The sequence below is a fragment of the Caballeronia jiangsuensis genome, from assembly GCF_046030135.1.
Classification (GTDB): Bacteria; Pseudomonadota; Gammaproteobacteria; order Burkholderiales; family Burkholderiaceae; genus Caballeronia; species Caballeronia jiangsuensis.
Window position 1 is genome coordinate 111,760 of the sequence record NZ_JAQQDB010000014.1, and the last position, 57,671, is coordinate 169,430.

Genomic DNA, 57,671 nt, shown 5'->3' on the forward strand with positions numbered 1-57,671 from the left:
CGCAGCGGCGCGCGAGGATATCTGGCTCGCGACGCCCGGCGCGATAGCGCGTCATGCCGAAGAAGCCGTGCCCGTGCCGGCGCAGGCCGCATGAAGAGCGGGAAGGAGAGCGCGGACGCGCGCGTCTATCGGTCGATCTTCGAGGGCGTGCTCAATCGCAGGCTCGCGCCCGGCACGAAATTGCCCGAGCCCGAGCTATGCGCGCTGTTCGGCGTGGGCCGCGCGGCGGTGCGGCGCGCGCTGGAAAAGCTCGCGTACGACGGCATCGTCGTGCTGCGTCCGAACAAGGGCGCGGTGATCGCGCAGCCGACCCGCGAGGAGACGCGCGCGATTTTCGAGGCACGGCGTTCGGTCGAGCGTGCGCTCGTCGAACTCGCGGCGGAGCGCGCGAGCGCCGCCGATATCGCCGCGTTGCGCGGACAGCTCGACGAGGAGCACGAGGCGATGCATCGCTTCGATCAGCCATCGTGGGCGCGGCTTGCGAGCGCGTTTCATCTGCGTATCGCGGCGCTTGCGGGCAATGCGATCCTCGAACACTATCTCAGCGAACTGATCTCGCGCTGCTCCTTGATCGTCGGCGCTTACGAGCCGGTCGGCAACGCGCCGTGCGAGCACGACGAGCACACCGCCATCCTCGATTGCCTCGAAGCGCGCGATGCCGCGGGCGCGATCGCGCACATGATGGCGCATCTGCGCAGCCTGGAGGCGCGCATCGAGACATCGCGCATGCCGGGCGCAAACGGGCTCGCGCATCTGCTCGGCATCGATCCCGCGCAACGAACCGCAGTGGAGTGACATGGAAATCGATTTCGAAGCGATTACCGAGTACCAGCGTTACAAGCTGATGGCGAGTCTCATCGTGCCGCGGCCCATCGCGCTCGTCACCACGCTCGGCGCGGACGGCACCGTGAATGCCGCGCCGTTCTCGATGTTCAACATGCTGGGCGAAGAGCCGCCCATCGTCATGATCAGCATCAACCGGCTGGCGGACGGCACGTTGAAGGACACCGCGGTGAATGTCCCGCGCGAAAAGGAGTTCGTTGTGCATCTCGCCGATGAAGCTATCGCGCAGCAGATGCATCGCTGCGGCGAACGCTTCGCCGCGGATGTCTCCGAGCTCGAACAGGTGGGCCTGAGCACGCTCGCCTCGACACGCGTGAAGCCGCCGCGTATCGCCGAGGCGCCCGTCGCGTTCGAGTGCGCGTTGTGGGAAACGCTCGAAACGGCGAGCCGCCATATCTTCATCGGCCGCGTGCTGATGCTTCATGCGCGTGACGAACTCATCGATATCGATACATGGCGCGTGCGCCTGGAGCATTACTTTCCGGTAGGTCGCTTCGGCGCGAGCGACTATGTGACGACGCGTGACCGCTTTCAGATGTGATGGCAGGCGTTCCCGACGGGGAAATCTCCACATCGAACAGCGATTTCCCCCGGCGCATCAGAACGGCTTGGTCGGCAGATACTTTCCGTCGAGCGTGATCACGGCGCGCGAGCCGCCTTCCGGATCGTCCACTTTCTTGATGTCCAGCTTGAAGTTGATCGCGCTGATGATGCCGTCGCCGAACTTTTCGTGAACCAGCGCCTTCAACGTCGAACCATAGATCTGCACGATTTCGTAGAACCGGTAGATCGTCGGATCGGTCGGCACGCCGCCGGGAATGCTGCCGCGTACGGGAATCGCTTGCAGCAAGCGAACGGCGTCTTCGCCGAGTTCGAGCTTGTCGGCCACGACTTGCGCAGCGCCGGCAGGCAACGGGTGCTGGCCGAGCAGTGCGGCGGTGACGAAAGCGAGACTCAAGCCCGTGCCTTCATTGATCTGTTCGAACGTCAGGCCTTGGCGAACCTTAGCGTCGATGATGGCGTCGGTCAGTGCTTCACGGGGGGCCTGGCTGGACAGGGATTGCGTCATGATGATGCTCCTTGCGATTGAGTCGATGTTTAAAGAAAAAGCAGTAGATCAGGCCGCGAGATTGAGTCGAGCCGGCGTTGCACATGTGTGTGGATGTTCAGCCAGGGAAACGAACTGGTTGGTCGCACCGTCGAGCGTATCGATCGAGCCGGTTTCGATGTCGTACACCCATCCGTGCAAGGCCAAATGTCCCTGTTCGAGGGCGAGCCGCACCGAAGGATGCGTCTTGATGTTGGCGAGCTGAGCGATCACGTTTTCGCGGACCATCGAGTCGATCCTGTCGCGTTCGCTCTTATGCTCGCGCGCCTCGTTGACGACCTTCGCAGAGTCCGCATAACGCAGCCAATTGCGCACGGCCGGCATGTGGTCCATGCACTTGCATGTGGCGATGGCGGTCATCGCGCCGCAGTCGGAGTGGCCGCAAATCACCACATCGGTCACGCCGAGCGCGGCGACGGCGTATTCGACGGTAGCGGTCACGCCGCCCGGTTCCGGACCATACGACGGCACGATATTGCCGGCATTGCGGATCACGAACAGGTCGCCGGGTTCGCGCTGCGTGACGAGTTCCGGCACGAGCCGGCTATCCGAACAGGAAATGAACAAGGTACGCGGGTTCTGGCTGGTGGCCAGCCGCCTGAAAAGCTCGGACCGCTGGGGGAACGCGTCGCGCTGGAATTTCAGGAAGCCGTCGATGATGTCCTGCATGTTTCGCTCCATCTGGGTCTGCGTGTTGAGAACCGATGGACGAAGAATGCGCCGGGCGAGATATAGTGTCCAAGACCGGTTTCTTATTCTCCCTATAGGCAGCGCCAATAGTTTGGAGGGGCCCATGTTGCTCCGGCACATCCGTTATTTTCTGGCGGTCGCGGAACACCGCAACTTCACGCGGGCGGCCGAGGCGCTGCACGTGTCGCAGCCGACGCTGTCGCAACAGATCATGCAACTCGAAGATGCACTCGACGCGCAATTGCTCGACCGGTCCGGTCGGACGATTCAGTTGACCGACGCCGGCGCTGCCTATGTGCGCTATGCGCAGCGTGCGCTGCAGGATCTGGAGGCGGGCAAGCGGGCCATCCATGACGTCCAGGATCTGACTCGCGGGTCACTGCGCCTCGGGATGACCCCGACGTTCACGGCTTACCTGATCGGTCCGTTGCTACGGGAGTACAACCACCGCTATCCGAACATCACGCTCGACATCCACGAGATGCCGCAAGAGCGCATGGAGGCGTTGTTGAATGAAGATGCGCTCGATGTCGGCATTGCGTTCAGCGATACGCACTCACCCGAGATCGAGACACAGGCGCTGTTCGTCGAGGCTTTGGCGATGTGGTTGGTAAGTCGCATCGCTATGCGAAGAAGCGCGCGCCGCTGACGCTTCGCGAGTTCGAAAGCGAAGCGCTCGTGTTGCTCAACGAGGAATTTGCGACGCGACAATACATCGACCGGTATTGCAGGCAACACGGCGTTGCACCGCGCATTGCGATGGAGGTTAATTCGATCAGTGCGGTCATCGAACTCGTGCGTCGCAGCACGCTCGCAACGCTGCTGCCAGCGGCGATAGCGCGCGAGCACCGCGACTTGAGTCTCGTGGACCTGGAGCCGGCGCTGCCGCAGAGAACCGCTGCGTTGCTGCTGCGCAAAGGCGCGTATCGAAGCGCGGCAGCACGGGCATTCATTGCGCTCGCACTCGAGGAAATTGCCGCTGATGGCTGAGGCCGCGCCGCTGAAGCGAAGAAGGTGGTGGAGGACATTCTCAAAGCCGTGGCGTGACTCATCCTTGACGATCGCTTGCCGATTGCGGCTTCGCAACCGCCGCCTTCACGGCCGCTATTCGCGCGCGAGCATCAGGTTCAGGTTCTGAACAGCAGCGCCGGATGCGCCTTTGCCGAGATTGTCGAAAACCGCGGACAACAAAACATGCCCGTGTTCCATGTTAGAAAACACGCTCAAGCGCATGTCGTTCGTACCGTTCAGCGCTTGCGGATCCAGGTGCGTCAGGACACCCGCCTCATGCATCGGCAAGACACGCACGTGCGCTGCGTCCGCATAGTGGCGTGCAAGGCATGCGTGCAACGCGGCGGCGTCCACCTCGGGAGCGAGCAGCCGCAACGCCAGCGGCACCGTCAACACAATGCCCTGACGAAACGCACCATACGCAGGGACGAAGATGGGCCGCTGCGCGAGTCCGGCGTGCGCCTGAATTTCCGGGGCGTGCTTGTGCGCGAGTCCCAGACCATATACCTGGAACGAAGGGGCGTTGATGGCATCTTGCCCTTCGTGTTCCTCCACGCCGGCACGACCGCGTCCGGAGTAGCCGGACACCGCATGAATGCTGACGGGATAGTTGCCCGGTATGAGCCCAGCCTGCAACAGGGGACGCAGCAAGCCGATGGCCCCCGTCGGATAGCAGCCGGGATTGGTGACCCGACGCGCGCTCGCGATGCGCTCGGCCTGTCCCAGCGTCATCTCCGGAAAGCCGTATGTCCAGCCCGGTTGTGTGCGGTGGGCCGAACTTGCGTCGATGACTCTGACGGCAGGATTGACGATAGCGTCTACCGCCTCGCGTGCCGCGGCATCGGGCAAACAGAGAATGGCGATATCGCAGGCGTTGATGGCTTCGGCGCGACGGCGCGCATCCTTGCGTTCTGCGGCGGGAAGCGTGAGCAGCGTGATGTCGGTCCGATTGCGCAGCCGTTCTTGGATTTGCAGTCCGGTGGTGCCCTGATCGCCATCGATGAAAACAACGGGAGCGCTCATACGCCAATTCTCCGAGTGGTTGTACCGGGTTGAAGGAGGCCCCATGTTCACCGAATCGCTAGAATAGGGAAAGTTGAATTTCATGACCTGAACATTCAGTTTTTCTGAACCTGGACGACGACATGCGAGAGATCAGCCTGGACCGCTTGCGCACTCTGATCGCGATTACCGAGCGTGGCTCATTTGCCGATGCAGCGCGCGCGTTGAATCTCGCGCCTCCGACGGTCAGCCTCCATATCGCTGAACTCGAAGACCGCGTTGGAGCGCCGCTCCTGTCACGGAAGCGCGGGCAGGTAAAGCCGTCGGCGATAGGAGAGGTGCTGGTGGAGCGTGCGCGTCGACTGCTGGCCGATGCGGAGCAGGCGCTGGACGATATCCAACGCCAGGTGCAGGGGCTCGAAGGGCGCGTGCGGCTCGGTGCGTCGACCGGTGTGATCGCGTACTTGTTGCCGCAAACGCTCGAGGTGCTGCGCCAGCGCAATCCCGCGATCGATATTCAGCTTGCGGTGCTCACGTCGCAAGAAACGCTGTCCCGATTGGCGGATGGGACGCTGGATATCGGGCTGGTCGCGCTGCCACAGCCGCCAGTGGCTGGACTCGTGATAAAGCCTTGGCGCCGCGACCCCGTAATGGCTTTCGTGCCGGCGCATTGGCGATGCCCGGCTCGTGTAACGCCTCAATGGCTCGCGGCTCAGCCTCTCATTCTCAATGACGCGACTACGCGTCTCTCGCGCCTGACGACGGAGTGGTTTGCGACCGCGGGGCATCATCCTGCGCCGCGCATTCAGCTCAACTACAACGACGCGATCAAGAGTCTGGTAGCGGCAGGTTATGGCGCGGCGCTCTTGCCCCATGAGGCCACGACGCCTTTACCCGACAGGCGCATCGTCATGCGTCCGCTGCGCCCGGCGTTGTGGCGTCGACTGGGCATTGCACACCGTGCAGGGCACGTCGAGCGTGCCACTCAACACGTACTCGATGTGTTGTGGGATCTGCGATTGGCGTAGGGGTTAGACGAGTGCCTCACCATATGCCGCTGCAAAGGCGTGAGGCACGCGTTTGCTCGACGAGCCCCCAGCGTCACGACACCGGCAAGCCATTACGCCTGCGTAGTTCGCGGATCAAAGCGCTGTGATCCAGCTCGCCGTCGCCGTGTTCGACCATGTCGGTGAAGAGGCCATCGACGAGCCCAAGCACCGGCAACTCCAGCCCCACGCTTTGCGCAAAGCTGAGCGCCGTCTTCGTATCCTTGATTTGATACTTGGCCGGGCCGCCCGGCTCGAAATCCTGCGCGATCATGCGTGCAGCGTGCTGCCGGAGGATCGTCGAGTCGGCGAATCCGCCGAGCAGCGCCGCGCGGACCTGCGCGGGATCGGCGCCGCCGCGTTCCGCGAGCAGCATCGCTTCGGCGACGGTGGCGATCGTACTCGCGACCATCATCTGGTTGACGAGCTTCGCGAGCTGGCCCGTGCCCGCCGGGCCGATGCGCGTCGGACGGCCCATCGTCTGTAGCACGCCGCGCGCGCGTTCGAATACTTCCGCGTCGCCGCCCGCCATGATCGCGAGCGTGCCGTCCTGCGCGCCTTTCTCGCCGCCGGACACGGGCGCGTCGAGATAGCCGATGCCGCGTTCCGCTGCGGCCTGCGCATGGCGCTGCGCGGTATCGACAGGAATCGAGCTCATCACGATCAGCACGCTGCCCGCACGCATTCTGGCGACGATCCCGTCGTCGCCGAGCAGGATGTCGTCGCACGCGGAGCCCGAGCTCAGCATGCAGATGACGACATCCGCATCGCGCGCAGTTTCGCTTGCGTGACCGACCACCTCGATGCCCGCCGACGCGAGCGGCGCCGCCTTGTCCAGAGTGCGGTTCCACGCCGCGACCCGGTAGCCGGCGCCGACGATGCGCCGCGCCATCGGCGAACCCATGATGCCCGTGCCGATGAAGCCTACCGCGAGGCCGGCGCGCATCATGCGAACTCGCGCCGGCCGAAACGCACCGGGCGCTCCGTCACGATCAGCGCCGGAAAGCCGGCACGAAAGCGGTCGAGGTGCGGCGTCCGCAAGTGTGCATCGAACGCGGCGCGATCGTCGTAGACCTCGTAGAACATGACGCGCTCCGGCGTTTCCTCCATCTGCACGATGTCGAACTGCCGGCAACCGGGCTCGTCGGCGAGCGAGTGCCGCGCGTCGTCGCGTGCGAGCGCGAGGAAGTCGCGAACACACTCGGCCTTCACTTCGAACTCCGCGACGACCACGAAGCCTTGCGTTGCGCTATGCATGCTGAAATGCTCCATCCGATGCCATGACGTGTGTCCTTCACGCTGCCTTCGCGGGCTTGCCGAGCGCACTTTGCTCCATCTCGCGACGCAGCGCGACAACATCGAGATCGCGTTCGAGCTCGACATCCTCGAAGCGAACGATGGTGTCCTTGGCGACCGGGCGCTTGAGCCTGACGTTATGCGCGAGCCCGATCGGCAAGCCGCCGATCGCAAGGCTCTTCGATGCCGGGATCGCATTGGCCCAGACCGCGTAGCCGCCTTCGCCGTCGAGCATCTCGCCGGGCTTGAGGTCGCGCTTGGCGGTCGCCACGGCGTCGCCGCGGAATTCCTTCGACGAACCCGTCGCCTCGCCGCGAAGCACGGCCGACAGTACGCTCACGCTGGTTTCGAGGCCGATCATGTGGAACGGGCGCCACATCGAGCCGTACCAGCCGGTCGGATCGACGAGCAGGCCGTACTGCTCGAAGCACGCACGCGCGTATTCGTTTGGCGCCTTGAACGTGACGAACACGCCGTAGCGGATGTTGTTGAACACTTCACGTCCGTCCGGTTCCTGGCTCGCGGCGATGTCCACGAGACCACTGCGCGAAAGACGTCCGCCATCTTCCGCTGGCCGGAAGACGCGCGCCAGGTCATGCAGGCCGGCAGGAGGGAAGGCGAGGCCATTGTCCGGGCAATCGAGGCCCGTGCCGTTCGCGACCGCCGCCATTTCGATTGCGGCTTTGGTGCCGTCGGTGAACGAGTTGTACATCTTCGGGTTGAAGTCGCCCTTGGCCACTTCTTCCTCGGTCCAGCCGAAGAAGCCCCATACCGTGTCCGGTGTCGAATAGCGATAGCGCGGCTCGAAATTCATGCCCTTGCCGGCCGAGGTCAGCTCGAAGCCGCAAGAGCGCACCCAGTCCACGAGTTCGCAGATGATCGCGGGCTGGTCGCCGTATGCCATGCTGTAGACGAGACCGCGCTCGCGAGCGCGGGCGGCGAGCAGCGGGCCGCACATCGCGTCGGCCTCGACGTTGACCATCACCACATGCTTGTTGCCTTCGATCGCAGCGAGTGCGTGACGCACGCCGGCGATCGGATGGCCCGTCGCCTCGATGATGCATTCGATCTCATCGCAGGCGGCGAGTGCGGCGGCATCGTCGAGAACGCAGGTAGCGCCGGTCTTCACGGCATCGGCGAGGGTGCGCGCGCCGTATTGTTCGGCCGGCCAGCCGACTCGCGCGAGCGATGCGCGTGCCTTGCCGACATCGAGATCGGCGACGCCCACCACGTGCAGCCCTTCGATATGACGTGCCTGCGACAGCACCATCGAGCCGAACTTGCCGGCGCCGATCAGGCCGACGCGTACGGGGCGCCCGGAAGCGTTGCGTGCCTGGAGCAGACTGGAGAGATTCATTTGCAATCCTTTGTGGTCGAGTCTATGGATCGTGGCCGCGAGCGCGGCGCGCGGTGAGTGGCCGGGGAGGCATGATCGAAGGCATGACAGCGGTGCGCCTTGCTTGCGAGCAAGTGTAGTCAGGGGGTTCAGCCAGAACAATTAACATTTCCGAGGCGATTTGTTAGCCAGGCTTCAACGTCAGCGGGCGGCGGCAAGCTGAGAAGCGGCTTGCCAGGCGGCACGCTCGGCGCGCAGCCAATCGAGGAACAGGATCACTTTCTTCTTGTGCAGATGCTCGAACGGACAGACGATCCACTGCGTCGTCAGCCGGATCTCCGGAGGCTCGCGCACCGGGCAGATCAACGTGCCGTCGCGCAGCTCGCGCCACATCATGAGCGTGCTTTCTAGGGCGATGCCCATGCCGTCGACGGCGGCATCGATCGCCATATGGCTGCGGTCGAACAATACGCGCTGCCCCGGATCGAGCGGGTCTGCGTGCGCCACCGAGAACCAGTGCGGCCACTGGACCTGCGACTTGATCGAATAGATGAGCCGATGACGCCGCAGGTCGGCGGCATCGAGACTCGACGGTGCGCAGTACGCGGGCGAGCAGACCGGCAGGAACGATTCCTCGGTCAGCGGCTCGACATACAAGCCCGGCCATTGCCCGGTGCCGTGACGGATCTCGATATCGACGGATTCCTGTGCGAAGTCGGTCATTTCATTGGTGCCGTTGAGACGCACTTCGAGATCGGGATGACCGTCGAGGAACGAGCGCAGGCGCGGCAGGAGAAACTTGGTGGATAGCGTTGGCGTCGCGCGCACGGTCAGGAGCGTGACGGAGCGCAACCCGCGTATACGCTGAGTCGCGTCGGCGATGCGGTCGATCTCTTCTGAAATCATCGCGAAGTAGCGCTCGCCTGCTTCGGTCAATGCCACACCACGTCCGACCTTCGTCATCAACGCCGTGCCCAGATGTGTCTCCAGAGACTGGATTTGCTGGCTGACGGCCGATGGTGTGACGTTCAGTTCCGCGGCCGCGCGAGAGATGCTCCCCGAACTCGCCGCAGCATGAAAAACACTGATGGCCCGCAATGGCAGATACATGATCACCCTTTAGATTGGCTACACCTTTGCGCAAAATAATTGAATTGTCCTTCACCAACAAGCCTCTTATATTTTGCACACGCAGGACCGGCGGCGCCTCGACAAGAGTCGAACAAGTGTCACCACGTGCCCGCGACGCCATACAGACAAGTGGCGCGTGAACACGGAAGTTCATATAACAGGAGACAGCATCATGAGCACGTCGAACTCGCCGCGACGCATTTCGCGACGCGCGGTGTTGAAGGCTGCGGCAGCCCTTCCGCTGGTAACGATATGGACCCGGCCCGCACGCGCCGCCGAATTCACCTACAAGCTCGCTACCGGGCAATCCCTTAATCAGCCGATCAATACGCGTCTCAAGGAAGCCATCGACCGCATACGCGAGGCGAGCAGCGGCAGGCTCGAGATCCGCTTTTTCCCCGCATCGCAACTCGGCTCGGACACCGACCTGCTATCGCAGACGCGCTCGGGCGCTGTCGAGTTCCTCAACATCTCGGGCTCGGTGGCGTCGACGGTGATCCCGCTCGCGGCCATCACCAATCTCGGCTTCGCGTTCTCGGACTACGATCAGGTCTGGCGCGGCGTCGATGGCGATCTCGGCACGATCATTCGCGCGCAGATCGACAAGAGCGGGTTCGTGTCGGTTTCGAAGGCGGCGGACAACGGCTTCCGGCAGATCACGTCCACCACGAAACCCATCAAGGCACCCGACGACTTGCGCGGTTACCGCATTCGCGTGCCGGTCTCGCCGATGTTCACGTCGCTCTTCCAGACGCTTGGGGCGAACCCTACGTCGATCAACTTCAACGAGCTCTACACCGCATTGCAGACGCATCTCGTGGACGGCCAGGAAAACGGCCTCGTCACGATCGAAGCGGGCAAGCTCTATGAAGTGCAAAAGTACGTGGCCGAGACCAATCACATTTGGGATCCGTTCTGGCTGCTCGGCAACCCGCGTGCATTCAACGCACTGCCCGACGATCTCAAGACGATCGTGAGGCGCGAATTCGACCGTGCGAGCGTCGAGCAGCGTGCGGATGTCGCGCGCTTGAACACGTCGCTGAAGTCGCAGCTCTCCGGTAAAGGCCTGACCTTCGTTCCTGCGGACAGGGACGCGTTTCGCGCAGCGCTCACGAAATCCGGCTTCTATGCGCAGTGGCGCGACAAGTTCGGCGCCGGTCCCTGGAGCGCCCTCGAAGCGGTAACGGGGAAAATATCATGAGCGCGGCACACAATCTGGAGGTGCCTGGGCCATCGCTCGTACGCGATCATCACGGCGAGAGCGGCATCGAACGGTGGTTGCGTCGTGGCATCGAGGTGCTCGCGGCAGCGGCGGTCGTCGGAGAGGTGGCGCTGTTGTTCGTCGGCATCGTGGCGCGTGCGGTGTTTCATCATCCGCTCATCTGGTCGGACGAACTCGCGTCCATCCTGTTCCTGTGGCTTGCAATGCTGGGCAGTGCGCTCGCGGTGCAGCGTTCATGTCACATGCGCCTGACCTTCTTCGTATCGCACATGACGCCGCGCGCGCAGGCGTGGGCCGAGACACTGGCGGTCGCTGCGGCGGCGGCTTTCTTCGCGCTCGTGATGCATCCCGCGTTCGACTATGTGCAGGATCAGGCATTCGTCGAAACACCGGCACTCGGCTGGTCGGGCTCGGTGAGAGCACTGGCGATTCCCTTCGGCTGTGCGGCGGCATTGATCAGTTGCGGCCTGCGTCTTGCACGGCATGACCGGCGGCATATCCTCGGTGCGCTGGGGCTCATCCTGCTGATCGCGCTCGGCTGCTATCTCGCCAAGGCGCCATTGACGAACATGGGGCAGGGCGCGCTGCTCGTGTTCTTTGTCGGCGTGCTCGGCACGGCGGTGATGGCGGGCGTGCCGATCGCCTTCGCGTTCTCGCTCGCGACGAGCGCCTATTTACTGACGACCACGTCGACGCCGCTCAGCGTCGTGGTCGGGCGCATGGACGAAGGCATGAGCACGCTGATCCTGCTCGCCGTGCCGATGTTCGTGCTGCTCGGGCAACTCGTGCATGTGACGGGCGTGGCGCGCGTGATGGTCGCGTTTCTCGCTTCGCTGCTCGGTCATGTTCGGGGCGGCATGTCGTATGTGCTGCTCGGGGCGATGCTGCTGATCTCGGGTATCTCCGGATCGAAGACGGCCGACATGGCGGCGGTTGCGCCCGTGCTTTTCCCCGAGATGCGCAAGCGCGGGATGAAGGACGGCGAGCTGGTATCACTGCTCGCGGCGTCCGGTGCGATGAGCGAAACGATTCCGCCGTCGCTCGTGCTGATCGCGATCGCGTCGGTGACAGGCATTTCGATCGCGGCGCTCTTTACCGCGGGCATTCTGCCAGCGATCGTACTTGCTCTCGTGCTCGGCGTCGTCGCATGGTGGCGTGCGGGACGCGACGAAAAAACGGACGCGAGCCGCGCGGGCGCGGTGAGGGCGCCGTGGTCGCAAGTGCGTCGCACGTTTGTCATCGCACTGCCGGCGCTACTGCTGCCGTTTCTGATTCGCAGCGCGGTTGTCGAAGGCATCGCGACGGCGACGGAAGTATCGACGATCGGCATCGCGTATTCGCTCGTGATCGGCCTTCTGATCTATCGCGGCGGCCTCAAGTGGAAAGCGATCATGCCGATGCTGCTGCAGACGGCGGCATTGTCCGGCGCGATTTTGTTCATCGTCGGGGCGGCGAGTGCGATGGGCTGGGCGCTGACGCAGTCCGGCTTCTCGCACGATCTTGCGAACATGATGACGAGGGTCCCGGGCGGTGCCGCCGGCTTCATGCTGGTATCGATCGTCGCGTTCATCGTGCTCGGCAGCGTGCTGGAGGGCATTCCGGCCATCGTCCTGTTCGGGCCGCTGCTGTTTCCGGTCGCACATCAGCTTGGCATCCACGAGGTGCACTATGCGATGGTCGTCGTGCTCGCGATGGGACTCGGCGTCTTCGCGCCGCCGTTCGGCTTGTGTTATTACGCGGCGTGCATCATCGGAGAGGTATCGCCGGAAGCGGGGCTCAGGCGTATCTGGATCTATCTGGGCATGCTGCTTCTCGGGCTGATAGCCATTGCTTTTGTTCCGTGGATCTCGACGGCCTTTCTTTGAACGACCTCGATCAACGAGAGCGCAGAGTCCGCCATTGCCTGCAGATCATCGACGTCGCGGAAGAGGCGCAGCCGCTGTTCTTCGTCTTCGATGAACTCGCCTCGCAGGCGGATTTTGGTCAGAAGCGTTCGCAAGATCGTGCGAAATGGCGGCGAGCATCAGCGTGCGGTCATCGACGAATTTTCGGCGTTGCGCCTGCAGCGCGTTGAATGCGTTGATGGCTGCACGCAACTCTTTTGGACCCGCTGCACGCACGGGCCCGGCTCGCAGATCGCCTCCTTTCTGACGAAGCTCTTCGGCGAATTGCCTGATCGGTCTTGCCAGAAAGTAAGTGGCAAGCATTGAGGCCGCGAGGATCAACGACGCCACGGACGCCAGTGCCGTTGCGAGCCTGGCGGGAAGTAGATTCCCTCCGGGGTACGCTGAGTTTTCGCACGCTCGATCTTTGCAAATCGTTGTCTTCGCCATCTGTTTTATTTATCGACGTTTCTGACCGGGTTCGCAGCCATTGACGTTCCGGATGTTCGCAGGACGGCTTCGGAGCCTTATCGGGACTCGGTCTTCAGCGATACGGGCAACCTGGTTCTGCGACAGAAAACTCCGCTTCGAATTCCAATATCTGGTTAACCCCGTCTACGGCCTGTGCGGAACTCTTTCTAGCATGACGAGAGTTCTGGATTAATCTGCGCAGCCAAGGAGATGGAACATGAGCAGTAACATTAACGTAAGAAGCAAGGAACTGGACCGACGTTCGCAAAATAACGCGGCGGCCAGGCCACCGTTTTCTCGCATCATCCACGCCGGAGCGGTGGGTGGATTGGCGGGCGCGATTGTTATCTGGATTTACGAAGCGCTGATCTGGGTGGGCGTGCAGCATCTCATGCCGCTCGCCGGCATTCCCCGGAACGCAACAGGGCTAGTTTTTGGTAAGGCTTTTCAAGAATCGATCGGCATCTGGGCCTACGTCATCGGCACCGCAATTCATTTTGTCTTTGCCATCGGTTGGGGCGTGTTGTTCGCCGCGATATGGCCGTACTTCCGTCGACGTGGCTATGAGGCTACTTTCGTCGCGCTCTTTTACGCAATCTTCGCCTGGATTGTGATGCACGTCGCCATCGCGATCGCGTCGGACAATCACCCGAACTATCTGGACCCGATCGTCATCATTGGCGGCTTCATGTCTCATTTCTGTTTCACTGTTCCGCTTGCGCTTGTCGTCAAGCGAATGCTCGCGTCGGGTGCAGTTGAAAGCGCCAGCTAAAGACTGCATTTTGCTTTGGAGACGCTATGGGTGAGTTGACACAGAGTTCGCTCGCGCAGGAACTCGTTGTCGACGCCGGCCGTTATGCGCTTGCCATCACGCTCCCAATGTCGCCCGCGGTCGCTGTACTGTATGAGTGCCGCGCGGTCGGGAAGATAGAGATGACGCGCGCCCGATATGAACGGAACGGTCAGGAGGAGTATCGCTTCGTATCGTTGTCCAGCCATGCTTCGATAGACTCGGCGGCACGCGCAAGTTCAATACTGACCGACTCATCGAGCGTGGCAGGTGGGTCAGTGAGGATCGCGGCCAGAATGGTGTCGGTGCGTTGCAGTTCCGTACGTTGAATGCGTGCCGGTTCGATTTCGCGCATTTGCACGAGCCACGCCGCACCGGAGATCAGATACGCGAGTTCTTGCGCGCGCATGACAACGGATTCGATCTCCGGATGCATGTCCAGCGCGATCATTACCAAGAATGCTTTGTCTTGCAAACTTTGGCGCGAACGCAAGGCTTCGTCGCTTGTAACTGTTGCTGTCTGAAGGTAGCCCAGCACGGGACGCATGCATGCAATCAGCGAAAGGATCGCGGCGAGCGATGATCGCGTACGCCCTCCGATGTTTGACGCAGCACACACGAGTAGACCTACTGCACAACCGACCAGGGTATCGACGCCGCGTGCGATCAACAGTGCTTCAGGGTCTTTGATCGCATGACCGCCTGACGCGATCGTGAGCGCTATCGCGGTCACGAATATGACGGCGACAGCATACTTGCGCACCACTAGCAGTTCGACGATGAACTGCAGCGCCATGAGCGTCGCAATGAGCGACAGCCCGGTGGGATGCAGTACGAGCACGAGTGCCGCAAGGCCGATACCGACGAGCGTGCCTACGGTTCGATCGATGCTTCTTCGCATAGACGCCTGAAGATTCAGTCCCTGATGCAGTATTAGCGTGGCGGCCGCCATCGCCCAATAAGCGCGCGTGAGCCCGAGCATTTCGCCCAGCGAGCCTGCAATCGCGACTGCAATCCCGACCCGCAACGCGATGTTCCATGCCCTCGTTCCAAAGCGCGCGTCCCTTGCGATTCGCTCCACAGCGCGAAGCTGTCCTAGCGGAAGGCGTGACATGGTGGTATCGAGGGTCGTTTGTGTGCACGCCAGGGAAGCGATCTGTCGGACACGGTCTTGCTCGGCGGTTCCGTCCCGCGAGCAGTTGCAACGGGCAAAGATCAGATGCAACTCGAGCCCGAGAGCCCGGAGCGTAGTTATCTTCCCGTCGCCCGGCACATCCCTGGGTTGACGGTTCACCAGTGCAATCCACATTTCATGCAAGGCAAGTGCAGCCGAGTGGCGTGCGATCTCCCGCGCGGGTTCATCGGCCGTCGCGAGCAGGTGCGCAATGGCATTCGCTGCATCGACGAGCGCGGCGCGTTCCGGACCCCTCGGCGCGACCAACGCACCGGCCATGTGGGTTAGCCATGAGATCGCGCCTCCGGCGAGAATGAGAAGAAAAACATGGCTCAGGGGAAGACTGGTCACGGGCATCGCGGTCGCGGCGGCGCAGGCGAGAACGATCATATAGGCGCCTGGGGGACCGATCTTCAACGAAGCCGAGAAAAAGCTTGCAAGCATCGCGATGCCGACGACCAACGGAACCGCTGCATGCGGCAGACCTTGTACCGCGACGCCGGCCGTCACCGCTGCAGCGAAAGTTATAGCGATACCGGCAAGCACGAGCGCACGATTACGATAGGGCCGATCCGATGCATAGAGCGACGTGAATGAACCCAGCGTCGCAACAAGCCCGGCGGAGAGGTCGCCATTGATCAGCCACGAAAGCAATAGCGGGATGCCGAGGCTCAATGCTGCGCGGAAGGCGATCGGCCATCTCGGGTTGGCGAGGCTCAGCAGCGCAACGGTATTGGACTTGGCAGGGCGCATATCGGAACTCTCCCGTCGTGCGGCTAAGCTCGGCACGCTTGAGCAGTCGTCCGTCTCAGTGTGTCTATGTGAGGCGCTGGTCGCGCGTTTGGATAGCGAACGCCAGTCTTGAAGCTTTGCTCGCGCGACAAGCATACACAGCCATGTGTAGCTTCAGATACCACAACGTACCTTCTGTTGCCGATCCATCGTGGACCGCGACGGGGAAAATCGACGCTCCCACGGCCTTTTCGTTAAGGACTTTGCTCTTCGCGCCGTAAACCAAGCAAGCGCCGAAGCGAATCGCTCGTCGCCTGTCGCTTCATCTTCCTGAGGCGCAAATCAATCCGACTCCGCCCGATCGCGCACTTGTCATTCGAGGGAATTTTTCATGGCCTCGACACGCTCCGATATTCCCAGCACGATGCGTCGCAAATTCCTTTCGACGCTCGTCTTCGGCGCTGGCTCCCTCGTGCTTTCCGCTTGTGGAGGCGGCGGCGCGAATTCGTCGAATGCGGCCGATTCGTCGACCAAGACGGGCCCGAACACGAACACGAGCACCGGCTCGCAAGACACGAGCGAACCCACGCCAAGTACGGCCGCCGGTTCGCAGAGCGCGAGCGATGCCAGTCCAGGCATGGCCAGCGGCACTCACGGCGTAAGCGACACCGGCCCGAACGGCGTCCTCATCGACACGTCCTTCGGCGTGAAGGGCGACGGAACCACGAACGATCGCGTTGCATTGCAGGCCGCGATCGACGGATCGGTCGGGCAGATTCTCCTGATCACCGGGCAAAGCCGGATCGACATCACGGGCCTCACGCTGCGCTCGAACACCCACATACGCTTCGCGCAGGGCGCTTCGATCAAGCTGCTGGCTCACAATACCGACTGGTATCAGATGATGCGCATTTGGGATGTGAGCAACGTGAACATCGAGTCGCCGTACCTCGACGGCAGCAAGTCGCTCAATGCGGCTACGTCGGGGGAGTGGGGCATGGGCATCTCGATCGCCGGCAGCTCGAACGTCACGATTACGTCGCCGACGACCATCGACTGCTGGGGCGACGGCATCTACATCGCGAACAGCTATATCGAGGACGGCGTGACGAGCAAGGCCGTGACGATCACCAATCATCTCGCGGACGGCTGTCGTCGCCAGGGTGTGACGATCATCTCGGGCGACACCATCACCTTCGACCATCCTGTCTGGCAGAACATAGGCGGAACAGCGCCGCAGGCGGGGCTCGATATCGAGCCGAATGACAACACGGCGGTGTTCCGGGCGATCAGGATCGTCAGCCCGAAGACGCTGGGCTGCGCGGGCCCGGGCATCCAGATCGATCTGGGATCGCTCGCGGGACCGGTCGCCAAGACCGTCGATATTCAGATCACCAACCATATCGACAACAGCCAGACCGATGGTCCGTTCAGTGTCGGCGGCCTGGAACCGAGCGGCTACATCGTGACGGGCGCGATCACGAGCACAAATCCGGTGTGGAAGGAGAACTGGTATCTGGGCGACTGGATGCCGTCAGGCCCGAACGTCTCGGTGGTGAACCCGACGATCGGCTAAGGTCGCGATGCGGGAGTTAGAAAGGGCATCGGGCGAGGGACTAGCCATAAGCAGCCAATCGACATCGGCGCGTAAATCGTCAACAATTGCCCTCGGCATAAGCAATCGACGTTAAACATGACCGCCAAAAAACTGTTCTATTACCCCAGCAATGCAAGCATGGCCCCCCACATCGTTCTGGAAGAAATCGGCCAGCCTTTCGAGTTAGTACTTGTAGATCGCACGCAGGATGAGCATAAGTCGGCAGACTATCTACGACTGAATCCCAACGGATTGATTCCCGTATTGGTTGATGGCGACACGGTGCTGTACGAGACGGCGGCCATTTGCCTGCATTTGGCCGATACGCATCCGGAAAGCGGCATGGCGCCCGCACTGGCAACGCCGGAGCGGGCCGAGTTTTACAAGTGGCTCATGTGGTTGACGAACACACTGCAAGCGGCGTTGATTGTCTATTTTTATCCCGAGCGTTGGGTGGATGCCGGCAACGCGCCGGGCGCGAGGCAAGTGCAGACTCATGCTGAATTGAAGATCGGGATATTGCTTGAACAACTGGAGTCGCAACTTCAATCGAGCGAAGGCCCCTGGTTACTGGGGAGCCAATATACGATCCTCGATCCCTACGCATTCATGCTCTGCCGATGGACAAGGGGTTTCACGAAACCCGCGCGCGAATGGCCACTGCTCGGTCAGTATCTGCAACGGATGCTAGCGCGACCTGCGATCCAGCGCGTGATCGAATCAGAAGGGCTTGCGGCTCCATTGGTGTAATACGATGTGGCCTCGCCGCCGGTGATCGATCGAGAAGCAATGGACATCGATACCCGGATCGCCGAAAATCGGCGCACGTGCATCGACGATCTGACCGAGCCTGGATTACGTAAGTTGTCCAAGAAAGGAGCGCATCATGCCGACCCTATCCCTTTCGAGCGGTACAACCATCGACGAGATTGCGGAACGCATCTATCGCATCTCGACGCCGGTCGAGATCCCCGGTGGGGGCGGCTTTTCGTTCAACCAGTATCTGATCGACGACGACGAGCCCCTGCTATTTCATACCGGTCTGCGCAGGCTGTTTCCCGTCGTGCGTGAAGCGGTCGAACGCATCATATCGATCGATCGTCTGCGCTATATCGGCTTCTCTCATTTCGAGTCCGACGAATGCGGCGCACTCAACGAGTTTCTCGCGGCCGCGCCGCATGCGGAGCCGTTGTGCGGCCAGGTCGCGGCCATGGTCTCGGTCAGCGATTATGCCGACCGGCCGCCACGCGCGATGAATGATGACGAGACGATCTCGCTCGGGCAGCACAGCGTGCGCTGGCTCGATACGCCGCATCTACCGCACGCGTGGGAATGCGGCTTTCTCATGGAGACTGCGTCGGCGACGCTGCTCTGTGGCGACTTATTCACCCAAGGCGGTTCGCACCTCCCGCCGCTTACCGAGGGCGATATCCTCGAACCCAGCGAGGCGTTCCGTCACGAGATGGATTACTTCTCACACACCAGGAACGCCCGCTCAATGCTTGAACGCCTTGCTGCATTGCAGCCGACAACGCTGGCCTGCATGCACGGCAGCGCCTGGCACGGCGATGGCGCGGCCTTGTTGCGCGCGCTCGCCGACAGCGTCGAACGCGTTTAGCGCGACGCACCCGGCGCCACCAGACCGCGACGCGGAATGGGGGTGGAGAAGACGATCGAGGTCCGCGTCTCACCGTAGGTGTTGATGGTGGCGAGAAAACGCTCCAGCGCTTCGAGGCTGGTGGATACCACGGTCACGATGTAGGAATCGGCGCCGGCGACGTGATGGCATTCCAGCACCTCGGGCGCGCGGCGCAGCTTGTCGAGAAACGTCTTTTTGCCGGGCTGCTGCACGGTGATGCCGACAATGGCGCGCACGGCGTAGCCGAGCTGCACGGGATCCAGGTCGGCGCCTACAGAGCGCACCACGCCGGCGTCCTTCAGGCGCTTGAGTCGTTCCACCGTTGCGGGCACCGACAAACCCGCGGCAAGGGCCAGGGCCTTCAAGGGCGCGCGCCCATCCTCCTGTAGCGCCATCAGAAGCGCCCATGCTTTGGCGTCGAGTTGAAGTGCTTCGGTCATGACGGGCTTCCACCTGAAAAATCGAAGATGAACTGAATTTTCGGTTGGTGTTTTATTCTGTGCAAGCCTTCGATGCCGTCGGATAATCCCCGACATGGATCTCATTCTGTCGTCACCCATCCCCGTGCTGTTCGGCCAATCGCTACTGATCGGGCTGTCGATCGCTGCGCCGGTCGGGCAGATTGGATTGCTGGCCATTCAGCGCACGCTGGATCATGGCCGCCCTGCGGGGCTCGCCACTGGATTGGGGGCGGCACTCGCCGACGCGGTGTACGGCGCCATCGGCGCGTTTGGCGTCACCGGATTGATCGGCTGGTTGTTGAGCCTGAGGCTATGGCTGGGCCTGTTCGGTGGCGGCTTTCTGCTGTGGCTTGCCTGGCGCATCGCGACGAAGCCGGCAGTGCGCAGCATGAATGCCTCGCAGCCGACCAGCACGCTACTGCGCTATATGGCCGGCACATTCGTGCTGACGATGTCGAACCCGACCACCATCCTGTCGTTCATGGCCGTGTTCGGTGCACTGGCAGGCCGCTCGCCTTCGGCATCGCCTTGGGTGATGGTTGTCGGCGTGCTGGTGGGCTCGGCACTATGGTGGTTGATCCTGTCGGCCGGTGTGGGTCGGTTGCGCAACCGCTTCGACGAACGTTGGCAACGCGCCGTCAACCTGTGCTCTGCCGCGCTGCTGGCTGGACTCGGGTTATGGCAGCTTGGCCAGCTCATCGTATGACCATCGGAGGATCAAGCCATGACGCACCGGCTGAACGCCAGCCACAGGATCGTGGTCGACGCTGCAATCGACCAGGCCTTCATGTTCTTCACGCCGGCCGGCGAGGAGCTTTGGGTCGACGGTTGGACGCCAACCTACGTCTACCCCCGCGACGGCCGCACAGAGTCCGGTATGGTGTTCACCACCGGTCAGGGTGATGAGCTGACCATCTGGACCCTGACCGACTTCGACCGCAAGGCACACCGATCGTGCTATTCGCGCTGCACGCCGGCCTCGCGCACCGGTCTTGTCGAGGTGCGTTGTGTGGCACTCGACGAGGCGCGCACCGAAGTATGGGTAAGCTACGAGCTCACAGCGCTGAACGCTGCGGGCGAACAGGCGCTCGAAGGTTACGAAGGCGAGCGCTTCGCCGCAATGATCGACGACTGGGCACGCAAGATCGCAGCTTGTCGCGAGTTGCTGCTGGCAGCTTCAATCTGCTGAAGGGCTCGGCACGTGGCTGTAGCAGCTTCACGGCTGAGTTGATATCGACGTACACCGCCAATTGTGCGAAGTGCCAGTCGAATCCGAGGACTGTTCTCCGCGCCTGAGCAGTCGATATCATTTGAGTGTCGCTGCGTCGCTGTTCATCGAACCACCTTTCTACCGACGACAATGGCCGATCTTCACACGCGAATTGCCAACAGCTTCAACGCGCAGGGCTTAATGCTGACACTCGGTGCACAGCTTCTCCTCGTTGAAGACGGGGAAGTGCACATCGGCCTGCCATTTTCAAGTCATCTATCTCAGCAACAAGGCTATCTTCATGCGGGCGCTACGTCGAGCATTCTAGACAGCGCATGCGGATATGCAGCGCTGACGAAGTTAGCGCCTGATTTTGATGTGGTCACAGCAGAGTTCAAGATTAATCTTTTGCGGCCAGCTGTTGGTGAGCGCTTTCTGGCTATCGGACGAGTACAGAACGCGGGCAAGACCCTTACCGTGTGCACGGGTGAAGTCCGTGCGTTTTCCGGAGATGGGGACGAGCATAGGGTGATTGCGATCATGCAGGCGACAATGGCTAACCTTCGCCGGTAACGGCTGTGCCCCTTGCCGCGCGGCCTGAAGGCGAGTTGAAGTGTGTGAACTGACGCCTGGCTGGCAATCACATTCGCGGATCAGCTGGCCGATGCACCGCGTGTGTCGCCGCGAAGCCCCTATTGGCGCGGTGGAACCATCGTGGGCGGGACGACCCAGGCTGCCGTCGGCACCATGTAGTAGGGCGGTGCGCTGCGTCGCATCAGCGTGCCGGTGACCGAGAGCGTCACGCCGTTCGGAAGCGGTGGCCCGATGATAAGCACCCGGGGGACCATGACCCGACCTTGCGCGTCCTGAGAATAACGCTTGTCGATCACGCACAGCGGTGGGTCCATCGCCAGCAGCGAGACGGGTTGTCGGGAACCGCCGTCCGTTTCCATGACGTCCTGCACGGGCGTGCCGCGAAGCGTCATGGTCGTTCCGACCGGGAAGCAGACAGGGGCGGCGGCCCAGGCCGCGCTAGCCCACATGAAGGACAGCACGCAGAGAAGGCAGTTCTTCACGAAACAACTCTCCTGTTCAGCGGTCGATTTCGAACCGTGCGCTTCGTGCCGATCAGCGCCCGCGCTTCCCTCCTTACCTTTCCACGGCAAGGGGAAACCGCTTCTAGAACCTGAGTCTAGCAAGGTCGACGGCAATGGCGAAGTTCGTCCCTGCCTGATGCGCACACCCGCGTCACCGAAAAATTTCCGAACAATCGAGCGGCCTATAATGGTCTCACGATCTTCGACAACGTCTCTGGAATATCGAGGTAACGGGAGAAGCGACAGGCCGCCTTGGCTCCCGAACACCGGTGCCGACCTCAACTGGATTGTCAGCCGGTACTTGCGTGGCAAATCGAACAGTAACGTCCGTGTAGGGCCAGGAGCAGCCTGGAGCAGGTGTCGTTCCTTCGATCGATGACAACCAAGGAGAAGTTCAATGGGAGACGCGTATATCGGTGAAATTCGCATGTTCAGCTTCGGCTGGGCACCCAAGGGCTGGATGCTGTGTCAGGGCCAGACGCTGCACATCGCGCAATTCCAGGCGCTGTTTGCATTGATTGGCAATTTCTACGGTGGGGATGGGGCAACGACGTTCCAGTTGCCCAATATAACGCCAATGCCGGTGGCCGGTGGCGACGCAAACGGAAAGCCTTATCCGCCGATGAACTTTGCAATCTGCATAAACGGCATCTTCCCAAGCAGGGACTGAGCGCACCCGGCGCGGCGATTCGTGTTCCCAGTCGCCGCGCCGAGGCTGAGTCCATTAGTGGTTCCGGGTGCCGTTTGTCAGAAGCGTTTAAAAACTTAAGGATGACTGAGAATCGCCGCTGTACGGATGAGCGCTTCCTCGATTTGCACGACCAGTCGACGCGATTCCCGGCGACATCGGATCTGAGTCATGGACTCGTCTCTGCAACGGATGCTCGAAGCGATCGATGCCGACAAGGCGAAACTGGACGCGGTGCGTCCGCTTTCGCCTCCGGCTCTGGCTTCGCTGCGTACAAGGCTGGGGCTGGAATGGACGCCTGATGCGCGCGCAATCGAGCACCACACACGCTCGCTGCACGAGACTCAGATCGTGCTCGACAGCATGACGATGGACGGCAAATCGCTGCCGCAGCACTGCGAAACGATGGGTCGTCGCGGCGCGATGCGTTACCTCGATTCGATCGTCGCGAAGAATGAGCCCGTGGCCGCATGGCAGATCCGGAACATCCACAACGTCGTGTTGAGAGGCCGTGTCGGTGAGGAAGCCTGCCGCTATCGACATGTGAATGTAACGATAGCTGGCGCGCATACGACTCCGCCGGATTTTCTGGATCTGCCGGCCGAATTGGCCGCGCTCATCGAGTGGCATGCGAGCGGGGAGCATATGCATCCTGTCGCGCGTGCCGCCGAGTTTCATGCGCGGTTCGTCAAGATCCATCCATTTATGGATGGGAACGGCAGAACGGGGCGCCTGCTCTTGAACGTCGAGTTGATGAAATCCGGCTATCCCCCGGTCGTTATCCGGAACGAAGATCGCGCGACGTATTGCGGTTCGCTGGACGACGCTTGCGTGAGCAACGACTACACGGGCATTGCCCGGTTGATCGCCGAATCGGTCCAGCGGTCGATGGACATCTATCTCGACGCGCTCGGATTGCTTGTCGATCGCCGGCTTGGCGACGCGCCGTGATCGTCCGTATCGCGTTTGCACCAGAGCCTCATGGAATTTTTATTAATTGACATAATCTTTATGATCAATTTTTTTTAAACTGCGTACATGAGATTCGCCCACACAGATCCATTCAGAAAGCCGATACCCCACATTCAAACATTTAATTTGTCGATACCAACCGTCTCCGATATTTTGTACAGGTCCACCACACCGAGGACCCCACAACCCAACGCCGCAACCGGTTCAGGGCGCGTTGAAAAGGTCCCGAATCACTGAGGCACAAGCATGTTCGACCGCGTCTTCGTCAATGCCATCGACGCCGATGGCAATCCATTGAATCTCGCGGTAAAAGACGGCCGCTTCGCCAGCATCGGCTCGCAGCGCATCGAAGCGCGCGCCGAAGAAGTCATCGACCTCAAAGGCCATCTCGTCCTGCCCGGCTTCGTCGACGGCCACATTCATCTCGACAAGAGCTTCGTGGGCGATGGCTGGCGCCCTCATCGCTCCGCCGCGAGCCTGCGCGAGCGTCTCGCCATCGAAAAGCAGGAACTCGCGCGCGCACGTCCCATCGCCGAGCGCGCGGACGCGCTGATTCGTCAGGCCGCATCGTTCGGCACCATTGCCATGCGCAGTCATGTCGATGTCGACGCCACCACGGGTCTCACGAATCTCCACGCCGTCATGGAAGCGCGCGAAAAATGGCGCGGCCTCGTCGATATCGAACTCGTCGCGTTTCCCCAGGCGGGCGTCGTGTCCTGTCCGGGCACCGCGGACATTCTCGATGCAGCGGCGCGTGAAGGCGCTCAGGTCGTCGGCGGCATCGATCCGACGACACTCGACGGCGACGCCGACGGCCAGCTCGATATCGTCTTCGGCATCGCCGGAAAGCGTGGCGTGAAAATCGATATCCATCTGCACGAACCTGACCAGCAAGGGATCGACCAATTGCACCGGATCGCCGCGCGCACGAAGGCATCCGGACTGCATGGCCGCGTGACCGTCAGCCACGCCTACGCTCTGGGCGATGTCGCGCCCGACGTGGTCGACCGTGTCGCGTCGGCGCTGGCGGATGCCGGCGTATCGATCATGACCAACGCCCCCGGCGATCGCGCGTTCCCGCCCATCCTCCGATTGCGCGCGGCAGGCGTGCGCGTCTTCACCGGCAACGACAACATCCAGGATGCCTGGTGGCCGTACGGCAATGGCGACATGCTGCAACGCGCGATGCTGATCGGTTATCGCTCAGGTTTCTATACTGATGATGAACTGCGCGTCGCGCTGCACATGTCGACCGATGCCGGCGCCGCGGTGCTCGGGCACGACGCTTACGGTTTGAAGGCCGGTCACGACGCGACGTTCGTCATCGTGAAGGCGGCCAACGCGGCCGCCGCCGTCGCGGCCGTGCCAGCGGAACGCACGATCGTGCGCAGCGGAAAGTTCTGGGGCGATACGTCCCGCCTGCAATTCGAGTCCGGTCAAGCCGGACACCACCACGGCGTCGCGATCAGCACGGCGGCGTGAACATCAACGGAGACTTACGTATGTCAACGAATACCTACTACGCGCCTCACGGCGGTCATCCACCGCAGACAGAGCTGCTGACCGATCGCGCGATGTTCACCGAAGCGTATGCCGTCATCCCCAAGGGCGTGATGCGCGATATCGTCACGAGTCATCTGCCGTTCTGGGACAAGACGCGGCTCTGGGTGCTGGCGCGGCCTCTGACCGGGTTTGCCGAGACGTTCTCGCAATACATCATGGAAGTGGCGTCCGGCGGCGGCAGCGAAAAACCTGAACAGGACCCGAACGCGGAAGGCGTGCTGTTCGTCGTCGAAGGCGAAATCGAAGTGACGCTGCAAGGCAAGTTGCACGTGCTGAAGACCGGCGGCTATGCGTTCATTCCGCCCGGCACGAACTGGCAGTTGCGCAATCGTCACAAGGATACCGCCCGCTTCCACTGGGTCCGCAAGCACTATGAAGCCGTGGATGGCGTGCCGCTTCCCGAAGCCTTCGTGACGAACGAGCAGGACATCGAGCCGATCGCCATGCCCGGCACCGAAGGACGCTGGGTGACGACGCGCTTCGTCGATTCCAGCGACATGCGTCACGACATGCACGTGAACATCGTCACGTTCCAGCCCGGCGGCGTCATCCCGTTCGCGGAAACGCACGTGATGGAACACGGTCTTTACGTGCTGGAAGGCAAGGCGGTGTATCGGCTGAATCAGGACTGGGTCGAAGTGGAAGCCGGCGACTTCATGTGGCTGCGCGCATTCTGTCCGCAAGCGTGTTATGCGGGCGGGCCGAGCCGCTTCCGCTATTTGCTGTACAAGGACGTCAACCGGCACATGAAGCTGACGCTCAACGCGCCGCGTTAATCGTCAGCGATGCGGCACGCCTGCTGCTCAGGCGTGCCGCATCGGCCCGGCATCAATAGTGGCTGTGCCCCCACAACGTTCGCGGCGCGTCGAACAGATGACGCAAGCCCGCGCGCTCGAACGTGCTATCCGCAACCTGCGAGACGCGTTCGAGTATCTCCCCTTCATCAACCGACAGCACCCGGTAATCCTCCATCAGGACCTTCCCGCCGACCATCGTCATGCACACGTCGCCCGCATTCGCGAAGCACGTGACGCGATAGACCGGCATGTTCATCGGCATCAGATGCGGCTTGAACAGGTCGATGAGAATGATGTCGGCCTGCTTGCCCGCTTCGAGCGAACCCAGTTCATGGTCGAGTGACAAGGCGCGGGCCGCGTCGATGGTGACCATCTCGAGCACCTTGCCATGCGGAAGCACATCCGGATCGCGGAAGTGCCGTCGATGGTAATGCATGCACTGCCACATATGACGGAACATGTCATAGCCTCTATCGGGCGCAGCACCGTCGGAGCCGATCGCCACCGTCACGCCCGCATCGATCAGTTCGGGCACCGGGCAGCGTCCGATGATCGACATGATCGCGCTCGGGTTATGCACGATCGAAGCGCCCGTCTCCACGCACGCCGCGATGTCCGCCTCCGTGAGATCGATCGCGTGCGACATAAACGACTTCGCGTTCAGCAATCCCAGCTCGCGATGCGCGAAATCGAGCGTGCCCGCGCGATGACCATCCTGCGTGAAACTCAGGTTCCGTTCGCGCGCCATCGACATATAGCGCTCCGCCTCGCGCCGATAGTCGCCTTCATATTGCGCGACCTCGGGATAATGCTCCGGCGCGAACACGGGCAACATCAACGCGATCTGAATGCGGCCATCGGCATCGCCGTGACATGCATCGACGATGTCCTTGCACACGTCGAACATGCGTTCGAAATCTACGTCGTAAGTCTCGCTCTGTCCACTCGCGCCGTGCCGTGTATAAGGACGAGGCGCGGGCGGACGCGACGGACCGACCGCGACGATCGATCGTGTGCCCGTCCTGACCACCGCGTCGCAATGACGCCGTGCATACACGGGATCATCGACACGCATGATCGAATCGCCGCCTCCCAGTAGCGAGACGCCTGTCGTCACACCCGCCTTCAGACGTTCGAGCGCCGCCAGATGCGACTCCGTTTCCCAGAAGGCTTCGTCGGAAGCGCGTGTGTAGATCGCCTCGCATGCCGCCGTCCATGCATCGCCGTCCGCGCCGCCGATCGTTCTGAGCATCGCGTGCCCGGCGTGAGCGTGCGCATCGATCAGGCCGGGCAATACGGCCTTGCGGCGTGCATCGATCACACGCGCTGCCCGGTATCGCCGCGCGAGCTCGCTCGTTTCGCCGACAGCGACGATGCGATCGCCCTTCACCGCCACCGCGCCATCATCGATGACACGGCGCGACGGATCCATCGTGATGACGCAGCCGTGCTCGATCAGTATGTCGACGTGTTCATGTTCGTTCATCACGTGAGCGCTCCGTCACGCGCCACGATGCGGCCGCTCGCCACGACGAGCTTGCGCACCGGCCGCGACGCCACCGCATGCGCGACGGTCTGCGCATCGACCAGAACGAGGTCCGCGCGCGCGCCCGCGTGCAGCCCGTAGTCGGCGAAACCGCAGCCGCGCGCGGCAGCCTCGCTGACGCAATCGAACGCGATCATGAGATCGTCGTCGCGACGCAGGTCGTAGCGCATGCCGATCAGCATCGCGCGTTCGAGCATGTCGGGAACACCATACGGCGACCACGTGTCGCGAATGCCGTCGTTGCCGCCGAACATCGTGATGCCCTTCTCGCGACAAAGTTTGAGCGGCGGAACCGTGCGCGAAGGCGGCGCGCTCGTCAGCAGCGCCACGCGCAACCGGGCGATTCGATCCAGCAGCGCATCGCGTTCGCGCTCCGGCAACGCGCCCAGACAAAAGCCATGACTGACGACCACCCTGCCCTGCATGCCCATCGTCTCGACGCGGTCGAGCAGCAGCTTGAGCGCGAATGCGCCGACTTCGCCGGGCTCGTGCAGATGGATATCGATCGGCTTGCCATGACGTTCCGCGAGCGCGAAAGTCGCATCGAGCGATGCAACGGGATCGCCGTCGATCAACGCGGGATCGAGCGCACCGAGAACATCGGCGCCTTCCGCGAGCGCGCTGCCGAGCAATTCGACCGTGCCGGGACGAATCAGCATGCCCGACTGCGGAAACGCGACGATCTGCATCTCCAGCGTGTCGCGCATCGTCTGCCGCGTCGCGAGCACGCCTTCGAGGTAGCGCAGGCGCGCATCGGTATCGATATCGACATGCGTGCGCAGACGCGTGGTGCCCGCCTGCACGAATGCGCGCGACAGCGCGAGCGATTGCGCGGCCGCATCGTGTCCCGATGTCTTGCGCCACTCGCGTTCGTTGCTGATGCGATCGGTGAGCAGCGGGCCGACTTCGTTGCGATACCACGGACGGCCCCAGTTGCTCTTGTCGATGTGCGTGTGGCCTTCGACGAAGCCCGGCAACAGCAGCGCGCCGCCGCCATCTTCGACATGCGCGCCGGGCGGCGCCGAGACATTCGCGCCGAGCGCTTCGATACGGCCATCGACGACCGAAACGGAGACGGCCTGGTCATCGGCCAGCCGGACATTGGAAAGGTAAAGAGAGCGAGTCATGTTTGTCATGCCGACCCTACGGCAGTATCGATACGCGCCCGCAGCAAACGTTGTGCGGCGCTGATTGCAACGAAGACCACGGCGTTCGCGAACAGCGCGACGAGCCCCATGTTGATGGACGTGAACGCGAGCGGCGCGTTGGGAAACGCGGTCGCAAGCGTCATGCCGCCCCAGCTCGACAGCCCGAGCACGACGCCGCCTGCCGCGATGCCGCCGAACGCCGCTTCGCGCGTGCCGAACGGGCGCTTGAGAAAACTCGATGCGAGCATCGGCACCAGTTGCGTAAGCAGGCTCGACGAGAAGATCGCGAGCGCCACGAACGTCGCACCGCCGCGCAACACGAAAAAGACGACGACCAGCGTGAACAGCGGCAGCGCGATACGCGCGACGCGGGCCACTTCCCTGTCGGTCGCCTGCGGTGCGAAGCCTTCGCGATAGATGTTACGCGCGATCGTCGTCGATGCATTGAGCATGATGAGCGAGCCCGGCACCAGTGCCGTGAGCAGCCCCGCCCCGCCGACGATGCCCACGAACCACGCCGGGAAAGTCTGCTTGACGAGCCGCAGCAGCGCGAGATCGGTTTGCGCACCTTCGAGCCCGTGCACGGTGAGCACGGCAGCGAAGCCGACGAGGAACAGGAACGCGATGAGCACCTGATAGATCGGCATCAGCACGACGTTCTTGCGCAGCGCCGATGCATCGCGCGCCACATAGACCGCCGTGAAGCCGTGCGGATACAGGTAGTAGCCGAGCGACGTGAGCAGCAGCGTCGAGTTGTACCAGCTCAGATTGAAGCCATGCTCGGGCATGCGCAGCAGTTCCGGATGCACGGCATCGATGCGCGCGAACATTTCGCCGAAGCCGCCGAAGTAATGCAGCGGCAGATAGGTGCCGAGAAAGATCGCGAGGCCGAGAATCAGCACGTCCTTGAAGATCGCGATGCTCGCCGAGCCGTGAATGCCCGAGACCGTCATGTATGCGACCATCAGCACCGCGCTGATCCAGATAGCGGTGTTCTGCGAGATCAGCCCATACGACATCTCGGAGACGATGATCCCGAGCCCGCGCAACTGGATGATCAGAAGCGACACCATCGCGAGCACGGCCACGATCGAAACCAGCACGCCGATCACGCGGCTATCGTATTTCGATGCGAAGTAATCGGCGAACGATACGAGGTTGCGGTCCTTCGCATAGCGCCAGATGGCGGGCAGCATCCAGTAGCCGAGCACATACGCGAGGCACCCGTACGACAGGATATAGAACGCCGGCACGCCCTTGCTATAGGTCCAGCCGCTCGCGCCGAGGAACGAGAATGTCGAGAAGGCCTCGCCCGCCATCAGCAGGAAGGTCAGCAGCGAGCCGAAGCCGCGTCCGCCGACCGCCCATTGCTCCAGGCTGAGCTGCTTTTTTCCGCGACGCGCGTACCGGCCCACGGCCAGCGCGAAGATCGCGAACAGAACGATGATGATCAGCGACGCGTTCATTGCGATCCTCCCGCGCGTGCGCTCGAATTCGCCGCTTCGTCGCGGCTGTCGAGGCAATAGATGAGCGCAAGGATCGCAGCCGTCGCCGCCATCCAGAAGAGATTCCACACCAGCAGGAAAGGAACGCCGAAGAGAAGCGGCGTATGCGCGGCGAGCGAGCCGCCCGAGTAGAGACCGATGAACGGCAGCGCGGCAAGAAGAATGCGGAGTTTCATGAGGTTCCTCGCATGACCTGTCAGAACTTCTGACGCAGACCGGCGACGAACGCCAGTTGTGAAGTCGTCGACGACGGCGCGGCGATTCCATCGATCCATGCATGACCGATGCCAGCCGTCGCCTTCTGATAAAAGCCGTTCACATAGACGTCCGTGCGCTTGGACAACAGATATTGCAGACCGCCCGAGACCTGATGATAGTGCCCGCTCGTATCGCCTTGCGACGCCTGCGTGTAGGTATAGCCGACAGCCGCGATCAGCGCCGGCGACAGCGAATAGCGTACGCTGCCTTCGTAGTTGCCGAAGCGCAGCGCGCCGCCCGAGACCATGTTGAAGTCCGTGCCCGTGTAGAGCAGCCCGAGCGTCGCGGGACCGAATGTGTAGGTGCCGCCCGCGCCCCAGATCTGCTGGCGGGTCGCGTCGACGAGACGTGTTCCGAAGACCGCGGCGCTCGGCGCGTAGTAGTTGTCGGATGCGACGGCGCCCACGGCGCTGCTCGCGGGCTGATTCATGCGCGCGTAGGCCGCGCCGAGATTGACCGGCCCGCTCGTATAACTGAGACCCGCGCTCCAGCTATTGTTGGCCGCAAAGCCGGTGGAATTCGAAAAGCCGTACATCGCGTTCGCCTGCAATCCCGCGATGATCGGCGAGACGTACTTGACGGCGTTGTTCGTGCGGAACGTGTTGTTGATGTCGTCGTTGTCGAACGGATGGGTCGAATACTGCGCGAGCGTGTTGCTGATCTGGATCGAACCGAGAATATCCTGGACCGTGTTGTACTGGCGGCCCAGCGTGAGCGCGCCGAGCTTCTCGCTGCTCATGCCGACCCAGGCCTGCCGGCCGAACATCCGGCCGGCCTGCATCGCCGTGCCGTTCATGACGTTGAAGCCGTTCTCCAGCTTGAAATTCGCTTTCAGGCCGCCGCCGAGATCTTCCGATCCGAGCAGGCCCCAGCGCGGTCCCGACTCGTTACCGCCCGTCGCCTGCCATGCCGAATGGCCTTGCTGATTATTCGTGTACGTGATGCCGCCATCGACGATGCCGTACAGCACGACGCTCGATTGCGCGCCCGCCGTGCCTGCCAGCACCATGCCGGTACCGGCCGCCACGAGCGATATCCTCCAGGTGTTCACTTGCGCTTTCTTCATCCTTGTCTCCGGGCATATGTCTCGTCACGCGGTTTTTCGCCTGCGTTCGAGCCTTTTTGTCTGACGTCGAAGGGTGATGGCTAGCCATTCGCATCAACGTCGGCTGATGTTATCCATGTCCCCTTGTATTCAAAAATTAAATGTTCTAATAGGCGTCAGTTGAAAAGCGAATACCCGCAGACACGCGGCGGCTGCGCGATTGCCAGTGCCGGTCACGCGTGATAGAAGTCAGAGTCCGAATTCAACGATCAACTGGGTCGATGAAACACGTTCCCCAAGCACGCACCCCGCTCTTCGATCTGGATCTGCTGAAAGCCATCGTCATGGTGGCGGATTGCGGCACCTTCACCGCGGCGTCCGCACGGCTTCATTCGACGCAATCGACCGTGAGCCAGAAGGTGCGTCGACTGGAGGAGATGGCGGGTCACAAGTTGCTCGAACGCGGCAGCCGCGACGTCCGTCCGACCGACGCCGGAGAAACCCTGCTCGCGTACGCACGCCGGATGCTCGCGCTCAACGATGAAATGATCGAGGCGCTATCGGGCGCGAACGTGGGCCTGACAGTGCGTCTCGGCGTGCCGGAAGACTTCGTCGGCGGGCCGACCACGCATATGCTGGCCGCGTTCAATCGCAAGCATCCGCAGGTGAAGCTCGAAGTGACGAGCGGGCTCAGCCGCGACATCAGCGCCAGCTACGATCGCGGCGACCTCGACCTGGTTCTCGTGAAGCAGCGACGCAATAGCCGCGAGGCGGTCGCGAGCTGGCCGGAGCAGCTTCGATGGATCGACAGCGCGAAGAATCCCTCGTTCGGCCTGAACCCGATTCCGCTCGTCGCGTTTCCGCCGCGCGGGCTTTATCGCGACGACATGACCAACGCGATCGAAAGCATCGGGCGGCGCTGGCGGCTGAGCTTCATCAGTTCGAGTCTGAGCGGCATTCAGGCAGCCGTCGCCGATGGTCTGGGAATCAGCCTGCTTCCGGCGCGGGCCGTTTCGCCGGATCACGTCGTGTTGACGGCGAAGAACGGGCTGCCGGCCATCGAGACGATGGATATCGCGTTGCTGCATCGTCCGACCGCTGACACCGTCGTCAAGGAACTCGCGCGGGCGTTGTCGCGAATGTTCGGCCCGCAGCGGCGATAGCCGCCGGGTTGACAGGCTGGTCGAGCGAAAGACGATTAGTTGCGTTGCTATTTCACCCATCCGCGCTCGATGAGCGGCACGTCCCACACCGGCTCCGGGCCCAGCCGCTCGGCGAGAAACTCGACCAGCGCTTTCACCTTGAGCCCCTGACGTTGCGTCGCCGGATAGACGGCGGCGAAGTTCATCGGCGAGAGCGCATAGTCCGCGAGAATCGGCACGAGCGAACCATCGAGCAGCGACGCGCTCGCCACCAGCGTCGGCAGGCACACGACTCCGCCGCCCGTCAGCGCGTAGTCATGGAGCAAATGGACGGAATTGGAGCGGATGATGCCGGGCAATTCGATTTCCACGACCTCGTCGCCGCGCGTCATCGTCCAGCGATTGCGCGACGGATAGCCCGAGTAGAGCGCCGTCCGGTGATCCAGCAGTTCACGCGGATGGCGCGGCGCGCCGTGCTCCTGGAGATACGAAGGCGAGGCGCAGAACAATCGCCGGACGGTGAACAGACGCCGCTCGATCAGCGATTCGGAGATCGCCGGAAAAATCTGGAACGCGACGTCGAAGCCCTCTTCGATTGGATCGACGACACGATCATTGACGATCACGTCGAGCTGGATGCCGGGATAACGTCGATTGAATTCGGCAAGCGACGCGCCGAAGTGACCGAGCGCGAAGCCCGGCAGCATCTGGATCCGCAGGCGTCCGGTCGGGGTCGCGCGCAACTCGCGCATCTGGTCGGTCAGTTCGTTGACGCGCCCCACGACCTCCGCGCAGTCCCGATAGAACGCCTCGCCGACATCGGAAAGCCGCACGTGCCGCGTGCTGCGGTGAAACAGCGGCACGTTGAGAAACTTCTCCAGTTGCTGGATGCGCGTGGTGACCACCGAACTGGCCACCCCGAGCTGGCGCGCCGCCTCCGCGAAGCTGCTGGTCTCCGCAACCCGCACGAAGGCCTCGATGCTGAGAAAACGATCCATGCCGGTCCCTTTCGGTCGTGTCCAGCATGTCAGTGTATCCAAAGCGCGCAAGGCTCCGGGACAGCCTTCTTTACTCGGGCTGCTCGACTCCGGTGAACTCCGCCGCCCCCGACTTCCGGCGCACTTTGGCGGGCGCGGTTTCTTCGAGCAGCAGGCTCACGCCGATGCCGAGCAGCACCGCGCAGATCGGCAGCCAGAGAATATTCTGGATACCGAAGCGTGTCGCGACGAACCCCGCGAGCGCCGGCGCCACGCCGCCGCCGAAAATCTCGCCCGCGCCGACGACGATCCCGATCGCGGTCGACACCATGCCCACGGGCGCCGCCTCCGTCGCGACCGGCCCGGAAAGCAGCGCGACGAGACCCAGCGTGAAGAAGGACGCGACGAACAGCACGATGAACAGGATCAGCGGCTGCGCGCCGAGTCCGCGAAACACGTACAGCATGACCGCCGTCCCCGTGAAACCGGCGATGCTCGCGAGCCGCCGGCCGACGAGATCGGACAGCCCCGGCAGACCGAACTGCCCGACGAAGCCGCCGAAGCCGATCGCCGACACGACGATGCCCATGCGCTGCGTGTCCAGCGCGAGGTAGTCGGTGAGATAAAGCGGCAGCATCGCGCCCAGCACGAAGACACCCGTCATCGCACAGAACAGCGCGACCATGGCGACGGGAATGTTGCGACGCTTCAGCACGTCGCGCCAGTTGCCCTGCGCGGCCGGCGTCTTCGGTTCCACGGCCGGCAACTCGGCCGTTCGCGGCTCGCGAATCACGAAGAACATCAGCAGCCCGAGAATCAGGCCGGGAATCGAGACGAGCGCGAAGACCCAGCGCCACGAGACCACGCCGAGCAATTGCGTCGCGATGATCGGCGAAAGCGCGAGCCCGAAGAGCGCGAATCCGCTTTGCTGAAGCCCGAGATTGAAGCCGCGCCGCTTCGGATGAGAAGCGTCCGCGGTCGCGGCGAAGCTCGTCGGACAGAACGAGCCTTCGGCGACGCCCATCAGCGCGCGCACGGCGAGCAGGCTGGCGAGACCGCCCGCGACGCCGGAGAAACCGGATAGTAGCGAGAAAGCGATGATCGCGGGAATCAGCACCTTGCGCCGCCCGATCTTGTCGGAGATGCCGCCCATGAGCGCGGCGAACACGCCCCACGAGAGACCCAGTATGCCGATGCAGTTGCCGACGTCCTGCGCGGTGAGATGCAGGTCCTTCATGATCGCCGGGAAGAGCGGCGCGATCAGCCACCGGTCGAGGCCGACGAGGCCGAATCCGAGCGCAAGCAGCGTCACGGCTTTCCATTCGTAGGACGTATCCCACCGTTTCGAGGTCATCTCTGTCTCCTGAGTCAGAATCGCCGGCGGGTTCGTCGCAGTGCGGCCTCGCCGACGGAACAGAGAGTGACCCAGACGCCGTTTGAAAAGAACTGCCGAAAGGGCGAACGCGTCATTTGCGAAATGCAAACAATGGCGGAAGCGCAGTCGTCGCCGGGTTCGGACGAGGCGGGCCGAGCGGATTTCGGCCTAACTAGGGATACTTCGGATGGACGCCCCGTGCATGCAGTAATGTTCAGCCACGGGCAGAAGGAGGACGCAACATGAGAAAGCAACTGAAAATCCGCTCGATGGTCCCGGCGCTGGCGATCACGCTGGCCGGATGCGCCGCGAGCGGCATGGAGCAAAGCGCAACGAACCTGAGCGCAGCGCAATGCCGCGACCTCACCGCGCTCAGAAACCACGCGCCGCCCACGCGCGAGCGCAACATGAGCGAACTGGCGGCGCTGGAGCGGGCGGGCTACGACCCGTCGAAGTTCTACGATCCGTACTATCCCGACGATCTGCACGCGGCGCAACGTCAGGTCGATCGCTGGTATCAGGCGGAGTGTCCCGAGGCGCGGCCGGATTGACGCGCAAAGGCTCCCGATATAATCGGCGTTCCGTCCAACGAGGTTATCGCATGAAATCAGTCATCGCTTTGCTTGCAGCATCGGCCATCGCATCGAGCGCGTTCGCCGCCAACGCCGTCGACAAATTGCCGTCGGGTGTCGTCGTCGAGCACCTGACACAGGGCACGGGCCCGCAACCGAAAGCCGACGACGTGGTGAGCGTCAACTATCGCGGCACGCTCGCGAACGGCACCGAGTTCGACAGTTCGGGCAAGCACGGCGGCCCCGCGACCTTCCCGCTCAACCGGGTGATTCCGTGCTGGACGCAAGGCGTGCAGAAGATCAAGGTCGGCGGCAAGGCGAAGCTGACATGCCCCGCCGCAACCGCTTACGGCGATCGCGGCGTGGGCGCGATCCCGCCGAACAGCGACCTGACGTTCGAAGTCGAACTGCTCGGCATCCAGAAGTAAGCTGCCTGGCGAAGGCGCGTTCGATTCACTCGCCGCCTTCGCCCCGCAATTGCGCAAGCGACGCACGTTGCTTGCCGTTCGCGTCGAAGTTGTCGTCGGCGAGCCAGCGCTCGAATGCGCGTCGAATGCGCGGCCAGTCCTTGTCGATGATCGCGTACCAGGCCGTATCGCGATTGCGTCCCTTGTAGACGATCGCCTGCCTGAAAATCCCCTCGAATTCGAAGCCGAGCCGCAGCGCGGCCTTGCGCGACGGCGCGTTCAGGCTGTCGCACTTCCATTCGTAGCGTCGATATCCCAGGTCGTCGAAGACATGCCGCATCAACAGATATTGCGCTTCCGTCGAAATGCGCGTCTGCTTGAGCAGCGGCGAAAACGTGACGCTGCCCATTTCGATGACGCCATGAACCGGCTCGATACGCATCAGCGCCAGCGTCCCGACTGCCTTGCCGCTCGCGGAATCGACGACGGTGTAGTGCAGCGGATCGTTGGACGCCGCGGCTTTGGTCAGATAGTCGCGGAATGCGTCGAAGTCCGTGAACGGTCCGACGAAGAGATACGTCCAGTCGCTGCCATCCGGCGCCTGTCCATAGGCGTCGAAAAGATCCGCCGCGTGGCGCTCCACGTCGAGCGGCTCGATGCGGCAATGCCTGCCGTCGATGCCGATGCGCGCGGGCCGCTCGCGCGCCGTCCACTCCGCCACCGCTTCGCCGATGGGCTGCCGATACTCGTTGGTTCTCGTCATGCGTGAAGGCACTCCGGTTGCATTGAAAAGGATGAGCTCACAGTCTAAAACCTCAGCCATCAAAACGGCCCGATTCTGAAATTTCAGAACGCTGCGCGGCCGCCCGCTGTCGTCACAAAAAAATCCACATCAAATCAGTGGCTTGGCATGTCGCATCCGCGCGTGTCCGTTGGCACGGCCCTTGCCTTGTCATAGGCATAGACCCCGCCGCGAACGCTCTTCGCCGCTCAGGGCCAGCCAACAACGGAGACGACATCTTGACCCTGCCATTGCCCCGGCGCGCACGCGCATTCTTCCGGTAACCGGCCGCCCCCGCTTTCCCCGACATATCCCGAATCATCCGCCCGGTACGGCGTGGGACACACACGCCCGCCGTTCGGATTGCAGCACATGCATCGCCCAAACAGCAAGGAGACATACGTGCAGATCACATCTCAAAGCGCGCAGCACGACGACGCGCAGCCGGCATCGACGAACAAGGAACGCTTCTGGCCCGAGGGCTGGTGGAAGCTGATGGAAACGCGCATCGGCATCATTCCGCTGCCGGTGTACCTGCTGCTGCTCGGGCTGATCACGGGATTTGCGGTGACGGGCAAGGTGCCGGGCGAAATCTCGATGGCGATCGCCGTGCTCGCCTTCTTCGGCTTCACGTGCGCCGAGATCGGCAAGCGCATGCCGCTCGTGCGCAACATCGGCGCGGCGGCGATCTTCGCGACCTTCATTCCGTCGGCGCTCACCTACTATCATCTGCTGCCGAAGCCGATCCTGACTCTCACGACCGAGTTCACGAAGCAGACGAACTTCCTGTATCTCTTCATCGCGTCGATCATCGTCGGCAGCATTCTGAGCATGGACCGGCGCGTGCTGATCAAGGGCTTCATCAAGATCTTCATTCCGCTCGCGGTCGGCTCGATCGCGGCGGCGATCGTCGGCACGCTGGTCGGCACGGCGCTCGGGCTCGGCGCGCGTCACACGCTGCTCTATATCGTCGTGCCGATCATGGCGGGCGGCGTCGGCGAAGGCGCGATTCCGCTTTCGATCGGCTATTCGGAGATCATGCATCTGCCGCAGGGCGAACTTTTCGCGCAGGTCTTGCCGCCCGTGATGCTCGGCAGTCTCACCGCGATCGTGCTGTCCGGCGTGCTCGACATGATCGGCCGCCGCTTTCCGCATCTGACCGGCCAGGGCCGTCTGCAGGTCGGCGAGCAGGACGAGATGGACCCGGTGAAGGAAGAAATCACCGGACATATCGACGTGACGCACATCGCGGCAGCGGGCATCACGGCGATCACGCTGTATCTGCTCGGCCTGATGTGCAGAAACATCTTCGGCCTGCCGGCGCCGGTGGCGATGCTGTTTCTGGCGGTGCTGGTGAAGCTCGCGCGAGCGGTGTCGCCGCAGCTTCAGGAAGGCGCGTTCGTGGTGTACAAGTTCTTCTCGACGGCGGTGACCTATCCGCTGCTGTTCGCGATCGGCGTGGCGATGACGCCGTGGGACAAGCTGATGGCGGCGTTCACGGTGGCGAACATCGTGACGATCGTGATCACGGTCGCGACCCTGATGGGCACGGGCTTCGTGGTCGGACGGCTGATGAAGATGTACCCTATCGACACCGCGATCGTGAACGCATGCCACAGCGGCCAGGGCGGCACGGGCGACGTGGCGATCCTGACGGCCGCCAACCGGATGACGCTGATGCCCTTTGCGCAGATCGCGACGCGCATCGGCGGTGCGATCGTCGTCACGCTGACCTTGCTGGTGCTGGCGCATTTCGGATGACCGTGTATGACGATGTTGGGCGTTCCCCTGTGGGCAATGGCGGCAAGCGCGGTGCTCTATCTCGCCGCGGCCGCCGCCGCCGTGGAAGTGGCCTGGCATCGCGGACTCGACGCACTGACCGAAGCGGGCGCACACCGGCTGGATCTGTACGCCGCGAGCCTCAAGAGCGAACTGGGCCGCTATGAGATCCTTCCCGCGATCGCGGCCCGGCAAGACAGCATCAAGACCTTGCTCGAAGCGCCGCCCGATGCGCGGCGCGCGCTGCTGCCCGCCGTCGACGATTATCTCGAAGCGGTCAACAAGGACGCGGGCAGCGTCGCGGTGGATGTCATCGACCTGAACGGCGACGTCATCGCCGCGAGTAACTGGAATCAGCGGGTGAGCTTCGTCGGCACGAACGTCGCGTATCGCCCGTACTTCACCGATTCGATCTCGGGCGGCAGCGGCCGCTTCTTCGGCATCGGCACGAACACGGGCGAGCCGGGTCTGTATTTCGCGAGCGCGGTGCGCGGCGCGGGCAAGGTACTCGGCGCGACGGCCGTCAAGCTGAGCGTCGATCCGCTCGAGGCCGCGTGGCGCGTGCCGAACGAAGCCGCAATGGTCGTCGATGGCAACGGCGTGGTCGTGATCTCGACCGTGCCCGCGTGGAAGTTCACCGCGCTCGCGCCCATCGCCGCGCACAAGCAGGAGCAGATCCAGGCATCGCGCCAGTATGCGGGCCGCAAGGTCGATAACCTCGGCTACGAACGGCTCGACGACTGGCGCAACGGCGCGTGGTTCGCGCGCCTGCCCGACTGGTCGCATCCCGGCCGCACGCGGCGCTATCTCGTGATGTCGCGCAGCGCGCCGCAAGCGGGCGACGCGATCATGGTGGCGCTCGATCTCTCGACGGCGCGGCGGCAGCAACAACTCGCCTTCGCGTTCGTGACGCTCGCGTTCCTGATCGCGGGACTCTATGGTCTCTATGCCGTGCAGCGCCGCCGCGTGATCGTCGAGCGGCTCAAGGCGCAGGACGCCTTGCAGCGCGCGAACGACCGTCTCGAAGAAACCGTGCAGCAGCGCACGGCGGCGTTGCAACAGGAGATCGAGGAACGCGTGCTCACCGAGCACAAGCTGCGCGATTCGCAACAGGAAGTGGTACATGCGGGCAAGCTCGCCGTGCTCGGCCAGATGGCGGCCGGTCTGACGCACGAAATCAATCAGCCGCTCGTCGCCATCCGGACGCTGTGCGACAACGCGCGCACGTTCTTCGAGCGCGGCCAGCCCGCGCAGGCCATCGCCAATCTGGAGCGCGTGGGCAAACTCGTCGAGAACATGGCGCAGCTCACGGCGGAACTGAAGGCCTTCGCGAGAAAGCCCGAGGCGAACACGGTGCCGGTCGCGCTCGGCGATGCGCTTGCGCATGCGCGGCTCATATACGACGCGCGCATCCGCGACGAACGTGTCCACCTCGATATCGACATCGCGCCGGACGCGATCGTGGAAGCCGAGCCGGGGCGTCTGCAACAGGTGCTCGTCAACCTGCTGGGTAACGCGCTCGATGCGCTCGCCGGATGCGAAGCGCCGCGCGTCCGTATCGGCGCAAGCCGGGCCGACGATCCCGCTCGCGTGATCTTCTTCATCGCCGACAACGGGCCCGGCATCGATCCGCACGTGCTCGCGCATCTGTTCGAGCCGTTCGTGACGACCAAGCCGCGCGGTCATGGCCTGGGCCTCGGGCTTGCGATCACGTCGCGCATCGTCGAGGGCTTCGGCGCGCGGATCGCGGCTGTCAATCTCGAAGGCGGTGGCGCACAATTCACCATCGAATTCGTAGCGGCGAACGGCAGGAGCGCTGACAGTGACTAAAAGCCCGATCCGGCAGGCAAGCGATGACATCCGCGTGGTGATCGTCGAGGACGACGAGAACGTGCGCCTCGGCGTCGAACAGGCCGTGGCGCTCGCGGGCTTTCCGGTGGAATCGCACGCATCGGCGGCGAGTGCGCTGGCAGCGGCCGTGCCCGGCTCGCCTGTGGTGTTCGTTTCCGACCTGCGCATGCCAGGCATGGACGGCATGCAACTGCTTCAGCACGTGCTCGCGGTCGATGCGCAGATTCCCGTGGTGCTCATCAGCGGCCATGCCGACATCTCGACGGCCGTCGGCGCGATGCGCGTCGGTGCCTACGATTTCATCGAGAAACCGTTCTCGTCGGAGCACATTGCCGGATGCGTCGCGCGGGCCGTCGAGAAGCGCCGGCTCACGCTGGAGGTCGAAGGCCTGCGCGCCGCGCTGCAAAACGGGCGCGGCATCGAGGCGCTCGTGCTCGGCAAGTCGCCGGCCATCGCCGATGTGCGCAAGAAGATTTTGCGGCTCGCGGATACATCGGTGTCGGTGCTCATCACGGGCGAGACGGGCACCGGCAAGGAACTCATCGCGAGGGCGCTGCATGACTATGGCCGCAGGCGCGAGCATCACTTCGTCGCGCTCAATTGCGGCGGCTTGCCCGAGCAGCTTTTCGAGAGCGAGCTTTTCGGGCACGAGGCCGGCGCGTTCACCGGGGCGACGAAGAACCGCATCGGCAAGATCGAATGGAGCGATGGCGGCACGCTCTTTCTCGACGAGATCGAAACTATGCCGGTCGCGTTGCAGATCAAGCTGTTGCGCGTGTTGCAGGAGCGGCGCATCGAGCGGCTCGGCACGAATGAATCGATTGCCGTCGATTGCCGCGTGGTTGCGGCGTCCAAGGCCGATCTCGCGCTGCTCTCGTCCGAGGGACGCTTTCGCGCCGACCTGCTGTATCGGCTGAACGTCGCGCTGATCGATCTTCCGCCCTTGCGCGAGCGTCGCGAGGATGTGCCGCTGCTGTTCGAGCATTTCGTGCTCGCGGCGGCGCAGCGCTTCGGCCAGGATGCACCGATGGTCACCGCTGCGCAGGTTTCGGAGCTGACTGCGCATCAATGGCCGGGGAATGTGCGCGAGTTGCAGAACGTGGCCGATCGATTCGTGCTGGGCCTTTCCGGCGATCAGTTGATTCCTTCCGATGATCGGCCACGCGGCGGGACGCCGCTCAACGAGCAACTCGCTTATATCGAGCGCGTGCTGATCGAGGATATGCTGCGGCGGCACAATGGCAATGTCGGGGCGGCGAGTGACGCGCTCGGTATGCCGCGGAAGACGCTTTATCACAAGCTGCGGCAGTTCAATATCTCAGCTAGGGATGTTCAGGCGGAGCGGGAGGATTGATTGATTGCTTTCGGGCTTTTATGGCTTCGCCGGATCCCGTTAGCGTGTCGGTCTATTGGCTCTGCCCCTGTGCGGGGCGGCAGTCACTTTCTTTGCTGCTGCAAAGAAAGTAACCAAAGAAAGCAGCTCGTTCAAGCCCGCGGTCACACGTAGTTTGGCCATGCTTGCCAGCCGCCCGTGCACTCGCCTAAGAAGCTGTTGCCGAGATTAAGTTCAAGGCTTCTTAAGCCTGTTATTCAAAGATCCTTCACAATCACGACCCCGTCTTCGCCATCTTCTCAAGTATGCTGGTCATCTTTTCTTCAAGCGTTGCGGCCGTGAATGGCTTGACTACGTAACCATTTGCGCCTGCCTGCGCCGCCGCAATAACATTTTCCCGCTTGGCTTCGGCCGTGACCATCAGCACGGGCAGACGCGACAGACTCGCGTCAGCGCGGATTTCCTGGAGCATCGACAGACCATCCAGGACCGGCATGTTCCAATCGGAAATGACAAAATCGTAGCGACCGGTTCGCAGGCGCGCGAGCGCAGCCGCCCCGTCTTCCGCCTCATCGATGTTCACGTAGCCGCTTTCCTTCAGCAGATTGCGCACGATACGGCGCATCGTCGAAAAATCGTCGACTACCAGAATCTTCATGTTTCGATCCATCTTGCCCACTCCTGTCTCTCGATTGTTTGCGCTTCGCCCGTCGAACCCGACGTCGTTGCGCGCATCACTCGACGATGCGCATCAGTGCCTCGACGCTCTCGACTAACTCCATGTCCCGGCTCTTCATGAGTTTTCCGATTATCAAACGGCCTTTGCAATGAGCGCCTTTCGCATCACGGAGGCAAGTTCGCTCGGTTCAAACTTCGCGACATAGCCGTTCGCGCCGACTTTGCGCACGTGTTCCACGTTAGCGGATCCGGACAAGGACGAGTGGATCACGACCGGAATGTGGCGCAGCGAAGCGGTGTCTTTAATGCGGCGAGTGAGCGTGAAACCGTCCATCTCGGGCATCTCCAGATCGGTCAAGACCATCCCGATCTGGTCGTCGACGGACGCGCCGGTGGATTGCGCTTCGCGATCGAGCCGCTCCAGCATCTCCCACGCCTCTCGACCCGTTTTGGTCATCACGTAGGGGACGCCCATCGCCGTCAGACTCTGCTCAATCAGGCTGCGCGCGACGCCAGAGTCGTCCGCGGCAAGTACTTTCGCGCCCGGTTTCAATAGAAGCTGTCCGGTTTTCTCCGCGCTGATTTCCTGGGTGCTCGCCGGCAGCACGTCTCGCAAAATCTGCTCGACGTCCAGCACCTGCGCGAGGCTCGAACCATCGAAGTTTCCGTCCAGCCGTGCAAAGCTCGTGACCGTGTTGCCGCGCGTGCACGACTCGGCAGAGAGGATCTGGTCCCACTCCAGCCGTACGATGTCGTCCACTTCTTCGACGGCAAAGCCCTGCGTCGTGCGGGCGAACTCGGTCACCAGCAGGATTTTCGAGCCACTCCTTGCTTGACATCCGATCACACGGGCGAGGTCGATCACGGGAATGATCTGGCCGCGGATATCCACCACACCGAGAATTTCCGGCTTCGCACCTGCCACGCACGTGATCGTTGGCATTTCGACAATCTCACGCACCTTGAATACGTTGATGCCGTAGCGCTCGCGCTCCCCGGAATCTCGCGCGTGGCCCACCTTGAAGAGCAGAAGCTCAAACATGTTGCTGCCCGCGAGTTGGACTCGCTGCTCGATATCGTCCTGTGCATGGTTCACGGTGTACGGCTCCTCGTTTGAATAACAGTGGAAGATCTCTTCTTTTACAGTAACGGCATTTGATTTATGAAGGTTACCTAGCTATTTTTTTCGGTGGATCCAACGCCGCAATAAACGGAAATATCAAATCTTGTCAATGGATCCAGGCCGTCCTTTCCGTCCGCGGCCGAGGGCCTTCCAAAATGAAAACCCTGCATCACCTCGCAGCCCAACTGCCGAAGCACTTCGACCTGCGCGGGCGTTTCCACGCCCTCGATGACGCACGCCAGGCTCAGACTGCGGCACAGATCAACAATACTGCGCACGATATCGCGCGCACCGACGTTCGTTTCGATGTCCGCGATGAAGCTGCGGTCGACCTTGATCTTGTCCAGCGGTAATCGGTGGATGCAGTTCAGGCTCGAAAATCCCGTTCCGAAATCGTCGAGCGAGATGTGCGCCCCCAGCGTTTTAAGCGCTTTCAACGCCTGTTGCGCCTGCTCGAAATCGTTGATGACAGCCGTTTCGGTGACTTCAAACGTGAGGCGATCGGGTGCAACACCACTTTTGCGAATCATGCTGATGAGCCGCTCGAGAGCATCGGGCGACGCCAGATCGAGCGCGGAGAGATTGAAGGACACGCGCGCTTCGACAGCACCGGCTTTCATGATTCTCAGTGCTTTTCCCAGCAGCACTTCGGTGAGCGTGTGAATCAGATGGCTGCGCTCGGCCACCTTGATGAAAAGAGAAGGCGGAACCGCGCCGAGAATGGGACTGTGCCACCGCGCCAAGGCCTCGAAGGAGATGATGCGTGCAGTCATCACATCAACGATAGGCTGGAAATGCAGTGACATTTCCAGCTCGAGATCAGCGTGGCGCAAAGCCTGCTCGATCTCGCCGAACTTGCGAATCTGGCTCTCATGTTCGTGCGAGAAAATGGTAATGCCCCCGCGCCGATGAGTCTTTGCAAAATAGAGCGCATAGTCCGCATGCTCGAACAACTGGTCGGGCGTCTCCCCTCCTTCCGGAAAGATCGCGAGACCGATCGAACCGGACAGCGATAACGTGGCTCCGAGCCAGACGTATGGTCTGCGAAGCGCTTCACAGATCGCCGTGCCCAACAGCACGAGTTCCTGTACGTCCGTCAGATCGCGTATCAGAAGACCAAACTCGTCGCCGCCCAGGCGAGCCAGGGTAATGTGTGGTCCCGACAGCGCCAGCAAACGGCAGCCCGCTTCCTCAAGGACGCGATCGCCCGCCGCGTGGCCGTACAGATCGTTTATCTGTTTGAATCCGTCCAGGTCGATTACGCCGACGGCATATCTCAGCGCGCCGGGATTGTCGCGAGGCACGAGCGCGTTGAGCTCACCGAAAAAGCGTCGCCGATTGGGCAAGCCAGTCAGACTGTCGAGATTCGCCAGCGAGGAGTTCTCCTCACTGAGGCGCAGCAGTTCGGCCTGGCGAGCTCGCAATGATCGCCGTGACTCGACCAGGCGCGCAAAATCCCGGTAGTAGGACAGCAGGATGAGCACCATCGCGACCGCAACGAGCAACATGTTGGCCGCGATCGCCATCAGAACCACGTTGTGCGTCAAAGCGAAAAACAACGAAAACGGTACGACCACGATAGCCGTCAGCAATAGCGCTGCCGCTCGCGTGTGCATCAGACAAAATACGCACCCGATGACGGTAATCGACATGTAGAACGCAACGTGGACGCGGGCGTAAGCGTCACCATAAGGATAAAGCGCCAGGCCCCAGGTCGTGAACAACACCCCCAGCACGCCGATCAACACGAGCGTGGTGCGCATACGTGCGGCAATCTGGGCATCCGTGAGCGTATGCCGGCGCTTCTGCCGTCTTAGCCACGTCGCGAGCCGCATCAGACAAACCGCGCACAGCGAGATCGGAACGTCACGAGCTAACCAGGCCGGGGCAGTTCCGATATGCGTAATTGCCACCGCGACGGTGTTGATGATCAGAATGACGTGTAACAGCGGCAACTGCCTCGCGAATGCTTCGAACTGACAGCGCGAGAGTTCGTCACTCGGGTTCGACTCACCGCTCAACGATAAAAGCCGTCGCAATAAAGGGATGCGCAATAAATTCATGTCTGAATACCGATACCTGGCCGGTGATGATCTGCTGTCCATCGGTCGATCCATCGCTCGGCGCTCATCTGCAGCTCGGCAAGCGTCGATCGCTCGAGCGATGGCCACCGCTCGATCGTTTGCTTGAGCACGGCCTCATCCTGAATCTCGATTGCTTCGGCCGCAGCGAGCAGCGTACCGAGCGGACCGTCATGGCTTTCGATGGCGGCCTGGATCAACGGATGAACATGCAGTTGTTCCATCAGTTCGGAAAACGGCAACTCGAATATGACATTCATCAGCGAGAGCATGCCGGTGAGCGACGCCATGTCCGCGAAATCATCCGGCACCGTTTGATGCTCGGCGATGCGCTGTGCCATCAACTCCATGAATCTGGCGCGGACCCCCACAAGTTGGACCATCGGACTGACGTCCAGCGCAGTAGACGGATTGATTCCGTTCGCGTAAGTCAGCAAATGAATCCATCGGGTCATGCGCGCGACGCCGACCACGAGGATGGCCTCACGTACCGAGGTAATCTCACGCTGCCAGTCTGCCATCCGGTTTGCATTGGCTAGCCGCAAGAGATGCACCACGATGTCGGCATTGGCCTTCAGTGCTTCTTCGAGTTGCTTCGGATCGGGGTCGGTCGATAGCACGCCCAGCAGCCGGAGAAGCGTTGCCGGGCAATGGTTGGCCTTGCGCTGACGCAGTACCTGCGCGCGTGCGAAGAAATAGCCCTGGAAGAGTTGGCAACCTGCGCGCGACGCGACATCGAAGTCGTCATGAGTTTCCACTTTTTCGGCGAGCACAGTCTTCCCCGCATCGAGGAAATAGCCGACAACGTTGGCGAACTGTTCGCCCGAAGTGCTCCGCATGTCGACCTTGACGATATCGATCGCCGCGAGCAGTTGCGGGGGAACGTGCAGCTCTGTCGATACATCATCCAGTGCGAGCCGGTAGCCGGCCGCGTGCAGCGAGTGACATCGTGCAATGACGGCACCATCAAATTCGATATCCTCAAGGATTTCGAGTACGAAGCGCTCGAACGGAATGGTCTCGATTGCATCACTCATCAAAAAGCTCCGACTGACGTTGACAAAGCCCGTGCGGTTTCGCAGCACTTTCCCGACGCCAAAGTCTCCAAGTGCGCCGCACAGTACATGTGCGGTCGCCCGGTCTGCATCTCCCACGGACGCGCTGTTCTCCGCGCTGTCGCGAAACAGCAACTCATAGGCGCTCAAGGTGCCGTCGCGCGTGAAGATCGGTTGTCGTCCAAGGTAGATCTCGGACCCTTCATATGCGTCGTCACCACTGGTATCGCAATCCATGTCTTGCACGGCCCCTCCTGCTTCAAATCCTGAAACTTGTTTATCTGAGACCGGGAGGCGGCACCCACTGCCCATCCTCCGGTCACCCCTCGCGCATGGAAATAAGGCCGCTCAGAATTGCTCCCAGCCTCCGGCAGCCGCGACCACCTTCTTCGGTCCGAACGCATCGGATCGCGGCTTCGCGACAACAGGGGCACCGTTGGCGACGCCTGACCGCGCCGGACTCGAGACCGCCCTTATCGTCCTTGCTTCGGCCCTCGCTTCGGTCCTCGACGGATGCTCGTCGAGGCGAAAGGTTTCGACCGTACGCTGCAGTTCGAACGCCTGTTCTTCGAGGCTGGCCGCCGCCGCTGCTGCCTGCTCGACGAGCGCGGCGTTCTGTTGCGTCACTTCGTCCATCTGTGTGATGGCGACATTCACCTGCTCGATACCGGCGCTTTGCTCCTGGCTCGCCGAGGTGATCTCGGCCATGATGTCGGTGACCCGCTTGACGCTGCTCACCACCTCTCCCATGGTTTGGCCAGCCTGGTCGACGAGCTTCGAGCCCGCTTCCACCTTGGCCACCGAATTTTCGATCAGCGTCTTGATCTCCTTGGCAGCCCCGGCTGATCGTTGTGCGAGATTGCGGACTTCCGTCGCCACCACGGCAAAGCCTCGCCCTTGTTCTCCCGCGCGTGCCGCTTCGACGGCCGCGTTCAACGCCAGGATATTGGTCTGGAACGCGATCCCGTCAATGACGCTGATGATGTCGGCGATCTTCTTCGAGCTCGCATTGATCTCGCCCATTGTCGTGACCACCTTGCCAACGACATCGCCCCCTTTGATCGCAATATCTGTGGCGCAGGCCGAAAGTTGATTGGCTTGACGGGCGTTTTCGGCGTTCTGACGCACGGTGCTCGTCAGTTCTTCCATCGAACTCGCGGTCTCCTGTAACGAAGACGCCTGTTGCTCCGTGCGGCTGGACAAATCAGTGTTGCCCGCGGCGATTTGCCTGGATGCCGTGCTGATCGACTCAGTCGCCTCCTTGATCTGGCCGACCACGGAGGCCATGTTATCGAGCAACGCATTGACGCCGGAACACAGGGCTTCGACCGAACCATGCTTGCCTTCGAGCGGCACACGCGGCGTCAGGTCACCCTCCTTGGCAGCCGCGGTGACGGCCTGCGTTTGTTCCACTGCCAGCTCGAGCACCTTCGCCGCGCGCACCTGCTCGGTGACATCGGAGGCGTACTTGACGACTTTGAACGGCTTGCCGTTCATGTCCATGATCGGGTTATAGGAGGCCTGGATCCATACCTCACGACCGCCCTTGCCGATGCGCTTGTAGCGGCCCGAGTCGTACTCCCCCCGTGCGAGCTTCTCCCAGAACATCCGGTACTCGATCGTGGCGCGTTGATCGGGATCGACGAACAGGCTGTGATGTTGGCCCTTTATCTCGTCGAGCATGTACCCCAACGTTCTCAGAAAGTTTTCGTTCGCGTTGAGAATCCGCCCGTCCAGTGCGAATTCGATCACAGCCTGCGCCTTGCCGATCGCGGCCAGTTGCCCCTCGAAGTCGGCTGCCTTCAGCTTCGCCTCGGTAATGTCGGTGGCGTACTTGACGACTTTGAACGGCTTCCCGCCCGTGTCCATGATCGGGTTGTAGGACGCTTGAATCCATACTTCCTTGCCGCCCTTGCAGATGCGCTTGTACTGACCGGCGTCGTATTCACCTCGGGCGAGCTTCTCCCAGAACAACCGATACTCGACGTCGGCGCGATGCGCGGGATCGACAAACAAACTGTGGTGCTGCCCTTTGATCTCGTCGAGCGAATAGCCCAGTGTCCTCAGAAAATTGTCATTGGCGGTCAGTACCCGCCCATCGAGCGTGAACTCGATGACCGCCTGAGCCTTACTGATTGCAGCCAGTTGCCCTTTCATGTCCGCCCACTCTCGCGCCTCGTCCTGGGCATGGGTATTCCCGGTCGTGCTGATTTGGGACGATGCATCGGCGGTCAATGCCCTGCGTCTGCTGGCGAAATAAAACTTCATTTGACTCTCCTCAACTTCACGGTGACAACTGGAATGCACGGCATGCAGCGACACGCCGCTCGGGGGTACGCGAAACTGGAGCGCATCTCACTTCCGATGAGGGAGGAGCCTGAGCGCGAGATCGCCTGCAGGGCATTGCGGGATCCTTATGGCGCGCTCGGGTAATCGACCAGGCATCGTGGCGGCCGAAGCGATCTGAAACAATGCGCCGCGTTGATTCAAAAATCATAAGCATGACTAACCCATCCTGCGATCCGGACATTTGTACTTCACACTACTCTAAGAAGGGTAACGACAGAGGTAATTTCTACTTGAGAGAGGGTAAACCGGCAGCAAACGATTGGCATGCGGTTAAGCCCGTTTGCTTTTTATTGAATTTATCTATCAACTGCCACTTCCGATCTTTAACAGGTTTATTTCTTTAAATCGCACACACAAGCAACTCGCTACACAACACTAGATATATTATGGATTTTTTATTAGTAGTCGATACTATCTACAGAAGCGAAATGATCTTTGACTCAAACGTGTTTGTTCGAAGCGAGCCCCGCGCGAAATGGCGGGCTCGTTTGGCTCTACTTTTTGCATTGCGTTTCTAATTCGCTCCGCTCGCACGCGCCGCAAAACGAAAAAGTTGGACAAAGCGCGACCTGTCGTTCATATTGCACGACTCGGGGAATTTTGGACTCTTGACTAGCGCTATCGGCTCCTGCTCAAATCACGCCTGGTGATTTGAGCGGCCGCCATAGTACGAAGGGACCCTCGCCGCCTCGCTTGTGCGAAGCGGACTCTCCTCTTTAATTGTTCTTCGCAAGAGCGCCTTGGCGCGCCTTGCCTCACAACGTTGCGCCTTTTTCGTCGACGCCGAGGACTCGCGTGGTCTTGCCGTCTGCGAGTCGTTCTTTTTATTTGGGAAATTCATGACGACGCTTCACGCTTAGCAGCGGTTCCGTTATAGAAATAAATCCGCTATTTAGCATTGCATAACGAATTAATAATCGCTGATTCATTCCCACATAATAAGCATGAACAAGGGTATTCACAAACTCGTCTTTAGCCGTGTGCGGCATATGCTCGTCGCCGTCGCGGATTTCGCCAACGCTCACGGCAACACGCCCGGCTCGCGCCGCGCGAGCGCCATCGTATGTGAGGCCGAACGCGCGCCCGCACTGCGCGAGCTCGCGCTGGCCGCGATGCTGCTCGCCGGCAATGTCATCTTGAGCACGTCGTCGCTCGCGCAGATCGTCGCGTCGCCCGGCTCGGGGGCGCATGTCGTGCAGACCCAAAACGGGCTTCCACAAGTCGATATCGCAAGACCCTCGGGCGCGGGCGTATCCCTGAATAATTACGCGCAATTCGACATTCAGAAACAAGGCGCAATACTCAATAACTCGCCGACGATCACGCAGACTCAACAGGCTGGTTACGTCAACGGCAACGCGAATCTCACGCCGGGTCAAGAAGCGCGCGTGATCGTCAATCAAGTGTCGAGCAACTCGGCGTCGCAACTGCGAGGGTATCTCGAGGTCGCGGGGCCGCGCGCCGAGGTCATCATTGCAAATCCGAACGGCATCCTCGTGGATGGCGGCGGCTTTCTCAACGTGTCACGCGGGATTCTGACGACCGGGACGCCGAATTTCGGACCAAACGGCAACCTCGCGGGCTTCACGGTCAACGGCGGCAACATCAGCATCCAGGGCGCGGGCCTCAATGCGACGAACGTCGACGCAGTCGACATACTCGCGCGCGCCGTGCAGGTCAACGCGGCCATCTACGCGAACCAGCTCAACGTTATCGCGGGCGCGACTCAGGTCGATCACGACACGCTCGCCGCGACGCCGATCGCGGGCAATGGCGCGGCGCCATCGTTCGCGATCGATGTCAGCCAGTTGGGCGGCATGTACGCAGGCAGGATCAAACTCGTCGGCACAGAAAACGGTGTGGGAGTTTCGACGCGTGGGGTCATTGCTGCGCAGGCGGGCGACCTGACGCTCACCTCGGCCGGTAAGCTCATCCTGGCCGGGCGCACCAACGCGAGCGGCAACATCAATATCACCGCCGCCCAAGGGATCGACAACGGCGGTACAACCTATGCACGTGGCGACGTCAGCGCGACGATCTCGGGCACGCTCGCGAATACGGGCGTGCTCGCCGCGCAGAACAACACGACGATCAGCGCGGGCAGCGTTGCGTCGACTGGCACAATCGGCGCTGGCGTCAACGACGACGGCACGATCGCCAACGCGGGCGACCTGCATATGACCGCCAGCGGCGCGGTATCAGCAAGCGGGCGCAACGAAGGCGGCGGCAACACGACGATTCGGGGCGCATCGGTCGATCTCGCGGGCAGCAATACATCGGCCAATAACGCGCTGACGCTCGACGCCACGAGCGGCGACATGAACCTGTCGGGCGCGAGCACGACCGCAGGGGGCGCGCTTGGCGCCGACGCGGCGGGCACGCTCACGAACAACGGCGGCAAGCTCTCGAGCGGCGGCGCGATGCGGGTCGCGGCGGCCAACGTGTCCAATGAGAAAGGTCAGTTCGTCTCGCAATCGACGCTCGATGTGAACACACGCGGCGCGCTGAACAATCGTGGCGGCACGATGCAGGCGGCGGGCCGTGAAACCGTGCAGGCGAACTCGCTCGACAACACGGGCGGCAAGATCGAGTCGCTCAATGGCGACGGGTTGAAGGTGTCGACGACAGGCGCGCTCGTCAACGGCGCGGGCGGAACGATCGGCACGAACGGCGCGCTCGACGTCGTCGCGCTCTCGCTCTCGAACGCGGGTCAACTCACGGCGGCAGGCGATGCGCACGTGCGCGCGAACACGCTCGACAATCGCGCCGGCAGCGTCACGGCGGGCGGCAAGCTCGATGCCACCGCGAACGGTGCGCTCGACAACACCGGCGGCACGCTCTCGGGTGCGACGACGACCGTCTCGGGCACATCGATCGACAACACGCGCGGCAAGATCGAGGGCGACACGCTCGACGTTTGGACGCCGGGCGCACTCGTCAACGCGAACGGCAAGCTCACGCAATTCGGCGCGGCCGGTCAGACGATCCACGCGGGCGGCAAGCTCGACAACACCGGCGGCACAATCACGAGCAATGCGACGAATCTCAGCATCGACGCACAGACGATCACGAATAACGGCGGCAAGGTTCAGCACTCGGGCACGGGCGCGTTCTCGTTGAGTTCGAACGGGACGCTGTCGAACGTCTCGGGCGATGTCGTCACGAACGGCGCGCTCACGCTCGACGCGGCCGCGCTCGACAATCACGCCGGAAAGATTCAGGCGGCCAAAGCGGCGAGGGTCAAGTCGGCCTCGCTCGACAACACGGGCGGCAAGATCACATCGCTCAACGGCGACGGGTTGAACGTGTCGACGACAGGCGCACTCGTCAATGGCGCGGGCGGAACGATCGGCACGAACGGCGCGCTCGACGTCGAGGCGCTCTCGCTCTCGAACGCCGGAAAATTCACGGCGGCGGGCGATGCAACGATTCACGCGCAGAACGTCTATAATCGGTCGGGCAGCGTCACGGCGGACGGCGCACTCGAAGTCGTCGCGAGCAATGCGCTCGACAACACGGGCGGCACCCTCTCGGGCGCGGCGACGACGGTCTCGGGCGCATCGATCGACAACACGCGCGGCACGATCGAGGGCGACACGCTCGCCGTCTCGACGCCGGGCGCACTCGTCAACGCGGGCGGCAAGCTCACGCAGTACGGCGCGGCCGATCAGACGATCCACGCGGGCGGCAAGCTCGACAACACGGGCGGCACGATCGCGAGCAGCGCGAAGACTCTCGGCATCGACGCGCAGACGATCACGAACGACGGCGGCACGGTGCGGCACACAGGCGCAGGCGCGCTTTCGGTCAAATCGGCGGGCGCACTCTCGAACGTCAGCGGAAGCGTACAGACCGACGGCGCGCTCACGGTAAGCGGTACGAGCCTCGACAATACGAACGGCACGCTGCGGGCGATGAACGCGGCGCGGATCGATGCGGCCTCGGGCATCGTGAACCGCAACGGTTCGCTCTACGGCGCAGCGGGATTGCACGTCGGCACGCAAGGCGATATCGGCAACGCGGGCGGGTCGATGAAGACGGCGGGCAATCTCGACATCAACGCGGGTAGCACGCTTGACAATGCGGGCGGCACGATCATCGCCATCGGCGCGCACGGTTCGGCGAGCGTGAAAGCGGCGCGGATCGACAACGCGGGCGGCAAGCTCACCAACGCGGGCGACGGCGCGACGACGATCACCGCGCTCGACGTGACCAACACGGGCGGCACCCTCGGCGGAAATGGCGACCTGACGCTCAATGCGCAGACGCTCGAAAACGACGCAGGCGCGAACCTCGTCGCGGGGCGCGCGGCGAATCTGAACGTCGCGCAGAGGGTGAACAACGCCGGCGGCAGGCTTTTCGGGCGCACCGCGCTCAACGTCAATCAAGCTAGCGCGGCCGTCATCAACGACGGCGGCACGATCCTCGGCGGCCTCGACGTCTCGCTCGCGGTCGCCTCGCTCTCGAACGCGGGTGGATCGATCCGCGCCAATCGCGACGTCAGCGCGAGCGGCGTCGTGTCGGGCGACGGCGACATGATCGCCGGGCGCAACCTCGCGCTCGATGTCGCGGGCGACTACACGAACGGCGCAGCCAACAACCTGCACGCCGATGGCGACATGCGCGTCGCCGCAACCGGCAAGCTGACCAACGCGGGCACGCTTGCCGCGAACGGCGCGCTGACCGTGAGCGGGCGCGACGTCGTCAACGCGGCGGGCGCCGATATCAACTCGACGGCGACGAGCGTCAACGCGACGGGCACGATCACGAACGCCGGGCGCATCGAAGGCGACACCGTTACGACCAGGAGCGCGAGGTTCGTCAATAGCGGAACCGTGATCGGCAACGATGTGACGCTCGATGCGAGCGACATCGAGAACGCGGGCGCCGCGGCGGTGATCGCGGGCGCGCGTAGCGTGCGCCTTTATGCCGATAACTCGGTGACGAACAAAGACGGGGCACTGATCTACAGCCTCGGCAATCTTGAGATCGCGCGCAACGGCACGCGCGACGCCGACGGATTCCTCGCGAATCAGACGAACTCGATCGTCAACAGCGCGGCGAGCATCGAGGCCGAAGGCGATATGGATATCGCCGCGCGCATGATCAGGAACGAGCGCGTCGGCTTGGTCACCGAACCGGGTACGCCGCAGGAGACGAGAACGACGACGCTCACACTGTGGACTGCCGGGCTCAGCGGCCGCGATCTAGGCGACTACGTGAGCGAAGTGTTTCCCGAGTGGCGATGGCGAGCTGGCGCGATCGGTACCGAGACGATCGCGGCGCTTGCCAAACCGATCACCGTAAGGCTACGCAAAGATCAGGTAACGAATGTCGACGCCACGGCCAAAACGTTCTCGCTCTCGCAGCCGATCGAGGATAAGACAATCGTGACTATCTTCTCTGGCATCAACGACGTCGACTTCCAGGAACGAACCCGCCAGGTCACGACCAATCCGACGCAATGGTACGAACGTCTGAAAGACAACGGCGACGGGACCGTCTCAATCACGTTCTGGCCGGACTTCGATCCGAAGAAGAACATTCGGCCCGATCAGGTGGTGATGCGTTACGACCTCGGGTCCGACAGTCACGACTACGTCGAGACGAGCCGCACGACCAGCACGACGACAACAGCAGACAAGCTCGTAAGTGCAGGCACGGCCGCGAAGATGCAGGCGCAAGGGGCGATCCGCATCAACGCGGACGGCGGTCGCATCGATAACGTCTCATCGACGATGGCGGCCGGCGGCGACCTCGTGCGTCGCGCGACCGGCGGCGTCGTCAACGACTCCGGCACGGTTCTGCAAGAGACGATTACGGGCAAGACGTCGAGCACGTTCTACTGGCATCAGAAAACGGGCGGCAGCAACGACACGCAGGTTGTCGACACGGGTATCACGCAGACGACGACCACCGTCGCCGCGCTACCCGCGATCGCAACCGGAAACGGCACCGTCCAGACGAACGCGACAACGATCAGCATCAACTCGGTCGACCGTCAGGGCAACACGGTGATCGGCTCGGGCGTCGCGGGCGGCAGTGCGGAAGACACGCAGACCGGCGCGATCTCGGGGCAACGCGGCAAAGCACAGACGATCGACGGTGCGCACGCGCCGATCGCGAGCGGACAGACGAGCGCCCCGCGAACGCTCGGCGGCGCGACGGGCGGCATTCCGAACCTGAAGCTGCCGACGAGCGGGCTGTACACGTACAACACCGCGCCCGGCGCGACTTACCTGATCGCGACCGACCCGCGCCTGACGAACTACGGCAAGTTCATCAGTAGCGACTACATGCTCAGCGCCCTCGATCTCGATCCGCAAAAGACGATCAAGCGGCTCGGCGATGGCATGTACGAGCAGACGCTCGTTCGCAACCAGATCACGCAACTCACGGGCCGCACGTTTCTCACCGGTTATAGCAACGCAATGGCCGAGTACACGGCGCTCATGAACAACGGCGTCGGCTATGCAAAGGAATTCGGCCTCTCGCCGGGCATTGCGCTGACCGCCGGGCAAATGGAGCGCCTGACTACGGATATGGTCTGGCTCGTCTCGCAGGACGTCACCCTACCCGATGCTTCGCACGCGACCGTGCTCGTGCCCCAACTCTATCTCGCGGGCGTGAACGCGGTCGATCTCTCGAAGAGCGGCGCGCTCGTCGCGGGTAACGCCGTGAACCTGACCGCGAGCGGCGACTTCACCAACAGCGGACACGTGTCGAGCGACCTCGCGACGACGATCATCGGCAATAGCGTGACCAATAGCGGCGTGATCGGCAGCGCGGGCACGACGGCGGTCGTCGCCGTGCAGGACGTGCGCAATACGAGCGGGCGCATCGCGGGCGGCGATGTGCTCGTGCAAGCCGGGCGCGACGTCATCAACGAGACGCGCACGTATGGCGTCGCGAGCGAGTTCGGCTCGGGCGACTTCAGCGGCCGCGTGACGGGAACGGGCGTCGATGCGCTCGGCACGATCTCGGCGACGAACAACGTCGCGGTGATCGCGGGCCGCGACGCGACACTTTCGGGCGCGACCGTCAAGGCGGGCGCCAATGCGGGCATCACGGCCGGTCGCGATATCAATGTCGGCACGACTGAATTCACGAGCTCGCGCCAGGTGCAGTCTCAAGGCGGTTTGAACGGAGGCCACGACGAAGTCAGCCAGCATCTCGGCAGCGCGATCATCGCGGGCGGCAACGTGACGACCGTCTCGGGCCGCGATACCACGCTCACGGGTTCGACAGTCGCGGCGGGCGACAACGCGTCGTTGATCGCTGGCGGCGATCTCACGATCACGGCCTCGAAAGACACCGCCACAAACCACGAGCAATCGCTCGGCGGACAAAACGCGCAACACGTGTCGTCGAGCTTCGACGAGCAGGTCAACGGCTCGAACCTGAGCGCGGGCGGCGGCGTTACGCTCGCGGCCGGTCAGAACGGCACCGGCAAGCTCGCGATCCTCGGCTCGAACGTGACCGCCGATAAGGGCGGCGTCGCGCTCATCTCGACGGGCGATGTCAATGTCGGCAGCGTGAGCGAAACGCATGACGCGCAGAGCTGGAGCCACACCAGACATTCGGGATTCCTGTCGGAGGACACGACGAACGACACGAGCGCATCGCACGCGGTCAATGCGAACGGCTCGACGGTCTCGGGCGACACGGTCACCGGCGCGGCCGGGCGCGATATGACGATCAGCGGTTCGACGATCGCGGCGACGAACGACGTCGCGCTCGCGGCGGCGAACAATCTCACGATCACGACGTCACAGGACACGAGCCAGTCGAGCCAGCATCACGAGGAAACGCATTCGGGGCTCGGCAGCACGGGCGCGGCGATCTCTTACGGCGACAAAGAGCAGAAAGACGCCTACAACGACGCGTCGGTCAAGAATAACGCGAGCCTCGTGGGCAGCACGGACGGCAGCGTCAAGCTCGTCGCGGGTGGCGATTTGCACGTCACGGGCAGCGACCTGATCGCGGCGAAAGACTTGATCGGCACGGGCGCGAATGTCACGCTCGACGCTGCGACGAGCACCGCGCACCACGACGAGACGCACGAGGTCAAGCAAAGCGCTCTCTCGCTCGGCGTCGCGGGCGGCTTGGTCGATCTGGTCCAGTCCGCCATCAATCAGGCGGAAGCCTCTGGCGGTAGCGAGGACTCGCGCGCCGCTTCCCTGCACGCGATCGCGGCGGTAGGCAATGGCGCGGCGGCGGTCGAATCGATGGCGAGCGGCACGCCCGACGTCAAGATCGAACTCTCGTTTGGCAGCAGCCACAGCAAAGACACATTGACACAAGACTCGACCACGACCAGCGGGTCGAGCGTCAAGGCGGGCGGCACCGCGTCGTTCGCCGCGACGGGCGGCGACCTGACAATCGCGGGTTCGAACGTCGACGCGACCGACGTCGTCCTCGCGGCAAAGGATAGCGTCAACCTGATCAGCACGGCGAACACGGATTCGATGCGTAGCACGAACGAGTCGAGCAGTTCGAGTTTCGGCGTCTCGTTCGGCACACAGGGTTGGGGCGCCGATGCGTCGATGTCGAAGGCGAACGGCCACGCCAACAGCGATTCGACCACGCAGAGCAATACGCACATCAACGCGAGCAACGGCGCGACAATTGTTTCGGGCGGCGATACGAATATCGTCGGCGCGAACGTCAACGCCAAGAGCGTCAATGCCGATATCGGTGGCAACCTCAATATCGCGAGCGTGCAGGATACGATGAAGAGCGACGCGCATCAGGAAAGCATGAGCGGCGGCGTGAGCATCAGTCAGGCGGGCGGCGGCGGTTCGTTCAGTTCGCAGCGTGGCAGCGCGAGCGGTAGTTACGCGGGCGTCGAGGAGCAAAGCGGGATTCGTGCGGGCGATGGCGGTTTTAGTATCAACGTCGCGCGTA

At 62.4% G+C, this 57,671-nt stretch carries 47 protein-coding genes and 2 pseudogenes (2 of these 49 only partly in view); 26 read left to right on the forward strand and 23 right to left on the reverse strand.

Annotation, left to right across the window (positions count from 1 at the left end; genetic code table 11):
* The 3 genes in view from PQR08_RS16925 to PQR08_RS16935 are tightly spaced (at most 1 nt apart) and all read left to right on the forward strand, a layout consistent with a single transcriptional unit that may run on beyond the window.
* On the forward strand, positions 1-94 hold the final stretch of the coding sequence (locus PQR08_RS16925; RefSeq protein ID WP_250486667.1) for a polysaccharide deacetylase family protein. Its footprint begins 824 nt before the window's first position; 94 of the gene's 918 nt are visible here — the last part of the coding sequence; its start codon lies beyond the left edge, outside the window; it ends in the stop codon at positions 92-94.
* Entirely contained in the window at positions 91-795 is a 705-nt protein-coding gene (locus PQR08_RS16930; protein WP_238212165.1) for a GntR family transcriptional regulator, read from the forward strand. The genes PQR08_RS16925 and PQR08_RS16930 overlap by 4 nt, the downstream gene beginning before the upstream one ends.
* A gap of 1 nt (position 796) precedes the next feature.
* Positions 797-1,384 (forward strand): flavin reductase family protein, encoded by a 588-nt coding sequence (locus PQR08_RS16935; protein ID WP_035500558.1) that lies wholly within the window; start codon positions 797-799, stop codon positions 1,382-1,384.
* A 57-nt stretch (positions 1,385-1,441) separates the two neighbouring features.
* Here PQR08_RS16935 and cynS read toward each other — a convergent pair whose 3' ends face one another.
* Complete coding sequence (cynS, locus tag PQR08_RS16940; protein WP_187607113.1) at positions 1,442-1,912, reverse strand: cyanase; 471 nt, start codon at positions 1,910-1,912, stop codon at positions 1,442-1,444.
* Positions 1,913-1,960: 48 nt separating this feature from the next.
* Positions 1,961-2,620: a carbonic anhydrase gene (locus PQR08_RS16945; protein WP_250486669.1), complete on the reverse strand. Its 660-nt coding sequence runs from the start codon at positions 2,618-2,620 to the stop codon at positions 1,961-1,963.
* Between the two features lie 124 nt (positions 2,621-2,744).
* Here PQR08_RS16945 and cynR point away from each other — a divergent pair.
* Positions 2,745-3,631, forward strand: a pseudogene (gene cynR / locus PQR08_RS16950) (transcriptional regulator CynR).
* 114 nt (positions 3,632-3,745) lie between these two features.
* On the opposite strand, the gene argC reads toward cynR, so the two are convergent.
* Positions 3,746-4,675 (reverse strand): N-acetyl-gamma-glutamyl-phosphate reductase, encoded by a 930-nt coding sequence (gene argC, locus PQR08_RS16955; RefSeq protein ID WP_408161846.1) that lies wholly within the window; start codon positions 4,673-4,675, stop codon positions 3,746-3,748.
* Between the two features lie 122 nt (positions 4,676-4,797).
* Here argC and PQR08_RS16960 point away from each other — a divergent pair, with 122 nt between their 5' ends.
* Positions 4,798-5,682 carry a LysR family transcriptional regulator gene (locus PQR08_RS16960; protein WP_250486673.1) on the forward strand — a complete coding sequence of 295 codons (885 nt, stop codon included), beginning with the start codon at positions 4,798-4,800 and terminating at the stop codon, positions 5,680-5,682.
* A gap of 73 nt (positions 5,683-5,755) precedes the next feature.
* Here PQR08_RS16960 and PQR08_RS16965 read toward each other — a convergent pair whose 3' ends face one another.
* The 4 genes from PQR08_RS16965 to PQR08_RS16980 form a co-directional block, all read right to left on the reverse strand.
* Positions 5,756-6,649, reverse strand: a complete 894-nt coding sequence (locus PQR08_RS16965; RefSeq protein ID WP_250486674.1) for an NAD(P)-dependent oxidoreductase — start codon at positions 6,647-6,649, stop codon at positions 5,756-5,758.
* Positions 6,646-6,957, reverse strand: coding sequence for a putative quinol monooxygenase (locus tag PQR08_RS16970; protein ID WP_250486675.1), 312 nt, complete (start codon positions 6,955-6,957; stop codon positions 6,646-6,648). The genes PQR08_RS16965 and PQR08_RS16970 overlap by 4 nt, the downstream gene beginning before the upstream one ends.
* Positions 6,958-6,994: 37 nt before the next feature.
* A complete protein-coding gene (locus PQR08_RS16975; protein ID WP_250486676.1) occupies positions 6,995-8,353 on the reverse strand; it encodes an NAD(P)H-dependent oxidoreductase in 1,359 nt (452 codons plus the stop codon).
* 180 nt (positions 8,354-8,533) lie between these two features.
* Positions 8,534-9,442, reverse strand: coding sequence for a LysR substrate-binding domain-containing protein (locus PQR08_RS16980; protein ID WP_213233979.1), 909 nt, complete (start codon positions 9,440-9,442; stop codon positions 8,534-8,536).
* A gap of 193 nt (positions 9,443-9,635) precedes the next feature.
* Between PQR08_RS16980 and PQR08_RS16985 the strand changes: the two genes are divergently transcribed.
* The 4 genes from PQR08_RS16985 (at position 9,636) to PQR08_RS17000 (ending at position 13,811) form a co-directional block, all read left to right on the forward strand.
* A complete protein-coding gene (locus PQR08_RS16985) occupies positions 9,636-10,664 on the forward strand; it encodes a TRAP transporter substrate-binding protein (protein ID WP_250486677.1) in 1,029 nt (342 codons plus the stop codon).
* Positions 10,661-12,550, forward strand: coding sequence for a TRAP transporter large permease (locus PQR08_RS16990; protein WP_250486678.1), 1,890 nt, complete (start codon positions 10,661-10,663; stop codon positions 12,548-12,550). The genes PQR08_RS16985 and PQR08_RS16990 overlap by 4 nt, the downstream gene beginning before the upstream one ends.
* Complete coding sequence (locus tag PQR08_RS16995) at positions 12,547-12,759, forward strand: hypothetical protein (RefSeq protein ID WP_250486679.1); 213 nt, start codon at positions 12,547-12,549, stop codon at positions 12,757-12,759. Before PQR08_RS16990 ends, PQR08_RS16995 begins: the two co-directional genes overlap by 4 nt.
* Positions 12,760-13,256: 497 nt before the next feature.
* The gene (locus tag PQR08_RS17000) at positions 13,257-13,811 is read left to right on the forward strand and encodes a hypothetical protein (protein WP_250486680.1); all 555 of its coding nucleotides are present in this window, start codon (positions 13,257-13,259) and stop codon (positions 13,809-13,811) included.
* A gap of 190 nt (positions 13,812-14,001) precedes the next feature.
* Here PQR08_RS17000 and PQR08_RS17005 read toward each other — a convergent pair whose 3' ends face one another.
* A complete protein-coding gene (locus PQR08_RS17005; RefSeq protein ID WP_250486681.1) occupies positions 14,002-15,756 on the reverse strand; it encodes an FUSC family protein in 1,755 nt (584 codons plus the stop codon).
* Positions 15,757-16,126: 370 nt separating this feature from the next.
* Between PQR08_RS17005 and PQR08_RS17010 the strand changes: the two genes are divergently transcribed.
* The 3 genes from PQR08_RS17010 (at position 16,127) to PQR08_RS17020 (ending at position 18,950) form a co-directional block, all read left to right on the forward strand.
* On the forward strand, positions 16,127-17,311 hold the full coding sequence (locus PQR08_RS17010) for a right-handed parallel beta-helix repeat-containing protein (protein WP_250486682.1): 1,185 nt from the start codon (positions 16,127-16,129) through the stop codon (positions 17,309-17,311).
* Between the two features lie 117 nt (positions 17,312-17,428).
* The gene (locus tag PQR08_RS17015) at positions 17,429-18,082 is read left to right on the forward strand and encodes a glutathione S-transferase family protein (protein WP_250486683.1); all 654 of its coding nucleotides are present in this window, start codon (positions 17,429-17,431) and stop codon (positions 18,080-18,082) included.
* A gap of 136 nt (positions 18,083-18,218) precedes the next feature.
* Positions 18,219-18,950, forward strand: coding sequence for an oxygen-binding di-iron domain-containing protein (locus PQR08_RS17020; RefSeq protein WP_238292239.1), 732 nt, complete (start codon positions 18,219-18,221; stop codon positions 18,948-18,950).
* Here PQR08_RS17020 and PQR08_RS17025 read toward each other — a convergent pair.
* Entirely contained in the window at positions 18,947-19,411 is a 465-nt protein-coding gene (locus PQR08_RS17025) for an Lrp/AsnC family transcriptional regulator (RefSeq protein ID WP_250486684.1), read from the reverse strand. The two genes, PQR08_RS17020 and PQR08_RS17025, sit on opposite strands and share 4 nt — an antisense overlap.
* A 94-nt stretch (positions 19,412-19,505) precedes the next feature.
* On the opposite strand from PQR08_RS17025, the gene PQR08_RS17030 reads away from it, so the two are divergent.
* The 3 genes from PQR08_RS17030 to PQR08_RS17040 all read left to right on the forward strand — a co-directional run bounded on the left by PQR08_RS17030 (position 19,506) and on the right by PQR08_RS17040 (position 21,215).
* Entirely contained in the window at positions 19,506-20,138 is a 633-nt protein-coding gene (locus PQR08_RS17030; protein WP_187606714.1) for a LysE/ArgO family amino acid transporter, read from the forward strand.
* 18 nt (positions 20,139-20,156) lie between these two features.
* Positions 20,157-20,621, forward strand: coding sequence for an SRPBCC family protein (locus tag PQR08_RS17035; protein WP_238292233.1), 465 nt, complete (start codon positions 20,157-20,159; stop codon positions 20,619-20,621).
* A gap of 171 nt (positions 20,622-20,792) precedes the next feature.
* A complete protein-coding gene (locus PQR08_RS17040) occupies positions 20,793-21,215 on the forward strand; it encodes a PaaI family thioesterase (RefSeq protein WP_238292231.1) in 423 nt (140 codons plus the stop codon).
* A gap of 119 nt (positions 21,216-21,334) precedes the next feature.
* Here the strand turns inward: PQR08_RS17040 and PQR08_RS17045 are convergent, their stop codons facing one another.
* The gene (locus tag PQR08_RS17045) at positions 21,335-21,718 is read right to left on the reverse strand and encodes a hypothetical protein (protein ID WP_250486685.1); all 384 of its coding nucleotides are present in this window, start codon (positions 21,716-21,718) and stop codon (positions 21,335-21,337) included.
* Positions 21,719-22,136: 418 nt separating this feature from the next.
* On the opposite strand from PQR08_RS17045, the gene PQR08_RS17050 reads away from it, so the two are divergent.
* From PQR08_RS17050 to PQR08_RS17065, 4 genes are all read left to right on the forward strand, one after another.
* Positions 22,137-22,409 carry a phage tail protein gene (locus PQR08_RS17050; RefSeq protein ID WP_029672539.1) on the forward strand — a complete coding sequence of 91 codons (273 nt, stop codon included), beginning with the start codon at positions 22,137-22,139 and terminating at the stop codon, positions 22,407-22,409.
* Positions 22,410-22,619: 210 nt separating this feature from the next.
* Positions 22,620-23,378, forward strand: a complete 759-nt coding sequence (locus PQR08_RS17055; RefSeq protein ID WP_250486686.1) for a Fic family protein — start codon at positions 22,620-22,622, stop codon at positions 23,376-23,378.
* Positions 23,379-23,645: 267 nt separating this feature from the next.
* A complete protein-coding gene (locus PQR08_RS17060; RefSeq protein ID WP_250486687.1) occupies positions 23,646-24,881 on the forward strand; it encodes an amidohydrolase family protein in 1,236 nt (411 codons plus the stop codon).
* 20 nt (positions 24,882-24,901) lie between these two features.
* Complete coding sequence (locus PQR08_RS17065; protein WP_035503772.1) at positions 24,902-25,738, forward strand: bifunctional allantoicase/(S)-ureidoglycine aminohydrolase; 837 nt, start codon at positions 24,902-24,904, stop codon at positions 25,736-25,738.
* 52 nt (positions 25,739-25,790) lie between these two features.
* Here PQR08_RS17065 and PQR08_RS17070 read toward each other — a convergent pair whose 3' ends face one another.
* The 5 genes from PQR08_RS17070 to PQR08_RS17090 are packed head-to-tail and all read right to left on the reverse strand — an operon-like array spanning position 25,791 to position 31,282.
* Complete coding sequence (locus PQR08_RS17070) at positions 25,791-27,245, reverse strand: amidohydrolase family protein (RefSeq protein ID WP_250486720.1); 1,455 nt, start codon at positions 27,243-27,245, stop codon at positions 25,791-25,793.
* Positions 27,245-28,432 (reverse strand): amidohydrolase family protein, encoded by a 1,188-nt coding sequence (locus PQR08_RS17075; protein WP_250486688.1) that lies wholly within the window; start codon positions 28,430-28,432, stop codon positions 27,245-27,247. The genes PQR08_RS17070 and PQR08_RS17075 overlap by 1 nt, the downstream gene beginning before the upstream one ends.
* A gap of 5 nt (positions 28,433-28,437) precedes the next feature.
* Positions 28,438-29,919, reverse strand: a complete 1,482-nt coding sequence (locus PQR08_RS17080) for a sodium:solute symporter family protein (RefSeq protein ID WP_408161853.1) — start codon at positions 29,917-29,919, stop codon at positions 28,438-28,440.
* Positions 29,916-30,134 (reverse strand): DUF3311 domain-containing protein, encoded by a 219-nt coding sequence (locus PQR08_RS17085; protein ID WP_238212134.1) that lies wholly within the window; start codon positions 30,132-30,134, stop codon positions 29,916-29,918. Before PQR08_RS17085 ends, PQR08_RS17080 begins: the two co-directional genes overlap by 4 nt.
* Positions 30,135-30,154: 20 nt before the next feature.
* Positions 30,155-31,282 (reverse strand): porin, encoded by a 1,128-nt coding sequence (locus tag PQR08_RS17090; RefSeq protein WP_408161855.1) that lies wholly within the window; start codon positions 31,280-31,282, stop codon positions 30,155-30,157.
* Positions 31,283-31,542: 260 nt separating this feature from the next.
* Here PQR08_RS17090 and PQR08_RS17095 point away from each other — a divergent pair, with 260 nt between their 5' ends.
* Positions 31,543-32,424, forward strand: a complete 882-nt coding sequence (locus tag PQR08_RS17095; RefSeq protein ID WP_238212133.1) for a LysR family transcriptional regulator — start codon at positions 31,543-31,545, stop codon at positions 32,422-32,424.
* A gap of 47 nt (positions 32,425-32,471) precedes the next feature.
* Here the strand turns inward: PQR08_RS17095 and PQR08_RS17100 are convergent, their stop codons facing one another.
* Positions 32,472-33,401 carry a LysR family transcriptional regulator gene (locus PQR08_RS17100; protein ID WP_250486690.1) on the reverse strand — a complete coding sequence of 310 codons (930 nt, stop codon included), beginning with the start codon at positions 33,399-33,401 and terminating at the stop codon, positions 32,472-32,474.
* Positions 33,402-33,471: 70 nt separating this feature from the next.
* Positions 33,472-34,734 carry an MFS transporter gene (locus PQR08_RS17105; RefSeq protein ID WP_250486691.1) on the reverse strand — a complete coding sequence of 421 codons (1,263 nt, stop codon included), beginning with the start codon at positions 34,732-34,734 and terminating at the stop codon, positions 33,472-33,474.
* Between the two features lie 263 nt (positions 34,735-34,997).
* Between PQR08_RS17105 and PQR08_RS17110 the strand changes: the two genes are divergently transcribed.
* Both PQR08_RS17110 and PQR08_RS17115 read left to right on the forward strand, forming a co-directional pair.
* Entirely contained in the window at positions 34,998-35,306 is a 309-nt protein-coding gene (locus tag PQR08_RS17110) for a DUF4148 domain-containing protein (RefSeq protein WP_250486692.1), read from the forward strand.
* Between the two features lie 50 nt (positions 35,307-35,356).
* On the forward strand, positions 35,357-35,755 hold the full coding sequence (locus PQR08_RS17115; RefSeq protein ID WP_187606702.1) for an FKBP-type peptidyl-prolyl cis-trans isomerase: 399 nt from the start codon (positions 35,357-35,359) through the stop codon (positions 35,753-35,755).
* A gap of 43 nt (positions 35,756-35,798) precedes the next feature.
* On the opposite strand, the pseudogene PQR08_RS17120 reads toward PQR08_RS17115, so the two are convergent.
* Positions 35,799-36,497 (reverse strand): annotated as a pseudogene (locus PQR08_RS17120) (GNAT family N-acetyltransferase); the annotation flags it as partial.
* A 420-nt stretch (positions 36,498-36,917) separates the two neighbouring features.
* Here PQR08_RS17120 and PQR08_RS17125 point away from each other — a divergent pair.
* The 3 genes from PQR08_RS17125 to PQR08_RS17135 are packed head-to-tail and all read left to right on the forward strand — an operon-like array spanning position 36,918 to position 41,499.
* On the forward strand, positions 36,918-38,276 hold the full coding sequence (locus tag PQR08_RS17125; protein ID WP_250486693.1) for a 2-hydroxycarboxylate transporter family protein: 1,359 nt from the start codon (positions 36,918-36,920) through the stop codon (positions 38,274-38,276).
* A 6-nt stretch (positions 38,277-38,282) separates the two neighbouring features.
* Positions 38,283-40,124 carry a sensor histidine kinase gene (locus tag PQR08_RS17130; protein WP_250486694.1) on the forward strand — a complete coding sequence of 614 codons (1,842 nt, stop codon included), beginning with the start codon at positions 38,283-38,285 and terminating at the stop codon, positions 40,122-40,124.
* On the forward strand, positions 40,117-41,499 hold the full coding sequence (locus PQR08_RS17135) for a sigma-54-dependent transcriptional regulator (RefSeq protein WP_250486695.1): 1,383 nt from the start codon (positions 40,117-40,119) through the stop codon (positions 41,497-41,499). The genes PQR08_RS17130 and PQR08_RS17135 overlap by 8 nt, the downstream gene beginning before the upstream one ends.
* A gap of 253 nt (positions 41,500-41,752) precedes the next feature.
* Here the strand turns inward: PQR08_RS17135 and cheY are convergent, their stop codons facing one another.
* The 5 genes from cheY to PQR08_RS17160 form a co-directional block, all read right to left on the reverse strand.
* A complete protein-coding gene (gene cheY / locus PQR08_RS17140) occupies positions 41,753-42,148 on the reverse strand; it encodes a chemotaxis response regulator CheY (RefSeq protein ID WP_250486696.1) in 396 nt (131 codons plus the stop codon).
* 141 nt (positions 42,149-42,289) lie between these two features.
* Positions 42,290-43,198 carry a chemotaxis protein gene (locus PQR08_RS17145; RefSeq protein ID WP_284509175.1) on the reverse strand — a complete coding sequence of 303 codons (909 nt, stop codon included), beginning with the start codon at positions 43,196-43,198 and terminating at the stop codon, positions 42,290-42,292.
* Positions 43,199-43,329: 131 nt separating this feature from the next.
* Positions 43,330-45,342, reverse strand: coding sequence for a putative bifunctional diguanylate cyclase/phosphodiesterase (locus PQR08_RS17150; RefSeq protein WP_250486698.1), 2,013 nt, complete (start codon positions 45,340-45,342; stop codon positions 43,330-43,332).
* On the reverse strand, positions 45,339-46,652 hold the full coding sequence (locus PQR08_RS17155; protein ID WP_408161872.1) for an EAL and HDOD domain-containing protein: 1,314 nt from the start codon (positions 46,650-46,652) through the stop codon (positions 45,339-45,341). The genes PQR08_RS17150 and PQR08_RS17155 overlap by 4 nt, the downstream gene beginning before the upstream one ends.
* Before the next feature lie 111 nt (positions 46,653-46,763).
* Positions 46,764-48,683: a methyl-accepting chemotaxis protein gene (locus tag PQR08_RS17160; protein ID WP_284509169.1), complete on the reverse strand. Its 1,920-nt coding sequence runs from the start codon at positions 48,681-48,683 to the stop codon at positions 46,764-46,766.
* Between the two features lie 1,025 nt (positions 48,684-49,708).
* Between PQR08_RS17160 and PQR08_RS17165 the strand changes: the two genes are divergently transcribed.
* A protein-coding gene (locus tag PQR08_RS17165; RefSeq protein WP_250486699.1) for a hemagglutinin repeat-containing protein crosses the window boundary here: on the forward strand, positions 49,709-57,671 show its 5' portion. The gene runs 1,679 nt beyond the window's last position; the window shows 7,963 of its 9,642 coding nt (coding positions 1-7,963); it begins with the start codon at positions 49,709-49,711; its stop codon lies beyond the right edge, outside the window.

What these genes read in the sequence shown, in the direction of transcription:
- PQR08_RS17020 (WP_238292239.1), top strand. Translation starts at nt 18,219, where the DNA reads ATGCCGACCCTATCCCTTTCGAGCGGTACAACCATCGACGAGATTGCG.
- PQR08_RS17005 (WP_250486681.1), bottom strand. Translation starts at nt 15,756, where the DNA reads ATGCGCCCTGCCAAGTCCAATACCGTTGCGCTGCTGAGCCTCGCCAAC.
- PQR08_RS17090 (WP_408161855.1), bottom strand. Translation starts at nt 31,282, where the DNA reads ATGAAGAAAGCGCAAGTGAACACCTGGAGGATATCGCTCGTGGCGGCC.
- PQR08_RS17010 (WP_250486682.1), top strand. Translation starts at nt 16,127, where the DNA reads ATGGCCTCGACACGCTCCGATATTCCCAGCACGATGCGTCGCAAATTC.
- PQR08_RS17095 (WP_238212133.1), top strand. Translation starts at nt 31,543, where the DNA reads ATGAAACACGTTCCCCAAGCACGCACCCCGCTCTTCGATCTGGATCTG.
- PQR08_RS16960 (WP_250486673.1), top strand. Translation starts at nt 4,798, where the DNA reads ATGCGAGAGATCAGCCTGGACCGCTTGCGCACTCTGATCGCGATTACC.
- cheY (WP_250486696.1), bottom strand. Translation starts at nt 42,148, where the DNA reads ATGGATCGAAACATGAAGATTCTGGTAGTCGACGATTTTTCGACGATG.
- PQR08_RS17080 (WP_408161853.1), bottom strand. Translation starts at nt 29,919, where the DNA reads ATGAACGCGTCGCTGATCATCATCGTTCTGTTCGCGATCTTCGCGCTG.
- PQR08_RS16945 (WP_250486669.1), bottom strand. Translation starts at nt 2,620, where the DNA reads ATGCAGGACATCATCGACGGCTTCCTGAAATTCCAGCGCGACGCGTTC.
- PQR08_RS17150 (WP_250486698.1), bottom strand. Translation starts at nt 45,342, where the DNA reads ATGAATTTATTGCGCATCCCTTTATTGCGACGGCTTTTATCGTTGAGC.
- PQR08_RS17050 (WP_029672539.1), top strand. Translation starts at nt 22,137, where the DNA reads ATGGGAGACGCGTATATCGGTGAAATTCGCATGTTCAGCTTCGGCTGG.
- PQR08_RS16980 (WP_213233979.1), bottom strand. Translation starts at nt 9,442, where the DNA reads ATGTATCTGCCATTGCGGGCCATCAGTGTTTTTCATGCTGCGGCGAGT.
- PQR08_RS16985 (WP_250486677.1), top strand. Translation starts at nt 9,636, where the DNA reads ATGAGCACGTCGAACTCGCCGCGACGCATTTCGCGACGCGCGGTGTTG.
- PQR08_RS17015 (WP_250486683.1), top strand. Translation starts at nt 17,429, where the DNA reads ATGACCGCCAAAAAACTGTTCTATTACCCCAGCAATGCAAGCATGGCC.
- PQR08_RS16990 (WP_250486678.1), top strand. Translation starts at nt 10,661, where the DNA reads ATGAGCGCGGCACACAATCTGGAGGTGCCTGGGCCATCGCTCGTACGC.
- PQR08_RS17065 (WP_035503772.1), top strand. Translation starts at nt 24,902, where the DNA reads ATGTCAACGAATACCTACTACGCGCCTCACGGCGGTCATCCACCGCAG.
- PQR08_RS17040 (WP_238292231.1), top strand. Translation starts at nt 20,793, where the DNA reads ATGGCCGATCTTCACACGCGAATTGCCAACAGCTTCAACGCGCAGGGC.
- PQR08_RS17085 (WP_238212134.1), bottom strand. Translation starts at nt 30,134, where the DNA reads ATGAAACTCCGCATTCTTCTTGCCGCGCTGCCGTTCATCGGTCTCTAC.
- PQR08_RS17115 (WP_187606702.1), top strand. Translation starts at nt 35,357, where the DNA reads ATGAAATCAGTCATCGCTTTGCTTGCAGCATCGGCCATCGCATCGAGC.
- argC (WP_408161846.1), bottom strand. Translation starts at nt 4,675, where the DNA reads ATGAGCGCTCCCGTTGTTTTCATCGATGGCGATCAGGGCACCACCGGA.
- PQR08_RS16965 (WP_250486674.1), bottom strand. Translation starts at nt 6,649, where the DNA reads ATGATGCGCGCCGGCCTCGCGGTAGGCTTCATCGGCACGGGCATCATG.
- PQR08_RS16930 (WP_238212165.1), top strand. Translation starts at nt 91, where the DNA reads ATGAAGAGCGGGAAGGAGAGCGCGGACGCGCGCGTCTATCGGTCGATC.
- PQR08_RS17070 (WP_250486720.1), bottom strand. Translation starts at nt 27,245, where the DNA reads ATGAACGAACATGAACACGTCGACATACTGATCGAGCACGGCTGCGTC.
- PQR08_RS17035 (WP_238292233.1), top strand. Translation starts at nt 20,157, where the DNA reads ATGACGCACCGGCTGAACGCCAGCCACAGGATCGTGGTCGACGCTGCA.
- PQR08_RS17145 (WP_284509175.1), bottom strand. Translation starts at nt 43,198, where the DNA reads ATGTTTGAGCTTCTGCTCTTCAAGGTGGGCCACGCGCGAGATTCCGGG.
- PQR08_RS16970 (WP_250486675.1), bottom strand. Translation starts at nt 6,957, where the DNA reads ATGCATAGCGCAACGCAAGGCTTCGTGGTCGTCGCGGAGTTCGAAGTG.
- PQR08_RS17075 (WP_250486688.1), bottom strand. Translation starts at nt 28,432, where the DNA reads ATGACTCGCTCTCTTTACCTTTCCAATGTCCGGCTGGCCGATGACCAG.
- PQR08_RS17055 (WP_250486686.1), top strand. Translation starts at nt 22,620, where the DNA reads ATGCTCGAAGCGATCGATGCCGACAAGGCGAAACTGGACGCGGTGCGT.
- PQR08_RS17105 (WP_250486691.1), bottom strand. Translation starts at nt 34,734, where the DNA reads ATGACCTCGAAACGGTGGGATACGTCCTACGAATGGAAAGCCGTGACG.
- PQR08_RS16935 (WP_035500558.1), top strand. Translation starts at nt 797, where the DNA reads ATGGAAATCGATTTCGAAGCGATTACCGAGTACCAGCGTTACAAGCTG.
- PQR08_RS17160 (WP_284509169.1), bottom strand. Translation starts at nt 48,683, where the DNA reads ATGAAGTTTTATTTCGCCAGCAGACGCAGGGCATTGACCGCCGATGCA.
- cynS (WP_187607113.1), bottom strand. Translation starts at nt 1,912, where the DNA reads ATGACGCAATCCCTGTCCAGCCAGGCCCCCCGTGAAGCACTGACCGAC.
- PQR08_RS17130 (WP_250486694.1), top strand. Translation starts at nt 38,283, where the DNA reads ATGACGATGTTGGGCGTTCCCCTGTGGGCAATGGCGGCAAGCGCGGTG.
- PQR08_RS17060 (WP_250486687.1), top strand. Translation starts at nt 23,646, where the DNA reads ATGTTCGACCGCGTCTTCGTCAATGCCATCGACGCCGATGGCAATCCA.
- PQR08_RS17110 (WP_250486692.1), top strand. Translation starts at nt 34,998, where the DNA reads ATGAGAAAGCAACTGAAAATCCGCTCGATGGTCCCGGCGCTGGCGATC.
- PQR08_RS17030 (WP_187606714.1), top strand. Translation starts at nt 19,506, where the DNA reads ATGGATCTCATTCTGTCGTCACCCATCCCCGTGCTGTTCGGCCAATCG.
- PQR08_RS17155 (WP_408161872.1), bottom strand. Translation starts at nt 46,652, where the DNA reads ATGGATTGCGATACCAGTGGTGACGACGCATATGAAGGGTCCGAGATC.
- PQR08_RS16975 (WP_250486676.1), bottom strand. Translation starts at nt 8,353, where the DNA reads ATGAATCTCTCCAGTCTGCTCCAGGCACGCAACGCTTCCGGGCGCCCC.
- PQR08_RS17000 (WP_250486680.1), top strand. Translation starts at nt 13,257, where the DNA reads ATGAGCAGTAACATTAACGTAAGAAGCAAGGAACTGGACCGACGTTCG.
- PQR08_RS17025 (WP_250486684.1), bottom strand. Translation starts at nt 19,411, where the DNA reads ATGACCGAAGCACTTCAACTCGACGCCAAAGCATGGGCGCTTCTGATG.
- PQR08_RS17100 (WP_250486690.1), bottom strand. Translation starts at nt 33,401, where the DNA reads ATGGATCGTTTTCTCAGCATCGAGGCCTTCGTGCGGGTTGCGGAGACC.